Source organism: Salinivibrio sp. MA351 (genome assembly GCF_001996065.1).
GTDB lineage: Bacteria > Pseudomonadota > Gammaproteobacteria > Enterobacterales > Vibrionaceae > Salinivibrio > Salinivibrio costicola.
Window position 1 is genome coordinate 1 of the sequence record NZ_MUFG01000006.1, and the last position, 57,671, is coordinate 57,671.

The window sequence follows — 57,671 nt, forward strand, 5'->3', positions numbered from 1 at the left end:
TCGTTTTCTACCTCGGTATGCCAGTCTTTTTGTGCATGTAAATACACTTGCTCACTGCCCGATTGGTCTTCGAACGTGAGCTCGTTATACCCCTCGCCTTGGTGGCTCTCGCTGCGCCAAACCGTCTTGGTTTTGTGTGCCGGCAAGGTATAAGGCGGCACATTGGTCGCATGATACGTGCGGCCGGTGATAATCGGTTGGTCCGGGTCACCGTGTAAGAAAGACACAATCACTTCATGGCCAATGCGGGGAATGGCCATCATGCCGTATTGGCTACCCGCCCAGCCTTGGGCCACCCGTATCCAGCAGCTGCTTTTGTCATCGCCGTTAGAATAGCGGTCCCACGGGAAGTGGACTTTCACTCGCCCGTGTTCATCACAGAAGATTTCTTCGCCATCCGGTCCCACCACGGTGCCTATCATGGGGCCATCCACTTGAGGTTTAGGCGTCGGCGTCGCGCGCCACGGGGTGGTGGCGGGAATAAGCATAAACTGGTTGTTGTAGGTGGTGGCGCCTTGGCCACCTTCTTCTTCCATCGCTTGTGGTTGGCTGCCTTGGTGGTGCACCCGCACCACTTGCCACGCTTGGTTGACGCGCTCATCCAGATGGTCGCTGATGGTAAAGCGATAGCCGGCCCGTAATGCCGGCTCATTGCTTTGCCCGTTGGTATGCTCGGCCTCACGGCGTAAGTACTCTAAGCGGGTTTGGTTAAACGCCTGTCCGGTGGCATCGTCTTTAAAACGGCCCGGGAAGTCAAAGTGCTCGTAGCTGTCGGTACGCTGGTAATCAATGCCATCGGCTTGCGCCGCTTGTTGGAAGCTGTAGCGCGGTTTTTTGAAGCTGTAGTCTTTTAACGCCGTGTGGCTAGGCTGCGCCGCAGTGTGGCGTGTCAGTCCATAGATATACGGGGTATCGATGCGTCCGCCGCTTAAGGCGTTATAGGGCACAGGGCGCTCAAGCTGGGGCAAGCTGTCGGGTGCATCGGTCACTATCAGGGTATGGGTGTTGGCATCGTGCTCATGGTGATACACCAAGCCTTCTTCCGCCGCTAAGCGGTGGAAAAACGCCAGGTCACTTTCTCGGTGTTGAACACAGTACTCGCGCTCGGCATAGTCGCGAGTGAGCGAGAAGCTCACCTCCGTGACGCCCATTTCTGTGAGCAGGGTTTCTAGAATAGTCGGCACGGTTTGGTGCTGGAAGGTGCGGCTGTTTTGGCGAAGTGACAGACGATACAGGGCGGGCACCAAGGTTAAGCGGTAGCGGGTAAAGTGATGACCAATGTCACCTTGGCTAAAGGCACTGGCAATGCCCTGCACCCGTTTGACCAGCTCGCCATTGCGCCACAATGTCAGCTGCACCGGCTTGTCGACCACTTGCTCTGGCGTGATGTCGGTATGGCGGCTCGCCAAGGCTACCTCATACTGGAACCCGTACACCGGGTTGCCATTCAGGCCAGCTTGGTGAGAGAGGCACTCGTCCCCTTGGTAGTCCACCACCACGAACGGTTGCGGGTCGAGCCCCGCCACGGTTAACGCTATTTGCAATGTCGCCATCTGTGTATCCTTCGCCCTGCTTGTTTACCCTGATACGTTCAGCCAGACCCTGCCGTCTGGCTCAACGCACCACAGCCCGCCCGTAAAGGCAGGCTGTTTGCGTCTTCATGTCGCCATGAAAGATTAGGCTTCGATTGGCTTGCGCCAGTCGTCTGAGCCTGAGGTGCCTGCGTTAACGTGGTCCCAGGTCACTTTGCGGTAAGACATCGATACCGTCAGGTTTTGGGTGAAGTCTGACTTCGCCGGGTCTTGGCAATGGGGCATCTCGCAGTGAATGTCCACAATCGAAGCGCTTTCCAGCTTGGTGGTAAAGAAGTTTTCTTGTTTCCCTTCAATCGAGGTGCGGTACCACTTCAGCTCGACCGTTGACATYTTCTCRCCCGACGCCAGTGCGTTATAAAGCAATGGCACCGCTTTGTTGAGTGCCACGGTGAATTTAAACGGCTTGTGCACACGTTGGCCGGAGGGCTGACCAGATTGTGGGTCGGTGGGAACCGTCACATTGTGGTCAAACTGTTGTACCAGCATCTCGTCTTCGTGGCCTTCGACAAAAGAATCACCGATAGAATCCGCGGTGCACGCACCGGCAGTAATTAACCCCTGGGTTTCGCCTTCAATCGAGATATAACATGGCGTTGGCATAATCGCTCCTTTGTATGTAATGAGAGAGCACCACCACGACGGTGATGTTGCTTGTTCGCCACCCTATAATGCTAGATTCATGCCAATTTTTTATTTCTTTATTTTCAGAACCTTAGCGATTGCGTGACCAATTTTTTGCACGTGCCAAGCAACTTTTTGCCCAGCCAAGCAAAAAGTTGCTCAGCCAGCAGACTAACGAGCCTGTATTCGTGTTGTCATTTTCAGCGCCGTTTTTTTGAACCCGCTTTGCGTTATTGGTGGGTATATCCCACCAATAATCTGACTACGAGCGCTGTTTGCGTGCCCAATGGATGTAGTCTTGGATCACAGGCTCAGCGAGTAAAAGGTCGAGGGTGTGTAATGAACGCCCCAGGTGTTTTTCACTGAATTGACGATGAATAAAGGCGTGGCAAGGCCGGCATATCCAAATACCGTGTTCGCGCATGTAGGGTCGGGAAAAGCGCTTGGTGAACCATTTGTTGTTATGACAAGTTTTGGGGATCAAGTGATGGAAGGTCAGCGGCCTTGAGTGCTGACACAGTGCACAGGGCGTTGTTGAAGAAGGCGGAGAGGCAGGCATACAGATAATAATACTTAAAAAGAGGGTCGCATCGATAACTGCGACCCTCGTAACCAGTATCTGGTTCAATTACGCGAAGTTGTCACGCAAGTATTCAATGATATCGTCCGATTCATACATCCACTGGGTTTCGCCGCCTTGGTCAATACGCAGACAAGGCACCATGCCTTTGCCGCCTTCGGTCTGTAGGCGTTGCCATTCTTCGGCATTAGCGTTCATATCCACCAGCGGAATATCTAACTTAAGCTCTGTCATGACTGCACGCACTTTATGGCAAAATGGGCAGTGCTCTTTGTGGTACAAACTTAGTCCGTTCAAATCAGCCATTATGTTTCCTTCTTGGTCATCAAGGCGGCTCTTCAAATACCACCAACTGTGTAAATTCACTCCACGTAATGATGGCATTGAACTTGGTCCCAACGCTAGTCGTTAGCCTATTTTATTGGCACTGAATAAGCAATTGTGTTTTGTTGTTCAAAATCGAACAACAAGTCCGTATCAGCGAGGGTAAGGAGACGGATCAATAACTGCATAACACGACCAAATTAATCCGGCCCATGTTCAAACTGTTTTAATGCCTCATTAGGCGTATGCCATGGTGCCTTCGACGCCGTGTGAATGTGAAAATTTGGCGCGGATTGTGGGGCGGTATCCAAAATTCCTAGACGAATATTGAACATCCCCTTATTGATTTTATGAGAGAAAAGGCTCGACCCACATTGCCCACAAAAAGCAAGCACCGTTTCTGCGCTTTTCTCATAATAACGAATATGCGTTTGACCAGCCGTGATCGAGACTTTTTCTGCCTCTATGCCGCCGACTGATGAATAGTCTGAACCAGTAAACTTTCGACATTCAGAGCAATGGCAGTTTCCCATATAAAGGAAAGTGTCAGGTAATGTAAGACGGACACCACCGCATAGGCAGCTAGCAGAGAGAGTGGACATGAGCATACCTCTATCTAAAGTATCAGACTCTATTGTCTGCTCTTGCCTAACAAAAAACAATTAAAATGTTTAATTTCATAGTCATAGCTATCTATTAATCTTTCCCAGAGAAATTGTCTTATCTCGTCGTCGTACTACTATTTACAGTGTAAATTTATTGACAACGCGTCGATCTAACCAGGCACCTAACGAATAAATGCTCACAATCCTGACGCACCCCTGAACATATAGTGACATTGATCACATAAATTATTGCAGTTTAATGAAGCCCACCGTACTATCGATCCAAATGACATTTTTGGGACAAGGGTCACACATAGGGTGGTGACACCTGCTACGGACGGGCAGATCGTTTTATCGAATTGAGGATAATATGACATTACCACGATCTTCATGTGCTGCACGTACGGTGCTTAAAGGCGCCGGACAATTTTTTGCAATCGCCCTTTACTTCGCAGGTATTGCAGGCATTGTTCATTACAGTGTCGCGTCGCACAACGTTGCTTCCGAATCATCATTGATTGAGCTTTCCCAACTGGGGCTACTCGCCGCGACCGTATTTGCGTTTCGTCGTGTCGCTAAGTTCAGTCAATCCCTTCACCACGCAGCTGGGCTAATGAGTGCCTTTTTTTTGGTATTAATGATCCGAGAGCTGGATGCCACACTTGATATGGTGATGCATGGTTTTTGGAAAGTGCCGGCATTAATTGTAACGGGGCTCGCCATTTGGCCCGCATTGAAACACTGGCGTGAAACCCTCACTAGCCTTGCGCACGCAATCCATTCAAGACACAGCACGGTTTTAATGATCGCATTAGCGCTGTTACTCGTGTATTCGCGTTTGTTTGGTATGGGCGAGTTATGGGAACAAGCGATGGGCGCCAACTACGTGCGAGATGTGAAAAATATCGCTGAAGAAAGTACTGAGTTAGTCGCTTATTCACTCATTTGGCTTTCGGCTCTCGGGTATCTTGTTGAGGCAAAGAAGTTGAGTTTCGTACCAAAAACTCGGCCAAGCTCAACGACAATCGAAAGTGATATCTCAGTCTAATCACCCTCTTCCCCAAATACTTATCTTGTTTTGACGTCGCCAGTGGGCGACGTCGCTGCTTAATGCTAAGATTGAAACAAATAGCATAGGAAGCCGAAAGCATGATGAGAACATTTGCGGTTTTTATTCTCCTTATGAGTGTCTTCGCTCACGCCAATACAGAGGATAAACCAAAAGCCGAACAGCTGGTGACAGGAAAGAATGAGGCTATTTGCAAATCGACGTTTGGACAAGAAATGATCAGCCAGCAAATGACATTCAGCAACCAAACGAACACGCAAAATATCCGTCGGATTGCCGAACGCAAGATTGCTGCAGCACGCAAAACATTTGCTGACACCGGTAGCTATTGTGATGCCGCACACGTGTTGTTGACATTCGAGCCCGAGTCTCTGTCCGGTAAAGATGGCGACGCGCAATTTCGTAATAACTGATGTGCCATAAATGTGGCACTCAGCTTCTCGTTTTGATAGCCAATTAGCCCCCCCCTTATCTACTACGCCGGCGATAAACGCTGATTGATACCCCATACCTAGTATTGGCTGTGGTACACTTCGACCACAACTTAACAAGGGGTATAACGATGAGAAAAACGCTATTGATTTTGGCTTTAACGGCGACACTAGTCGGTTGTGAAAACGATGAAGTGGGCGATGTCAGCTTAGGCATGTTCACCATGAAAGACATTAAACTCAATCACCTTGTCGATCCTGTGGTCAGTGGCGTCACATGCCATGTTGCGTCTGTTGAGGCTGATTTGAGCTTTTCTGATCCAAGCGACAGCGCGATTTCATGCCGACAAACTGGCGAGATTACGCCCGAGATGCTTGCCAATATCGATAAAAGTACATCCGGCGAAATAGTATTTAGAAAGTCGAAAAGTATATTTTTTAAGTCAATGAAAATTCGTCGTATTTTCGATGCTAAAAATCAAACGCTTATGTATTTGTCGTACTCGACCAAAGAAACGTCAGGCAGCTTTAAACATAGTCTTTCGACAGTTCCGCTATGGGGAACCAAAGCCTACCAATCTCAGCCACAAAAACACTAATAACCCAAGACGTAGTCGTTATCTGCTAATGCGCCACTCCTATGAGCGATCTTTTATGAATACGATACAAACACAAATGGATGCATGGCTCGATGATGTCGTGATCGGACTAAATCTCTGTCCATTCGCCGCCAAGCCCCGTCGCAACCAACAAATTCGGCTAGATATCTGTTATGCAACGGAAGATGACGCCATCCTCGAAGCGATTTATCACGCATTTGTGCATCTGACGCAGACAGACGCCACCATCACAGATACAACCGTGGTCGTCGTCCCCGATGCACTAGCAGACTTTGATCACTATCTTGCACTGGTTGAAGCTACCGATGCGCTAATTGATCATTACGGTTGGCGTGGCCGGTTCCAGGTCGCGAGTTTTCATCCTGAATACTGTTTTGACGGCTGCGCCCCAGAAGATAGCGAAAACCTTACCAATCGCTCTCCTTATCCATGCTTCCATTTAATTCGAGAAGCAAGCATGTCGCGTGCGCTTGAGCATTATGGTCAAGATCCCGCACTTATCCCTGAGCGCAACGTTGCCTGCGTTGAAGCGCTGACACCCTCTCAACGTCAAACACTGTTCCCTTGGATAAACGATGATCAAAATTAAATGATGACCTGCGTTTGATTGAAGTGCCTACCTTTAATTGAAGTGTCAGCGGTGATCATCCATCGCCAATATTGGGTATGGCAAAAGTCGATCCCTGACTAACTTTGATAACGAAACAGGCAAGAATGTAAGACACAGTTGGCATTTCCGATGTCATCGACTTGTTGATTGACCGTGCGCATCTAAGGATACAAGGAGAGGAACAAGGGAGTGACTATGTCTTACAACAGATTTGAGGCCCCAGTTGGCTGCGTCATATTCGATTGCGACGGCACACTGGTTGACTCAGAGAAACTATCGCATAAAGCCTTGGTGGAAACTTTCGCGACATTTGGCGTCGTGATTAGCTTACAAGAATCTCTTGATCACTTCGAAGGTGGAAAGCTCTCAGATGTACTGCAAAGCACGTGTGAGCGAAGCGGCGTACATATCCCTATCGACCAGCTCGAGCCGCGTTTTCGTGATTTATGCCATCAGTACTTTGAAGCGGAGCTACAACCAGTTAAAGGCATAGAAACGCTAATCAAGACGCTTAATCAGCAAGGTATTGATACCTGTGTCGCCTCCAATGGCCCTGTTGAAAAAATGGAACACGCATTAGCACTCACCAAGCTTCTGCCTTATTTCCAACATCGCTTGTTCAGTGCCTTTGACACTAACAGCTGGAAGCCTGCCCCTGATCTCCTTCACTATGCCGCAATGAATATGGCCTGCCCCACAGAGCAATGCATCTTTATCGACGATACCAACAAAGGGATCCAAGCAGGGATTAACGCACACATGCGTACTGTTCATTTTAACGCTAACCCTAATGTGCGGACGACTGATCATCCTTTAGTGACGCGCGCATTCAGTATTGAAGACTTAATCGCCCTGTTGTGCTGATCCGCTCTTCTGGTTAGTGGATCGTCCACACAGCACAACTGCATGTTGCCGCCACCATTCTTGATCAATACGCACGGTTTGCCACGTGTCTGCTTGCGGTATCCGCCAATAGCGTGTCAACGTCAATGCCGGTGTGCCTGGCGCGACCTCTAAGCCAACACTTTGCGACGAGGCGAGCGCCTCCCAAGCACTTGACCAACTGACCTCAGCCATTGCAAGCGCCCGGTTAGTGCGTATCGTATGATCTAGCCTCGCCTTGTCACCAGTCTCCCACACAGCGGGGAATAAATCAGGGTGCAGAAACGTCCGTATCCATCCCACCGGTAATTGCTCGATACATACGCGCCCCTCGCCTTCATACACTTGACCGAAAGGAGGAAGTAACATGTGATCGCTGATCGCAGCATCAGCCATCTTCTTGGTTTGAGCATGCCAAACAAACTGGCCACCATACGGTCCAAAATACTCCTGCCAATCGCTTAGCTGAGTCGGATCATAAGAACACGGCGTGGGTGCGACAAACCAACCTCGACGATCTCGCCGATACAAGCGCCCCTCTGCTTCTAATACAGCAAGCGCTTCGCGCAAGGTCACGCGCGTAGTCGAAAACGTCTCCGCGAGTTGTCGCTCCCCCGGTAACTTTTTCCCCGGAGCCAGTAGCCCGCGATCGATTTGTGTTAATAATTGCTGGCGAATCGCCATAAACTGCATCATCAAAGGTCACATCTGCTTGATGTTCATATTTTTGGTGTGATCTCTCTCAACTTGCTGTTAAAACCTGACCACAATGTCCAAGAATCAATCAGTGATTAAGATAGAATCGCCAGTCTACTTGCAATCGGAGCAAAGAACAAAAGATGCATCCAAGGAACGTACAAAAACTTTTCCCCACACGACTAGCCCAACGTCTTGTATGCACTGTACTTTTTTGCTGGCTTGGTTTTACACCGTTAGGCTATGCGGATGATAACCCGCTTTCTGACTATTTTATTGAAACGTGGACAACGGCCAACGGATTGCCGCATAACAGCATCAATGCCATTGAGCAAACCTCTGATGGCTACTTGTGGTTTGCAACGTGGGAAGGCGTCGCACGCTACAACGGACTCGAATTTGTCCTGTTTGATCGCGGCCCGAACACGCACATGCAAGACTCCGGTACCCGTGCACTCGCCACTGGACCTGATAACCAATTATACGCAGGGGGTGCTCGCGGCAGCCTAGTGATGCGCAGCGGCTTTTCTTGGCAGAACTTACCGGTGGCACCAAGCTTAATTAACGATGCGCTGCATGACCAGTCTGGAGGATTGTGGCTTGCCATAGAGGGGATGGGCGTGCTCTATTACACGTCCAAACAGCTGAGGCAGCCAAGCCCAGATCCTCAGCATTTTATTAAGACGACCAGTAGTTACCACTTAGCACAAACCGATCAAGGCCATGTTTATGCCGCCACTGAGGACGGTGTTTACCAGCTTTCCAAACACGCCGGCGCCACTCATCTTTCGTTTCATAACCTTTTTACCAAAGCATTTTATGTTTCCAGTAGTCAAGATGGCGCATTGTTAGTGGGATCAGAAAGCGGTGCATGGCGCTATAAAAACGAACGTTGGACGCCATTGGCAAGCGCATTGCTCAACCAAGCGATCACCATGGTCGAACAAGACAGCCGCGGGACCTATTGGTTTGGCACACTCAACCGTGGGATCGCACACCTGCGTGACAATCATCTCGACTTCCTGGATGGTCATCGAGGACTCCCGAATAATCGTATTCTTTCATGGTTTGAGGATAATGAGGGCAGTATCTGGATAGGCACTAATGGCGGAGCAATGCGGCTTCGTTACGCCCCTTTTGTCACCTTAACCAAAGACAATGGACTCGCAGGTAACTACGTGCGCACCGTACTGGGAGGTGACGGCAATACTGTTTGGGCGGGTTCCAGCGAAGGATTGAGTCAGATTAATACGATAGCGGGCAACGCACGCGTACTCGCCGATAATATTTCAGTCCTTAGTCTCGCGCATCGACAGCAAGGCGGACTATGGGTAGGGACTTATCAAAAAGGGCTCTACTACTGGCACCAAAGCTCACTCACGGCGGCCAACACCATCAATGACCAATTGCCAGATAGCGAAATACGAGCAGTTGTCGAACGTAATGGCGTCTTATGGGTGGGAACACCACGTGGCTTAGTCGAGTTTGATCAACACCAAAGCAAATCACCAACCGCAGCATCAGTGCCTTATCAAAAACAGGCTCTCTATCATAGCCAAAACAGTGCGTTACCTGGCAGCTACATTATGTCGCTGGCATTTGATGACACCGATAAGCTATGGATTGGCACCGGACGCGGTGCCAGCTATCTGTTAGAAAAGACAATCACTACGCTCGATTTTTCTGCACAAGAGCAGGCTCAATATGTTTTTGGCTTTTTCCACGAGCCGGGGTACGTTTGGATGGCCACCGATCGCGGTATTGTGCGCTATCGACAAGCTGACGGCCACCAAGCTTTAGTCGGCAGACCGCAGGGCCTGCCAATTGATAAGTTCTTTCAAATTGTGAAAGGTGATGATCAAAGCTTTTGGCTATCCAGTAACCGAGGTATCTGGCGTATCAATTATGATCACGCCCATCAAGTTGCAGATAAAACACGCACGCGTATCGACTTTGAACATTACGATCAAAGTGACGGCATGCTGAACAGCCAAGCTAACGGTGGCTCAAACCCTGCGGCAACCAAAACATCACGTGGAGACATTATTTTTGCCACTGCCAAAGGCGTTACTAGCGTTAATCCGACTCGGTTATCCCAACTACTGAGTCACCCTTTACCCATTGTCATGCAAAGCGTGCGGTTCGATAGCAAAGAGATTAACCCTGAAACGACGGGAAAGGTACCAGCGAGGACCAACCGTATCTTGTTTTCCTATGCCGCCCTCGGGTATACCATGCCGGAGCAAATCCAATATCGAACGCAGTTAGAAGGGTTCGAATCTGATTGGGCATACCGACATGAAAACCATATTGCCGAATATACGAACCTACCACCAGGTGATTACACTTTTAAAGTAAGTGCTCGCTATCCTTATAGCGACTGGAGTGATGATGTGCTCAGTTATCACTTCAGCGTTATGCCATCACTTTGGCAACGCGCTGATGTGCGAGCGCTAGGCTTTTTGCTGACTGTGCTTGCGGCCTACGCCGCGTTTATGTGGCGTATTCGACACATGAAGAAAAAAGCTATCCAACTCGAAGCGTTAGTCGAAGAGAAAACCCAGGCCTTACAAGCCCAAGCCGATGACTTCGAACGAATGTCTAAAGAAGACGCTCTCACTGGACTGGCCAATCGACGAGCCTTTGATGAATATTGGCATCAGGTATTCGAAGAATCGCGCCAATCCGGGACAGATTTGCAAGTCGCGATCTTAGACATTGATCATTTTAAACGCATTAATGATCACTATTCTCACCTGGTGGGGGATCAAATTATTCAGCGAGTTGGTAGCTTACTTCTTCGCGAGCAGACACATTTGCGTCATATCGCTCGTTGGGGCGGTGAAGAATTTACGCTTTTATTAGCGGGAACGCCTGCAGACGGTTATCGCTATTTTGACGGCTTAAGACGCCGAATTGCGGCGTTAGATCTAAACGATATTGCTCCCTCGCTTAGTATTACCGTCAGTATTGGCGTGGCAAGTAACCACCAGGCATCAGACTATGTCGATGGGTTAAAGAAAGCCGATCAAGCCTTATACCGGGCCAAACGCGATGGACGTAACTGTGTTCGCCAAAGCAATGATACTGCGTGATGATGATGTAAAAAGGGAGCGTTAAACGCTCCCTGATAAGTTTCACATGCAAGATAAACCAATGGGCTTATACGCTCATTGCGTTTAAGGCATAGTCTTTAAGCTCTTTTCATATGATTCATATTGTTTAGTAACAGAATCAGTTGGCCCGCCCGTCAACTTACTTACGATAATGGCACTCAAGCCCGCAAACAAGAAGCCAGGGACGATTTCATACAAATCGAAGATACCGCCAGGTATTTGTTTCCAAACCACCACGGTAATCCCGCCCACAAGAATCGCAGCCAGCGCACCATTGCGGTTCATGTCACGCCAGAACAGGCTGAGCAACAAGGCAGGACCGAATGCGGCACCAAAGCCAGCCCAAGCATAAGACACCAGACCCAGAACAGAGCTATCAGGGTCCATGGCTAAGCCAAGCGCAATCGCAGACAGCAAGATAACCGCACCACGACCGACCATGACCACTTCTTGGGTCGATGCGTCCGGACGGAAAACTTGCTTGTAAAAATCTTCCGCGAGCGCAGACGACGATACCAATAGTTGAGAATCTGCTGTACTCATAATCGCCGCTAAAATTGCCGCCAACAGGATACCTGCAATCACTGGATGGAATGCCGCATTGACCAACAACATGAAGATTTTTTCACCGTCAGCCAGGGTGCCTGACATATCATTCTGCACGTACAAAATACCCACTAAACCGATCAAGACCGCACCGACCATGGATAATGCAGACCAACCCACTGCGATACGACGCGCCGTGGTAATGTCTTTATTGGAGCGAGTCGCTTGGAAACGCGCCAAGATATGTGGCTGGCCAAAGTAACCTAAGCCCCAGGCCGCCAAAGAGACGATACTGATCCAAGTGAGTGGCTCACCATCTACATCACGCCATAACGTCATCAGCTCAGGGTTGATTGCGGCAACATCACGGCCCAATTTGAAAATGCTGCCGTCCATGATAACAAACGGCACGATCAACAAGGCCGCGGCCATCAACAGTCCTTGCACCAAGTCAGTCCAAGATACCGCCAAGAAGCCACCAAACAAGGTGTATGACACAACACAAATCGTGCCAATCACCACCGCGGTTGTGTAATCAAACCCGAATACCGTGGTGAACAGTTTACCCCCTGCAACCAAGCCTGAGCTGGTGTAGAAAAGGAAGAAAAGCAAAATGAAGAAAGCAGAGATGGTTTGCAGCAATTTTGATTTATCCTCAAAACGGCGAGCAAAAAATTCCGGTAACGTCAGCGCGTTATCTGCTTCAATACTGTAAGTCCGCAGGCGTTTGGCACAAATTAACCAGTTAAGATAAGTGCCCAACAACAAACCGCCCGCAAGCCAAAGTGATTCCATTCCCGCAGCGTAGGCATAGCCAGGAAGCCCAAGCAGCAACCACCCACTCATGTCTGATGCCCCTGCTGACAACGCAGCGGGCCATGGGCCTAACGACCGGCCACCGAGGAAATAATCTTCGGAGTTAGAAGTCCGTTTGTAGGCATACACACCAATGGCAAGCATCATGATGAGATATGCCAGAAAGGTTGCACTGATGGCATAGCTATTGTCTATCATATGTGTCCCTCAATTGCATGGCCCCAATTGGGGCCATTTCTGGAAAGTTAATGTTCACCACTACCGAGTTCCAGAAGCGTGGCATTACCACCTACAGCAGTGATATTTATGGTTCGGGTGCATTCGGTCACGAAACGCAACACATAGTCAGGGCTACCAATCACTGAATACTGCTCAGTGTCGGTTTCCGCAACCAGTGTCGCAATCACACCCTGTCGTTGTGCGAGCTGACGATTGACGTCTCGCACATGTTCTTTGGTTCCAGTCGTCGCTACGCCAACGACCTGCGGATGCTTGAATAGATCACTGCACACCTCAAGATCGACACGTACAGCAACTCTATCTGGGCATCCAGCTTTAACAAGATCCGCCATGACCGCGTCGGCATTGTCCGCATGCGAACCTTCCACGCTCACGACGACACAATTACCCGCCACCAACGCAGCCGCTAACTGACCACACAAAGCAATAGACGTCAGCGACGCATCACCTGTCATGGCGATAGTCCCTCTTCCTGCCGTATACAGCTCGTTCGTTTCACCTGTCGGGCCAGGCAATTCGTGTACCTTATCGAGCAAGCGCTGAGCGTTCTCACACTGAAAACGAATCATCTTCGCTGCGTGGGCAAAGTCATCGCCGCGAGCGGCGACCGTGTCAGACCACCGTTGCAATAACGCAATGCGACCGGCGACAGTTTGATCATTCCAGTCTTCCCAAACCGCTTCACACTGCTCTAAAACGCTATTTAATTGATGCATGACGCTTCTCCTGATCCTGATATCAACCGACTTGTTGCACGTTTACTGATGCTTGCGTAAAGCGATACAGATAGTGTGGTCCACCCGCTTTAGGCCCAGTTCCCGATAAGCCGCGACCGCCAAAGGGTTGAACGCCAACGACAGCGCCGACCTGATCACGGTTGACATAACAGTTACCTACCCGAGCACGATGCTCAATATGGGCGCAGGTCGTTTCATTGCGGCTATGCACCCCCATGGTTAAGCCAAAACCTGTTTGGTTGATATCATCAATCACCTTATCGAGCGCATCCGCGCGATAGCGAACAATATGTAGAATGGGACCAAAATGCTCCTCACTCAGTTGATCAATACTGCGGATTTCAAACGCCGTTGGTGGCACAAACGTTCCTTTATCACAATCTTCAGAGAGTGGAACTTGCGTGACCAACTTACCGCTGCGCTTCATCTGTTCTATGTGAGCAAGAAGCTTGTCTTTCGCCGTTTGATCAATCACTGGCCCCACATCGGTTAATAGCCGCTCTGGGCGTCCCACAGACAGCTCCGCCATCGCCCCTTTTATTAAGCCAATCACGCGGTCAGCAATGTCTTCTTGAATATAAAGCACACGCAATGCTGAACAGCGCTGACCCGCAGAGGCGAAAGCAGAACGCAATACATCGCGCACCACCTGCTCGGGCAATGCCGTACTGTCCACTAGCATTGCATTCTGCCCCCCGGTTTCCGCGATAACTGGCACAGGATCGGCATCGCGCTCTGCCAAGGTGCGGGTAATACGCTGTGCTGTTGGTGTGGATCCGGTAAATGCGACCCCTGCAATACGCGTATCCTCAGTGAGAGGCGCTCCCACCACAGGGCCACTGCCAGGTAATAGCTGAATCACCCCAGCAGGGATCCCAGTGTCTAACAGCAACTCAATCGCGCGATAAGCAATAATAGATGTCTGTTCGGCCGGCTTGGCCACGACAGTATTACCGGCCACAAGCGCCGCGCCAACTTGGCCGAGGAAAATCGCTAATGGGAAGTTCCAAGGGCTGATACATGTAAAGACACCGCGTCCTTGATAGGTCACCGATTGTGCTTGTCCATCAAAGCCTTGATAGGCCAGTGGCTCCGTTTGCAACGCTTTAGCTTGCTCGGGGTAATAACGTAAAAAATCGACGGCCTCTCGGACTTCATCAATGCTATCGTGGATAGTTTTACCCGCCTCACGATGACAGATCGCCACCAGCTCACCCAGATTTGCTTCTAGTTTATCAGCAAGGTCAAGTAAGTACTTACCACGCTGGCTAACCTCGGTATCTCGCCATGTCGGATAAGCCTGTGCCGCAATATCGAGGGCGTTATTCACCTGTTCAGCCGTTGCCCAATCAACGTGACCTACGGACTCATTACGATCATAGGGCGCGGTTATCTCGTGCGTATCGCCTTTCAGACGCTGACCGTTAACAATGGGGCCAGCCTGCCATTGGTACTCGCCCATGAAGGGAACAACACTGTCCTGGAAGGGTTGCCATTCTGATTCGATATCCGTCGCGACACCTTGCGAGTTTTTACGGGCGGGCCCAAAAATATCTTGCGGCATAGGAATGCGATCGTTGTGCAAGGTGTGATTTGCACACAAAGTATCAACCGGATCGGCAATCAAATCGTCAATCGGGCAACGTGCATCAACCAAACGATGTACAAACGAGCTATTGGCACCGTTCTCTAACAAACGGCGAACCAGATAAGGCAACAAATCTTTATGGCTGCCGACTGGCGCATAAATACGCACTTCGGTGTTGAACAAGGCTTTGGCGTGATTGTAAAGCGCATCGCCCATGCCATGTAGGCGCTGGAACTCAAAGTCATTATGTGTCGCCATAGACGCAATCGCCGCAATCGTATGGGCATTATGGCTGGCAAATTGCGGATAAATCAGACCGCGTATATGCTCGCTAAGTAGGAAGCGTGCACAGGCTAGGTAAGAAACGTCTGTCCCTTCTTTGCGGGTAAATACCGGATAACCGTGATGCCCAGTTTGCTGACACAGTTTAATTTCACTGTCCCAATAAGCGCCTTTTACTAACCGCATTGGGATCACATCACCTTGTTCTTTTGCTAAAGCCGCTAACCAAGTGATCACAGGTAGCGCGCGTTTAGAGTAGGCTTGCACCACTAAACCAAACTTTCCCCAACCTTTCACCACAGGGTCGCGATATAGCTTTTCAAACAGCGCAAGCGAAAGCTCCAACCTATCCGCTTCTTCCGCATCAATGGTGATCGCAACATCTTTTTCACGCGCACGTTTCAGCAAAACCAGAACCGTCTCAAACATCTCTGTCATCATGCGATCTTGATTCGCCGCTTCATAACGTGGATGCAAGGCAGACAACTTGATTGAGACGGATGGTGACGGTCCTTGATAACTGGCTTTCGCCTCGCCGACGGACTCAATCGCCTGTAAGTAATCGTTGAGATAGGCTTTGGCATCATCTTGAGTTAATGCCGCTTCACCGAGCATGTCGAACGAGTACGTAAAGCCATTCGTGCGCGGGCCTTCGCCGTTTTTCTGCGCCTCATCAATGTCACGCCCAAGCACGAACTGATGACCCATGATTTTCATCGCTTGATGCATCGCTTGGCGAATCACAGGCTCTGACATTTTATTCACAAGGCGATTGATCACTGACGCCGGTTTGCCTTCGGTGCTCTCATCTAAGGTCACCACTTTACCTGTTAGCATTAACCCCCAGGTGGAAGCGTTGACAAATAAGGAATCAGAGTGACGCAAATGTGCTTTCCAGTCAGCAACACTGAGTTTGTCACGAATAAGCGCATCAGCAGTATGCGCGTCGGGGACCCGCATCAGAGCTTCGGCAAGACACATCAACAGAATGCCTTCCCGTGTGTCTAAACTGTATTCCAACAACAGCGCATCAATCATTTGTACGGCTTTTTTATCAGCACGTACCCGCTCAATTAACTGAGTCGCTTGACGACGTGTTTGCTCTCGCTCATTTTCTGAGGCTTGCGCAAGCGGAATGAGTTCTTTCAGCCACTCACTTTCGTCAACACAATAAAGCGGAGAGATTTCAGACCAAATCTTCGCTAATGGGCGCTCGATAAACGAGGGCTGCATAGCATCGATGGCTTTAAACATAGCGGTATCCTCACTCACGTCCTCCCAAACTCGGGCAGGAAAATGTTACGTCATTGTTACTCTGCGATCGATTCTATGCGTGGTCTATCAGTAAGGTCTTACAAAAAACACCGGCATTATTGCAAAATCCTCCGATGATTAACAAATAAAGCCGCCGATCGCTATAGAGGCGTAACAAATGATCGGCAGCTGAGTCGATGTGGTGCAACGTAATGCTGGGTAAATTGCGATAATCTTTGGCTTAAGGTGTGCATTTAAACCTGGCGGGCGACAAACCAAAATAGCGCGAAAACGCATTAGTAAATCCACTTTGACTAGAAAAACCACAACTGTCTGCAATTTGAGCCATGGTCAGATCACTGTCTTTGATAAGCTGCTTTGCCATTGCAAAGCGTTTATCCAGTACATATTGATGCGGAGTGGTCCCGACTTGTTGTTTAAATAATTGATGAAACTGGCTTTCTGCCAAGAAAACACTGCCCGCTAATTGCGCAACTGTGATCTTACGGCTGATATGCTGATGAATATAGCGATCGATAATATCCATATTTAATCGATGGCCATCGCGACGAGGAGAGACATGATCCCGGAAGTGGCGGTGCAACACACACATTAACGTATCGGCACAGGCACGACTGAGCAAAGGATCGGAGGGATTGGCAATCATCTCTGCCGATAATGCTTTGATCAGTATTTGTGCGTGAGTATCTAATTGAAAATACGGCTCACGAGCAAATAAGCGCGCAATATTTTCATGCATTAACGCTTGCTCTGACCATTCTTGCGAAGGAAGGTTAATCACTAAAATTTCGTTTCGTCCCACGCCAGTAAAAGCATGTTCTTGAGATTCCGCGACTAAACAGCCCTGTCCTGGACCAATAAGACTTCCTCGTCCACCAACATCAAACTCCGTTTGCCCCTGCAGCCCAATGACCACTTGTTTGTAGTCATGACTGTGGTGCCGTGGCTGTCTGGGTAAGGCAATGACTTCTGAAACCTTCGGTGATGCAGCCATTATGCTCCTCCCTTATTCACGATCTTTGGCTCATCGTCTGTTAACCCTTCTTTATTCTGGCACGCTTTCTTCCCATTCGCGAATGCTTCTCTGTTCTCAGCTAACCATTGTTCTCAGCTAACTATTGTTCTCGGCTAACTATTGTTCTCGGCTAACCATTGTTCTCGGATAACTAATAGCTAAAACGACCAATCACACAGGATGTGGTTTCCATCATGGCAATTTTTCGGAACTATGATCAAGTACCGCATTTTTTACGGCGAATGTCATTTTGACCTTGAAAATGCGAAGGATCCCTCATGTTTTTACGATTGATCATCGAAAAGGCAAGACTAACAAGATGAAAAAAGACGATATAAATCTAACTAAACAATTTAATATCAAGGCATTAGTCAAGGTTCGATGGGGACAAGCCTCTCTTGATCATCGTTTCGGTGCGATCGCGGGCGATCAACCCCTTGATCATTCTTCCGATTTAATCCGTCATCATGCAATCTTATTTGAAGCATGGGACCGCTTAAGGTAATCTTCCATAAACCTAAAACCATGAGCACAGTTGCACCGATCACGTCGCAGAATGCTGACTGCCGTCAAATAATTAACACGGTTTGCGTGGCAACACGGGTTTCCGTGATAGTCTACTTTTTGGACATAGGTATTATTATTGCGACATGCGTAAGCAAGGGAACTATGACAACGAAATATTTAAAAGCGTTATGCTTAGCGCTCCCTCCCCTACTGCTAACCGAGTTGGCGTTCGCTGAAAACGCGTCTTCCGCTGATAATCTCGATCCGGTCAGTGAGTTGGTAGAGAAACTCCGTGATAAAGAAGATTCACTGGAGTCTCGAAACGATGAACTGGCTCTGCAGCAGGCGAAGTTGGATGACCTTCTGGTTAAGCGCGCGACGTTAGAAGATGAGCTGAGCAACCTGAAGCGCAAACGCAGCAATGCAAAAGCAGAGCTCGATGCAAAATTTCAGGATTTAATTGCCGATCCGAGCACAGATATTAGCCCGTATCAGCAGGCCTACCAACAAACATGGCAGAAGGTGAATGATCAGCAGCGCGAACAGGCTGCCAACGAAACCGCGATTATTGAGCAGAAAAAACATCTGGCAAAACTCGAGCGTGAGCAAGCATTGCTGGCAACGACGTTAGAAAACTTGCATGAAGCGATGCGCGAAGCCCGTGCAGAGCGTCTGCGCAAAGAGCTAACGCAGAAAGACACCATTGAGGTTGTCCATAGCCTGACTTGTTCGCCAAACATGACACTGTCTTCCTGTGCAAATCAAGGCAAGACCTTGACCATGCAGAAAGCCATTCGAGAGTTCCGTGGTCAGGTAACCAACTTTGTTACCGAATCAGACGCTGTGAAACAAAATATTGATAACGTGGCGTTCAATATTCACGTGACCAACAGCGAGATCATGGACGCGGGCTTTACCGGCGGCACGGATTACACTACTCGGATAAAAGCAGAGCTGGTGAGTCGTCCGGATAAGACAGCCTCATGCCGTTTGCTTGATTTGGAAGACAGATACTGTGTTGAGACGACACAAGCACAGAAACAAGCACAGCGAAAGCAGCAGGCAAAACGTTGGGTAAACGTGACTGTCCGCTCTAACCGTTATGATGACAACGTAACCATCAACGATGTGACTTATGGCAGTACACCAGTCGAGCTGATGTTACCGGTTGGTAATCACGATCTGACGGTGACCAAACCCGGCTTTATTCCCTATGATCGAGAAATTTATCTAGGTAAAGATCAAGTGGTATGGGCCAAGCTTAGAGAGCAACCAAACCAGCCGCCCAGTCCAGGCAAAAAGTTTACTGATCCCGTTGCAAAAAACCTGGAAGCACCGCAAATGGTCGTCATTGGCGCCGGTGAGTACAAAGTGGGCCCTGATGCGCGCGAAAACGTGGCAATTCAGCAATCATTTGCGATAGGCGCCACACCTGTCACCGTCGAGCAGTTTGATGCCTTTGTCACTGCGTCTGGGTATGTCACTGCCGCGGAACAAGGCAATGGCTGTAACATGCTGGTAAACGGTGAAATCAGTCAAAGTTTAGAATCAGATTGGCGGCAGCCAGGCTTTGATCAAGCGGCCGATTCGCCCGTTGTGTGTGTTAACCAAGACGACGCCAACGCCTATATTGATTGGCTCAGCCAGCAAACTGGGCAACATTATGCACTTCCTAACGACGTTGAATGGGAAGTCGCGGCACGCGGCGGCACAGAAAGTGACTATTGGTGGGGCAATGACATTGGCGTGGGAAATGCGAACACCGGTTGGAGCGGCACAGTCTGGTCTAACGATCGTACCTCGCCCGTGAAAAGCTTTCCGCCTAATCCATTCGGTGTTTATGACACCGCGGGTAACGTCTGGGAGTGGGTTGGCAGCGACACGCCGCTTGCACGTGGTGGCGCTTGGAACTTCTCTCCTCAGCGTTCACGTGCCTCTGAGCGTCTAGAGTTGGGTGAAAACACCAGTGCTAATTACCTTGGTTTTCGAGTTATCAGACACATTAAAACTCGCTAAATTAAGCATTCACCCACATATAAAACAAACGCCGCTAAAAAAGCGGCGTTTTTTATATCGGACGTTTCTTACTTACGCTTACTACGTTTACCCACCCAAAGTTAACTCGCCTATTACCGGCTCTGCCATCTTGCAGCATAACAATCTTGATATTAAGTTGCTTTATCCTGTGTCAATAGGTCAAAGCCCCCCTACCCAACGTCTAATCTTCTAGATATAGTAAAGCTCGTAAACGCAATTTGTCCCGATAGACGCGTTTGCAGTTCCTAACACTGTTAGGTGCAGTCAGATAAGGAGCTTATATCAACTACCCTCATGGTATGAGTGAATTATCTAGACAACCTCTTCTACACGTCGTACAGGATAACTCCCTTTGGGGAAATCTTGTCTTTGCCGGCTTTATGCCGGCTTTTTTTTATGCTCCAATAGCTTGTCGACTTTTCACTATCGACCCAGAATCGTTACTCTCAAAACAATAATAACGCGTCGGTAAGCTATATGAATCACCCGCTCTCTCCCTCCCCCGTGCCTCCAGCTTTGTCTATGCTTGAGCAGCTCCCCGGTTGTTGGGGCTGTAAAGACACGCATTCAGTGTTTGTTTATGCCAACACTGAATATTGCCGGCTCATCGGCCTCGAACAGCCACAAGACTGTATCGGTAAAACTGACTACGATATGCCTAGCCCTACCACACGGTTTGCGCGTCAATTTCAGGCACAGGATCATTACGTGATGGAAACGGGTAAGCGTCTTCGTGTACTCGACATTCATCCTTACGCGAACGGCCGCTGGTACGCGCACTTATTTACAAAAACGCCTTGGTATAATGACAAGGGCGAAGTATGCGGTGTGATGTTTTGTGGCCAAGAGCTGAGTGATACCGCTATTTTAGAAGTGGGTCACTGGATATGTCATGCGGTGACACATCCGGAAGAAGCGCAAACGGATCATCACCACCACCAATCACATATCCATCTCACTGCGCGTGAGCAGGAAGTTCTATTCCTTCATTTACACGGCAAAAAGCCGCAGAGCATTGCAAACACCTTATCCGTTTCCGTCAAAACCATCGAAAACCACTTTGCGCACTTACGCGAGAAGTTCGAGGCTGACTCCAAAGCGGCGCTACTTGAACGCGCACTCGCGCAAGGGTTTGGATCTGCAATACCAGAAAGCCTGTTAACCCAACAGCTCTCTATCGTGCTTCGAGATTAATGACACAAAACGACAAACAAAGAGGCCAATATATCGCTATATTGGCCTCTTCCGCAGGTTTACGGTGCTAAGCGCTCAATGTCCCAGCTTTCATCTTTTTGCCGTTGATACAAGAATCGATCATGCAAACGATGCGCACCGCCTTGCCAAAACTCAATGCTCTTAGGTATCACACGATAACCGCCCCAAAAAGTGGGGACCGGCACTTCACCTTTCTCAAACTGCTTTTTCAGCTCTAAAAATTTTCCCTCTAGCGCCGATCGCGCAGACAATCGTTCACTCTGCTTACTCGCCCACGCCGCAATTTGGCTCTCCTTTGGACGAGACGTAAAATATTTAAAAACGTCTTTTTTACTCAAAGGCACGGCTTCACCCATAATGTGGACTTGCCGCTCGATAAAGTGCCAGGGAAAATGCAAACTAATTTGGCTATTTTCCTTGAGGTGTAGCGCTTTGCGACTGCCTAGATTGGTATAAAATACAAAGCCATCTTGGTTAAAATCTTTCAATAACACGATGCGTTGAAAAGGCTGCCCATGCTCATCAACAGTCGCAATCGTCATCGCGGTCGGATCGGGCACCTGAGTATCAATCGCTTGCTGCAGCCAGTGCTCAAACAGATCCATTGGCGTACTCGGCAAATCGTCGCGACGCAATCCCCCTTTTGTATATTCTCGTCGAATATCGGACAAATCCATTGCTCTCTCCCATTCATTTACTTTCCACTATTTTGCGCAGGAAAACGCTGATTAACAAGTTGATTTTCATCTATACATGGCGCCTACCAGGCGACTTTTTATGGTTTAACCAAAGTCACCCTGTTCCTAGCAATACGGTGAAAAGTGACTCGCTCATCTAAACTTGAAGGTACCCACACTGATACGAGGAAAAGGCCATCGAGGCGCAGTATTTTCGACATTATTTTGATATCAGTAAGTTGCGTTTTTAGAAAGCCATCTTGCACTGCTATGACTCATGTTTAAGGTATGGCAAACTGAGTAGACCTTGGTCAAATTAAACTATGTTTGGACATAACGACGCATCAAGCGATGTCACTAAGTCCTTAGAAGAGAGAGACAATCAGTAATGAAGCGATGGCACATCATTGTCCTGATCCTGTTTATCTCATTTGGGACGGTTGGACTGACGACAAAGGAAGCACGCTGGGTCGATAAAGTCGCTAACTTTTACGGTGATCGTGCAGGTAAACGCGTTACCGCATGGCGGAATATGGTCGAAAATAGTCAAGATGTATCAGAGCTCGATAAGCTCGACCGCGTCAATGATTTTTTCAACCAACTGTATTTTGTTGATGATATCGACTTGTGGGGCCAAAAAGACTACTGGGCAACGCCGCTTGAATTTCTTGGTGCTGCTGCTGGCGATTGTGAAGATTTTAGTATCGCTAAGTATTTTTCGCTACGAGAATTAGGAATCGATGATAAAAAGTTGCGGCTTGTTTACGTCAAAGCCATCCGCCTTGACCAATTCCATATGGTCGTCGCTTATTACCCAACCCCTTCTTCCGAGCCGGTGCTATTAGACAACTTAGACCCAGAGATTAAACGCGCGTCATTACGCCGCGATCTGTTACCTATCTATAGTTTTAATGGTAGCCGATTATGGTTAATGAAAGAGCGTGGACAAGGTGAACTAGCGGGCAACGCCTCAAGGCTTGGCCTTTGGAATGATTTGCGCACTCGTGTCGAGTCGCTAGAAATGCAAAAACCGATTAGACAATACGATAGGTAAACACCGATGACGTTATTCAATCAAATATTTACGTGGATGCTGGTGATTTTCTTCTGCATAGTGCTGGGCGTCTTCGGTATAGAACTCAACACCACGCGGAATTTTTTACTCAGTCAACAAACCTCTGATGTCAACAATACCGTGAACTCAATGGGGCTAGCGCTCGCACCCTACCTTGAATCGGATGATAAGGTGGCAGCCGAATCAGTGATAAACGCTTTTTTTGATGGAGGATTCTATCGTGAAGTTAATCTTACCTTGTTGTCTGATAACAGTGAGATTACGCGAGAATATCCTGTCCAAATCCAAGGTGTGCCGCAGTGGTTTATCAATCTAGATATTTTCCCCGTCATCACTGAAAAGCAAACCATCACCAGCGGCTGGATGCAACTTGCTGAAGTAGAAGTCGTTGCCCATCCTGGCTACGCCTATAAACAACTATGGAAGTCCTTTGTTCAACTCGGCACAATCATGGCAATCATCTTTGTCATTGCTTCATTAATAATCGGCTGGCAACTGCAACGATCCCTAAAACCGCTTGCTCGTATTACCGCAAAAGCAGGCGAGATTGCAAAAAACAAATTTGGCGATCCCATTCCTCTGCCACCAACGACCGATCTCAAAACGGTCGTTAATGCGATCAATGTCATGACAGACCAACTTAAGCGTTATTTTGAACAACAAGCAAAAGAGGCAGACCGCCTGCGAAAAGCCGCTTATCGTGACCCAGTATCAGGCCTTGGAAACCGTAGCTTTTATGTCGCTCAACTTAATTCTTGGTTAACAGAGTCTGGCATTGGTGGAATGGCGCTCATCAAAGTGGACCTTATCAGCGACGCATATGAAAACCAGGGGTTTGAAGCCGGCGATCTTGTCGTAGAGCAGTTCGCCAACCACTTAACAACCACCATTATCAGCGACGATAACATGACAGCGGCAAGGTTGAGCAAAGACGAGTTTGTCGTATTGGCACCCAACACCGATTCTGAGGATTTGCTTGTATTAGGCGAACGCGTCATTGCCATAGTCGTCGACATGCAAGCGGATCCATCAGAGCTGATACAACCCAAGGTTGCTGTCGGGTTAGCGGTCAATGGCGGCGGCAACCAAAAGGCCAGTGTATTGCTGTCACAAGCTGACAACGCACTCTCACAGGCACGAAATACGCCTGAGCACCCTTTGACCTTAATCGACCATTCTATTGGTGATGCGGCGATGGGCAAACAGCAATGGAAAGCACTGCTTCATGAGGCCGTCGCGAAAGAACTCTTTGTGTTCAAATATCAGTCAGCCACTGACAGTCAGTCCAACCGCCTCCATCAGGAAGTGTTCTCAGCAATTGAAAAAGATGGCAACTATTATGGCGCCGGTCATTTCTTAGGGGCGGTAGAACAACTTCAAATGGGCGAGATTCTAGATAAACACGTCGTTTCACATGTGCTTAAAACACTAGACCAAGATCCAAGTGTTGGCCCTCTCGCCGTGAACTTGACCTTGAGTAGTATAACCAACGCATCCTTTATTCGCTGGCTGGGGACAATCTTGAGTCAACACCGTAGACTTGCCGGCCAACTACTTTTTGAAATTCCAGAGGGAGCATTTGTTCGCTATGCCGATCATACGGGTCTGCTCACGGATCAAATTCGTCAAGCCGGCTTCCAATTCGGGGTCGATAATTACGGCCGTAATTTTCAATCGCTTGATTATCTGCAACGCTTTAAGCCCGATTACGTTAAAATTGATTTCGCGTATACAAGCCATATTGAGGACGATGCGCAAGACAATGTCCTGGCCTCCATTTGTCGTACAGCGCACAATCTAAATATCACGACCATTGCCACACGGGTTGAGACAGAAGCGCAGCTCGCTCATCTTTCTGAACTGTTCGTTAATGGCTTCCAAGGGTATATCTTCAGTAATACGGACAAAGAGAACTAAAGGGTTAGACGCTTGCGAAGCGTTCAAATCAAAAATCGCGTTACCTCAGTAACGCGATTTTTTTGTGCGACGATACGTCGCCGAAGATAAAACATTTACACTGTAAATTGGGGTTACACCGTCGTTGGGTTTACACTGTAAATCGCGTTTACAATGTAAATCACCGCTAACTATTTTGTTGGTAGGGTTTCAGCTCTATCGCTGCATTATCATAAAACAAAACCGAAGGGCCATGCTCAGAGTTTATACTGTGTTTTTCTTCTCCAATGGTGCAGTGTACACGATTTAGCAGTGATTTAGTGGCGGTGATACTGGCTGCACGATAGGACGCTTCTATCGTGGTATCTGTTTCCTCTATCGCCTTCTCAATTTCATCAAGCGCTTCAAATAAGTTATCTCTTGTTGAGGTAATGCGCTCGACCATCGCCGCATCACGTTTGGCGGGTGGTAACGCTTCTAGCTTCGCTTCCGCCGCTTTTACTTTATCGAGTTGCGCCGTTTTGTCTTCCCAATCTTTATTCAGTTCAACCATTTGCCGCTTGAGAAGAGGTAACCTCGGAAAACAATGGATATAGGTATGTGCCCCCGCACTGGCCCCCACAATGACCGCCTGAAGCTTTTCACCGACTTCATGTTTCCCACCTGCCAGTGTACCTTTACGCTTCGTGGTGTCACTTATCGTAAGCGACTGCCCCACTTGCGTATTACAATGCATCGCATGCAAGGTCAGCTCGACGTTTTTGTTTGCGCACAAGGTCGCGTATTGAGCAAATTTCGCCACTATGTTGCCATCAGCCACTAAGATGCAGTTGATGTCTGAGTCCGCAGCAACTTGTCGACCAATAATACCGTTCTGAACAATAATATCAGCTCCCGCGGTAATCGTGGCAGACTCAACCACACCGCCGACTGTCACCGTCCCCGACGCTGTCACTTTCATGCCGACTTCAACATCGCCTTTAATGACGACGCTGCCTTCAAAATTGACATGACCGGTGCCTACATCGACAACATCTAAACTCAGCGCATCGTCAACTGCAACGCCGTCATTTTGCAAACGCGGGATACCTGCCATGGTCGCAATAAGAATATTAGGATCTTTATTACTGAATGCGCTGCCCTCGTGGGCCGCTAATGTCATCGGTTTACCTGATGACGTTGAGAGCACTGAACCGGTTACGGTAAAGCCTTCATAGCCTGCCGTTTCGGGCACGAGTTTTGCGAGAGGTTGACCTTGCTTCACCATGACCATTTCACCGAGATCGCGCATGTCTACCGTCCCATCTTCTCGCTCTCTTGGACGACGAACGCGATCGGCGGGGTCTTCTATTAAGTAGACAATGTGCGCATCTTCTCCTGCCACTGGCTGTCGGCCAAAGGCTACGGGCACATCCAGATATTCACCGGGTTTTAATCGTCCAGAAGCAGACAACAGTTTTTGTAAGGTTGGTTTTTTGATACCACGAACAATATTTGCTTCACGCAGTGTCGACAGAATATCATCACCTTTAAGACCTCGCCCACCACACGCCCCATTAACGATAAGATAGGCCGTCATCTTATCATCTGCGATACGGGCTTCTATTGTGGCATCGCGTCGCTCGGCGATAATAAAGTCTTCTGACTCGCTATCATCGTTGGACGTATTCAGCTTGGTTAAAGCCGACTCTATCGTATCGTCGAAACAAAAGAAGGCGTCGGCCTGGTGATGCACCAACCAATCCTTAATTTGTTTTTTCTCTATCGGTTGATCACTCGTGTGCTGAGTATTACCGGCCGATAAATACACACGTTGCCCATCCTGAGAAACTCGGAGGATATCGTCTAGCATGTCGCTCCCTGCCAAAAACGCCTTACGGCTTTATCGATATGATGATCCAACCGTATGACATTGTTTTCGTCTCGTCATAAAACGAAACGCCACGCCTCACCACAACCTTAACAACGATTAGGTTAGCCTACGTCGTAGATCGCTGAGGGCAAATGTCTCATTTGTAATAAATTATACAGGTTTAGCCATCTTGGAAGCAGGATCTCTAGTAAAAACGTGAGCACGATAGGATTTATTTGATCACTACTTAGTAAGTTTCTCAGTTTCTATTATGGACGATTTACACTGTAAATCTCATCCGAGCTTCGTTTCATTGGCGGCTATGTTTGCATTGATCGCTGTATTTACATGGAGCACTGTATTTACATGGAGCACTGCATTTACATGGAGTGTGGTATTTACGTGGAGCGTGGTATTTGTAAAGAGAGCTATGTTGGCATTAACAGGTATGTTTCTATTAACAGCCTTATGTGAATTTACAGTGTAAATTGATACGTTTGGCGCTTCCTTATCTTTACACTGTAAATTGAACCAATTGCTCTATCAAAACGGCCTGACTCACTCACTGACGTCATGGCGCGTAACATAGTCACGGATCATCGCTTCGGCTTGTTTTTTACCCGTCAGTCCGTACCGCGCACATACCGTAGACCACGAATGGCCAAGAATAATCCGACTGATCAATACATAGAGCGCATTATCGTCTGGATGCGAAGGTAAGGCTTTAACGTGCTGACGTAACCACATTTGTAAGCTTGCCAATGACGCATCAACGCCAACGCCCCCGGCAATAAATCCTTTAATCTGTTGGTCTATACAGCCTGCCAGTGGCTTATCAGATAAGAAGCACATCATAGCGCCAACAATATCAACCTCCATGGCCTGATGAGTTGTCATCCATTGAATTGGTAAGCTATGACGAAACAAGGCGACACCGTCTTGCAACCACGCTAGCCGTTTGATTGGCTTTACCATTTGTAAAGAATAACAACCACTGGCTTGATCGCGCTTCAAGCCAAGTTTTATTGGTTCAAACCCCTGCTTCAACCAGAATCGACTAAGACGAGCCGTCGCACCAAAACTCACCCCGAGACACGACATCTCAAGCTTGCTTGCCTCCTGAGCCACAGCAGTAATAAGCTGCTGACCTAACCCTTGAGATCGGTAAGATTCGGCTACCGCGATTCGTTCAACTCGCCAAAGGCTCTGGTGCAAAATCGCTGGATCGCCGAGATGGGCAGCGAGCGACTGGCTGAGAAGATGGCCTTTAAGGCGACGTTGCCCCGCAACCACCGCCCGGCTCAAGTCGGCACTAAGACGGCATTCCTCATTGATCACACACGCAGAGACCAACTCGCCCGCGACGCTTCCCACCCAAACAATGATTGAATCGTCATCAAGTAACCGTGCTAAATCATTCGGCGACGTTTGATAATGCGCAGCCAGCAACAAAGCAAATAATGAACGCAGTAAGGCCTCATCACTCAATAGCTGTGCGGGAGATAAACGCTGAACGACGATATTATACAACTTAACGGGTTGGCTTTGGTCGTCACTGATCAGTAACTCAGGCGGATCGACATCGAGCAAGAATAATGCATTTAGCGCACGTTCAACCGGATCGTTATCCGCCCATCGCATTGGCGCAGTTAATCTCAATGGTCGCCATTGTGGTTGCTCTGCATCCAGAAATTGTTTCAGCCTTATCGTAAAAGCACGTCCGGTTCCTTCATAACCATGCTCTGTGGTTGCAATGGCCACGCGACTATATTGATGTAAGCATTGGCTCAACATCGGCAATGGGATTGCCGCCGCTTCATCAATCAAAAGAAGGTCCGCCAGCGGTGTTTCTTGTAACAAGGTATCGGGGGCAATATAGCGGATATCGCTGCCTTGATAATCAATTACCTGACCTTGGGTATTCATACCCAAACTTGACTTAATATGACTAAATAAGGTTGCGGCATGCGCGGGCGTCGGTGCGCTGACCAAAATTTTTCGTGGTTTGTTCATGACTAACTGTGCCACTGCGATTCCCAACGCTGCCGATTTTCCACGACCACGATCGGCCGTTAACAACAAGGGACGACGCCGGTGACCCGTGGCCACTTTCTTGACCGCCTCAATCGCATTCTCTTGTCTCACCTCATGTTGGCCAGGCAAAGGCAACACCTCCGCGGGCCTGCGCACCTGATGACGTAGAAAGAAGGCGACCGATTCATTAAGCTCTAGCTGTCTGACTAAACGCTGCACAGAAGGCGGCAATGCCTCCTTTGGCGCCGCTAGTCGTAAAAGAATTAATGATCCCGCCCGACAGCAGCCTGCAATAGCGCAAAACGCTTCGGCATTAAAATCGGCGCCCACCTCAACCACGATATGCCCGCACTCTTGCCCCAGCTTTTGACGCGCTTGACGCCAACTTAATCCTTCATCAGCATGACCGATAACCAGCGGGGTAGCGGCCTCGTCAAAGGCTGCCACGATAAAATCGAGAGGATAATCGATACACACCAATTGTCGATGAGCACGCAATGTGGCGGAATGAATTAAATCTGCAAAAAACTGTTGCAGAGTTGATGAGGTCGTTGATGCCCCCATAGGACGCGTTCCGTTTTGTCGATTTAGCAGATAAAGAAGATGATACCATGCAAAAAAAAACGACACGCAAAGGCGTGCCGTTTTTTATTCGATTTGAACGCGTTAACCGTTAAAGTGTTCCTTTATCAGCGCCAAGATCTGCTCAGCATCTTGATCGCTCACTTTTTTCAAATTGATACTCAAATTATTGCCTTTCCGACGATAAGACGCGCGTCCTTCTAACAAGGTTTGAGCTTGTTCTTTTTCACTCGGCTGCGGCGCCACAAGCTCATCTTTATATTGCTCGATTCGCTGGGTCACTTCGCGCGTAATGCGTGTCACGCCTTGGGCATCAACTTGTTGCCATAATGGTGTCTCACCTAGCATGGCCACCAACTGCGCTTGCGATTGGCTATCAAGGCTAAAATACAAACGGTGGAGTTTGACGATAGTCGGGCGCCCCAATTCAGAGACACTGGGGTAAGCTTGCAAAAGTGGCAAGGGCAGGGCAGCTGCCTTTAATGCACCACTGACTAATGCTTCACTACACTGACATGCGCTCGCCAGTGCCTTTTGATCACTGACGTCACCGCTGTCTAACATGGCTTGCATTTCTTTACCGCGTTCATACAAGGATAAAGGTTTGTGCGCATTCGCGACATCCGACAAAAACTTAGCATGACGCGTGCTGATCCCTTTTGCGACGTATACTAGAAAATCCTGCTCTGCAATAATGCAAGACATACGGCGCCGGCTGCCATCGAGGACCTCGATACGACCGTCATCAAGCCACCGTCCAACAGCCGGGTATTGTTGTCCGTGCTCTTTTAAAGTGGTCAGAATATCTGATAATGCCAATTCGTTAAGAAACGACTGCTCACGCGCATTTTTATCAAATACTGTTGTTTTATCTCGGATCGTTAACGCTGGGACTTTAACAAGTTCAAACTCGACGGTACGCTCACCCGCCACAGCTAACTCGATCACTGCCGCTCTCTCGCTCGCCGCGCTCTGCGCTTCTTGTGATGTTGTTGCTCGGCGTTTATCCGCCTTTGCAAACAAGCGCGCATTTAAATCAGAGGTTTTAATTGCCATTTTTCTTTTTTACTCCTGATTGAGCTGAGACCAGTAGCTATGCAGCACGCGTTCGAGTTCGAGTCCGACTCGATGCACCGCATCTTGCGCCGTTGATAACGTTTTTTTACCGCCCTCAAAATCTTGTGACGTCAAATCAAATACCGTGCTATACGTATCGGCACAGGTCTCAAAAGCGCGACTTCGAGGAATCGTCGCCATCATGACCTGCTCACCTAAAAGATAATTCATTTCAGTTAAGACAGAAATCTGTTTTTTATTATCATCTTCAAACATGGTTGGCATTAAACGCACAAATTCTAATCCGTGCCAGTCTTCCGGAAACATCTCATACACTTGGGGAAGATGTTGGAAAAAGTTCACCGTCGATGCCCAATCCAGTCGCTTCGCGGCGCAGGGGATCACTAGAGAGTTAGACGCATACATCGCATTCCAAACCAGTGGATCGATATGGGGCCCCGTATCAATCATAATGATGTCGAACTCATCACTGATTGGATCAATCACCTTCTCTTGCAATAACTCCACCACATTCAGCGACTGGCTGGTTGCTAACGCTTGCCATGCCTCTGCATTAAACATGGCGTCTTCAGGAAAGGCAGCCATGGTTTTCAAATTAGGATATTGTGTCGGCAGCAAGACATTACGCATCATGAAATCTTTGTCAGCAGCCTGGGGCGTATTGTCCAACATCACATCAACGGCAGAATAAATCCCTTCTTGTTCCGTCAAACTGATTTGTGGGTTAAGGAATAAACGCAACGAGCCTTGCGGATCTAAGTCAATCAAGCAAATGCGATAACGTTTCTCAAGATTCAGCGCCATACAAGCCGCTAAGTGCACCGCACTCATAGACTTGCCGGTGCCCCCTTTTTGGTTTTGAATGTTTATAACCCAAGGTTTGTGCGTCTTGCCTTTACGTTCATGAAACGTCGGAACATTCGCGGCGTCCATAATTTGATGCGCTTCATCCAGGGTAATGGAGTAATGATTGGCATTATTTTTGGTAAATTGATGCCCGTCTTGCTCCATGCGAGAGATCGCTTCATCAAGCTTGCGCCGCGTAAGCCCTGAACGTGTTTCCATTAACGCTTTCGACATGGGCGGAAAGAGCTGATCGTGTCGCTCTTCCATGACAATCTCCACACGATCAGACTGCACTTGTTTTGTCTGCGCCGCGATATTGCGGAGGTTCTCAATCGTCTTTTCCCTATCCATATTCTTTTTCGCCATCACGAGAAATAATTGTCGATTGTACAGCATAATCCACCCAAGACAATAAAAAGGTGAACAAATGCCAATCAAATACAGATCCTGCTCACAATTGTAATTATAGGGTGGGGCTGAATATCATCACCATTGATGTCAAATTCAACCAATATTATCAGAGCCAATCATAGTAAGATTTAAAATGTCACAGTGTCACTTATTTACAATGTAAATGGCGAATAAATACGGAAGCTTGTATTTGGTTGGCTAATTTACGGTTGTCGATATTTCAACATTAAACTGACCATTTTTCATCGATATCATCAGTAGGATCGACCCTCTATTACACATTTTGGCGATGTGCGATGAACATTAATGCCATTTGATCCTATTTCCCGAAAGCATGATCAAGGAAAATAAAGCGATGGATTCAATAGCCTTGATCATGCTTTCGTTGATAACATGAGTAGATAGGAAGCATGATCAAGTACGTATTGCGATGAAATCACCAGCAAATTCAACCGCAATGTCTCAATAAGCCTGGGAACGATGATCAAGTTATATTTCTGATTGAATAGTGCCAGTATCTTAACCGGAACGATATATCCAAACCGCTAATTTACGGACAATGTCAGGCGTACCAAGGGATCCAGGACGATCCGTCGCGATTTTCTTCTCCGATCGTACGACTGATGAGAAATAGGCTGACTCTCGAACAACAAGATCATCATACATGATCATTGTTCCGCATCCGGACACATGCTGACTGATGGCGATTATACTGTTAATGTCATTTCAACTTGAGCAGGCGAGACACGACTTTCTCACCATATTGCTCACAACATAGGCAGCATTCCGTCTGATTGAGCAAAATTCGCATCACTTGATCATTGTTCCATAATGAAAACACGGCCGTTTGGCTCTGATAACATCATCCAAATAAATAAAAGCGTTCCGAGGTTGTGGATAACGTGTGGAATACACTTGATCATTGATGCAGTAACTGTTTGATCATTGATGCGATACGCTGATGATCATTGGTTCAGGCCTTACTTGATCATCGTTGGTGAAGTATGTTGATCATGCCTCCAATGCTTTGTTGATCATGCTTTCGAGAAGGGTTATTTTATARTCCATACAAATCAGTTACCTACGGTTTTTTTATCGCCCGGATCATAAGATCAGATCATCAAATTAGATCAGAATAATCATAAAGATCAGTTAAAAGATGCAATAAAAAAGATCTTTCTTTTTGGATCTATTTTTATTAGGATTTCCCTGGAAGTGTGATCGATTTACGGCTTTCGTCACCTCAACATTAAAGAATAATGCGCTTTGAGTACGCCTGCTATGAAGGATCTTAACTGACATGAGTGCCAGTAAACCGGAAAAAATATTAATAAAAGCACCTCGTTCCCACAAAGACGGGCATCTCTTCGAAGTGCATGGACAACTGGTCGACTGGCTTGCGCAGTATGAGCATTTTAAAGGGGTGACCAAAAGCATCTTAGAACTGCTCAATTTGATTTCAGTGCGCGGGTTTTCATCTCAAGATGGCTATGTCTCTACCACAGAGCTTGTTGACGCGACCGACGGTCAATTAACACGTGCTGCCATTCAGCAACGATTACGTGCGGCGGTGCAATTAGGCCTTTTTCTTCAGCAGCCGGTTCGTTTTGAAGAAGGGCTGGCAGGTAAAACGATGCTCCATCGCTTTGTCAATCCAAGCCGTCTCATTTCATCACTTGGCAGTGCGGGATTGATGACAGAAAAAAGCCGAGATGAAGTCAAACAAAAACGCTCTAAAGCGCTGGCACAAACGCAAGTAAACCGCCAACTTCTGAGCGAGCACGGACTGGGAACGCCCCCAATGATGCCTGGCGAAAAAGATCAGATTTTGGTTTCTCCAACAAGCTGGGCGGGGATCATTGATCAAGCTTTGGCGCCGCCACGGACAAAAAAAGCCTATCAAAAATCAATGGTTGCGATCAGCGGGACCAAAGCCATTATTGAGACACGATCAGCCAAGTCGATCATGACGGTGGATGATCTGATGACGTTATTCGCATTATTTACGTTAACCGTGCAATACCATGATCACCACTTACCGAATTACGAGCTACAAACCCAATCGATTGGCAATAAAACCCCCATTTACATCACTGATATTTTGCAACTACGGGGTAAAAAAGACAGTGGACCGGCACGTGATGCAATCCGAGAAAGCATCGATAGAATCGAGTTTACGGATTTTCAACTCCACGAATTGACCGGCCGTTGGCTGAGTGAAAACATGCCTGAAGGGTTTAAAAGTGATCGCTTCCGCTTTTTAGCTCGGACCATTACCGCATCAGAGGAAGCACCAAAAGAAGGTGAAGATGGGGAAGTTAAAATTAAACCCAATCTGTATATCCTGGTGTGGGAGCCGTCGTTTTTTGAAGAATTGATGACGCGTGATTACTTCTTCTTGTTCCCGCCTGAAATTTTGCGTCAGCATACACTGGTATTCCAGCTCTATTCGCTCTTCAGAAGCCGTATGTCACGTCGTTTGGAAGATTCGATGCTACTGAGCGAGTTAAACCAAAAAATGGCGCGTAACATTGAATGGCGACGTTTTTCGAGTGATTTGATTAGAGAGCTTCGAAAACTGGCAGAAGGCAAAGTCACTGAATCGATTTTTGCGGTAAACCTCTGGGGATATCACCTAACGCTGACACGCGAAGACGATGAAAAAAAATATCCGGATTACCGGATGGATATTAAATGTAATGTCGATGAAGTGATCCGTTACTCCCGCGCTAAAATGTATAACGAAGGTAAACGCTCGCTAGCGCCAACCATGCCAAACCCATTGCGCAACGAGATCTTACCCAGCCAAGACCTTGATCAACTGTCCGGGATCATCGATGGCGAGTTTGAGCCTATCCAACGCAAAGAGAAAACCAGCGGCCGTTTGGGACGCCGTGTTAAGCAACGCAAGCATCTGGTTGAGATCAATGCTGACGAGCTGACCATCGTTCTCTCTAAATATACCTCAGAAGAGGCGTTACAACGCAGTATCACCGCGCTCTCAGCAATGACAGGGCATCCGTCTTCAGTGATCACTGAAGAGTGTCAAGGTTATCTAGAAAAGCTTGATTGGTTACGCGTTGGTGATCAAGTGGTGCCTTATGAAACACTTAGCCGTACAATTGAATTTTTTAATCAGCAACAGCAGGAACGTCACCTATCTATTGAGAAATTAATCTCAGGGTTAGCGGTGCGCCGTAAAGTGTGTCAACGCGTGTTTGACGGCCACCTGGATGGGCAAGTGCTTAGAGCATTAGATGACATTGCAATGAGTGGCTAACAACCCCGTTATTTTGCACAGGCTTGACGCATAACTGACATGCATTCACGGATTGGCGTTAATATAGCTCCCGATAGATACCTTTGTCCTATTTGATGTCTACATGACATCGTTTGGCTAAATGCTTGCCGAGCGGGCCCTTGCCCGCTTTTTTTCCGATTGTTTTTTCGCGTAGTTGTACCTTGTGTTGCTTGCACAACCCGTTCGACATGGTCGCCTATCATAGTCCCCCCCTAACTGTTTCTATCGACTTGGTTTCATTCTTCTATTTACACTGTAAACTGCCTGTTTTAATTACACGCGATTCGCGTTTCAATGAGGCAGTTATGCCGGTTCTGTTGCCATTTGCCGCGGTTTTTATTTGGTCGGTGAATACCATCGTAAACAAAATGTCAGTGGCGGTCATTGCACCTGGTGCGATGGCCTTTTACCGTTGGTTCTTTGCCATCTTGGTGCTTACTCCCTTTTGCCTACCTACCCTTTGGCGTCAGCGGCGTGCGGTGATAACCTACGCGCCGCGGCTTGCCTTACTCGCCTTACTTGGCATGGTTACAAACCAGTCTGTCGCCTATTTTGCTGCGCAAACCACCACAGCGACGAATATGGCATTGATCATGTCTTTGGTCCCAATGCTCAGTCTCTTTATGAGCATTCAACTACTGTCTCAGCCACTTACAGTGCGAGCCATTGTCGGTGCAGGGTTATCTATCTCTGGGCTGATTTATATGCTGACAATGGGAAAACCGCTTACGTTGTTGACCAGTGGGGCAACCATTGGCGATGGGCTCATGTTAATTTGTGCCTCGTCGTATGCACTGTATTGTGTGTTATTGAAACGATGGTCGATGGCGATTTCTAATTGGGTCTCCGTTTATGTGCAGGCCTTATTCGCGGTAATCATGCTGATCCCCGTGCTTTTGGCGGCACCCAGCCAAAACATTGCGACTGAAGCCTACCCATTAGTGGGATTTGCCGCCTTAGGCGCATCGGTGCTTGCACCGGCAATCTGGCTACAGGCGATCGCGCTCAATGGGGCCAGTCGTACCGCAATGTATATGAATCTATTACCGGTGATGACGGCAATAATCGCCGTCATCTGGCTAGGAGAAGTCTTAACGCCATATCATATTATCGGGGGAGGATTTGTTTTATTGGGCGTTGGGCTGTCTCAGCAATCGACGCGCCAAACTGTCCGTCAACGCTGATAAGCGTCTACACTTTTAAAAAGAAAGTGAGACGGAGGTAGCCAATGTGGTGGTTAATTGAGTTAAACTGGATGCCTTTATGGGTAACCCCCACCATGCGTCGCTCTGACGTGTCAGAGCCGTCGCCGATCGTATGGTAACAAGGAGCAGGAGAGCAATAAGCCTACATGGACGTCGACTTATCCCATCACGCTGCGGTGAGTATTCGCGCAGCGCAGCGTCAAGAAGCGCGCTATTTTTGGCATAATATCTACCATTCCCGTGCGTGGAAGCAATACGACGCGCCTTACAGTCCTATTGAGCCGGTATCCTATTGGTCGTTTCGGTTTGGCCTTTTCCGGCGTTTTCTCGCAGGAGATACCGCTCAAGTTATCTGCGTTGATAACAAGCCCGTCGGTTACGTCACTTATTATTGGGAAGACAAGCGCACGCGATGGCTTGAAGTGGGGATCACCATCTTTGATCCCGCATGTTGGGGAAAAGGAACAGGGCGGCAAGCGCTGACACTATGGATAGACCAACTGTTTGCCCGCCACGCGGTGAATCGCATAGGCTTAACGACTTGGTCCGGGAATATTGGCATGATGCGGTGCGCCAGAGCGTTAGGCATGCGCGAAGAAGGGCGTTTACGCGCTGTCCGCTACTATCAAGGTGAATATTACGATTCACTGCGCTATGGCGTTTTACGTGAAGAATGGCTGCAAAGCCAGATCCCCGTTGCGCAACAAAAAACGGCAGCCCAAACAGCTTCTCTCCAATCGGCCGCATCAGTTGCGTACCAGCCGAATACATGAATTTAGATTGGGCGAAATCCAAGTTTCAATTGCCTGGCGTTCAATAGGGCGGGATAACACATAGCCTTGGAGGTAGTCGCATTGATGCTCGCGTAGCCAACAGAGTTGCTGTTTGGTTTCTACTCCTTCTGCGACAACAGTCAGTCCCACCGCGTGAGCCATCGCAATCATTCCTCGACATAAAGGCGCCGCTTTTCCATGGGGTTGGTCAATGCCCATAATAAAACTGCGATCCATTTTGATGACATTAAACGGATATTGTCTTAGCAAAGAAAGTGATGAATAGCCGGTGCCGAAGTCATCGAGATATAACGAAATCCCAAGTGCATGAATACGTTTCAAATTACGCTGCACGTTGTCAGAATGTTCAAGCAATGCAGTCTCGGTCATCTCGAGCCCAAGGCAATGTGGATCAAAGCGATGGGCGGCAATTAACGCGGCAATATCGTCTGCAAAAGTCGGAGATTGACACTGTTTGGCCGAGACATTCACAGTAATCGATGGGCTTTGCCCGGGGGATAAGCGCAAGTGCCAATTCTCTAACACCTCAGCGACTTGCTCCAATACCCATTGACCTAATTCATTGATATAACCCGTTTCTTCGGCTATTGGAATAAACTCCGCCGGTGATATTGTGCCCAGCGTGGGATGCTCCCATCGCAGTAGTGCTTCTGCATGACTCAATTGTTCGCTATGGCTATCAAAAATGGGTTGATATACAAGATGAAATTGATGATGTTCGAGCCCTTTCTTTAAGTCTTGCTCCAAAATAAAGCGTTGTTGGACCTTTGCGAGCATCGCCGGTTGAAAAATAGCCACGCGTTCACGGGTTTGTTTTGCGTGATACATGGCAATATCGGCTTGTTGGATAATATCAGTCACCGATTTATTTGATTGGCCCACTGAAGCAATACCGATACTGGCAGATATATTTATCACATGATTTTCGATGTAATAGGGTGTACTTAGCGTTTGAACCAGTTGCTTAGCTTTGGTTTGCGCCAAGGCCAAGGAGCTATCAGCGTGGAGCAGTACAACAAACTCATCACCACCAAACCGATAAACACGATCGTCTGTTACTGCTTTCTGAAGCCGTTTACCCAACTTTTTGAGTAAGGTGTCGCCAGTTACATGACCGAGTGAGTCGTTGACGACTTTAAAATTGTCCAGATCAATAAATAATAATGTGATGCTATCTGAAGGTTCCGCACTGATTGAATGTACGGCTCTCTTTAGTGCTTTATCCAGTGCAGTGCGATTAGCAAGTCCAGTCAAGCTATCATGATGGGCTTGATGGGTTAACTGTTGCGTTTGTTGACTCACTATCTGTTTTGCCAGTAAAAGGCGATTGGCATAGGACCAAAAACTAGCAAGAATCGATAGCCCGAGAGATAAAACAAGTACACCAACCACACCGGCATAAATCAGATCCGTGTGTAACTCCCTAATATCGGTAAAGGTGACGAGTAATCCCTCCTCACTACCGGCAATAGGAATCGATATTGCCGACGAATGGCTGTTGTACCATTGATTGAGCGTGCTTGATGAATGCGTACTAAAGACAGATTGATGACCAAATGCCTCCTGAGCGACCATGCCGACACTAGGCCCAGGCGTCTTGCTTTGCCACAACGCGGGTAAAAATCTATCAAAATATAGGGTGGTAGAAAGAAAACCGAGTAGTTTTCCATCCCGTTCAGTAATTGGTGCAAACCACCGTATGCCGTGGCCTTGTTCGTCATGAAAAAGCCGCGCCTCAGGGTGACGATTAAAATATGCCCGCTCCATGGTTTGGGTATTGTCACACTGAGAATCTGCTCGCCAGCCTAAATAGCCCTCCTCAGCGGCTTGTGGTGACACATACAAAGCGGGAAACGTATCGCTACGCATGACCCACCGACAGACCTGCTCGTTTAAAGGAGGGAAAGGATGATACTGATCTTGTTGGGCCGCAAATTGTGCTAACTCAGCGCGATTAACTCGAGGGAGCCACATGACGCTGTTGAGTCCAGATTGCTTTTGGGTGTGATTATCGATGAAAGCGTGGAATTTTTCGCGTGTTGGTCCATTTTCTTGCTGCAAATACAATTGTGCTGATAACTGAAGTTCATAGAGCTGTGAAAAAGATTGACCTAATGAATAACGGTATTTTTCAACCTCGGCTGAGAAACGACTCTGCTGGCGTTGATTTTCTAGTGTGTAAACTGACCAGCTAGCGACGCTTGCCACGGCTAACACAAGGAGATAGCGCCACAAAGGCTGCTTAGGCAGATATCGCATAAAAATACATCGACTGTCACTACTGAGTGCCACACGATACGGCGCGATTATGACAATCACGACGCAAACGTATGTCACTTTTGTGAAAGCCATTAGGTAATAATACACCACACCCTTAAATAAAAAGTCAAAAATATGACGGTTTTTTATACAGGTTTAACGTCGGTATCATCGCCAATCAAGATCTAAAAGTGTGACTTTGATCACCATGATGTTAGTGGCTTGATTCAACACTGAAGTTTGTACTTTACCGGACATTTATCCATTTTCTTTTCCATGATCCCAAATATTATCCGTCGTATTTTGATAGGACGACGCTAGCTTCTCTGCTAACGTTGAAACGTCGTTGGATTCGATTTCTGATCCAGTTCTATCTTTTTTAATTTTATTAAGATTATGAATAAAAAGGGGTTTTTATGGTTAAGTTAGAGAGCGTCTCTGCGGTATGCTTTGACTTAGACGGCACACTCGCAGACCCTTTTGACGATCTGTATGAGGCGGTCAGCGGTATGTTACGTGGCTTAAGCTTGCCTGATGAAGATCCTCATGCAATAAAAGATTGGATTGGTGATGGGGCGGATTTATTGATCCACCGCGTGTTAACTCGACATATCGACGGGCGCGTATCGACCCGCGTGTTAAACCAAGCGCGCGCACTCTTTTTGTCCTCATACCTAGGCAGTAAACCGCCAAAAACTCGACTGTACCCGGGCGTGCTTGCGTGCCTTGAAACCTTATCGCAGCGTCACATCCCGATGGTGTGCACCACAGATATGCAAACGGCGCATGCTAACAGCTTACTGCGAGCACTTGGCGTTGGGCATTTTTTCACTCGGATATTGGGTGCCGATGCAATGTCTGTTGGCAAGCCGGATCCGGACGGTATTTACGAAGCGGCCGCCATACTTGGCGTTTCACCCCTGGAACTGCTGGTGGTGGGGGATTCGGTCAGCGATGTGCATGCGGCTCGCGCCGCTGGCTCGCCAGTGATTTGTGTTAACTATGGCTATAATTACGGTACAGGGATCCAAAAGGCCTGTCCGGACACTACCCTTGATACATTGGCCAGTTTGCCCAATATCATTGCAAGGCCCAATCGTTTGGGTGTACCGGGACAGGGTGTCACCGCCCCACCGGTATTAGCGGGCTCACTGCGTGGTCGTGCGATGCGACCTAAAGGGGGCGCACAATTTCGATAATATAGCCAGGAGGGAAGCGTGAAAAACGAACTCGATCCGACCCATCTGCTTCGCGCGTTTGAGATAGTCACGGAGTTTGGTGAGAAAATAGAAGATGGACACCGCTTGGATGGCATTGACGCTTTCTCAGATTATGACGGCTATACCATTTATTTAGCAGGAAATGGGGTACAGTTACGTGTGGGGTTTCACAATACGTATCATCTCGACTACGAGCATGAGAACCTTAAAGAGCAGTTCCTGAAAAAGGTCGATGCGCTAGTCAAAAACTATAAAAGATAGCGACGGATAGGCAATGCATGCCGGACCGTCACACGCCCCACAATGGGGCGTTTTTTATAGGTCAAAGGCAGGGAGCATGGACAGCGAACCAATCACCACAAACCGAACACGCGGGACCCAAGCCCATTATCAAGCGTTAGTCGACAGCGCGGCAGCCGCGATCTTGGTGATTGATGAACGCGGCATTATTTTAGATGCGAACCCGTTCACCCACCGATTATTGGGTTATCACCCGCAACAGCTAATCGGAAAGAATGTTGATTGTTTAATGCCGCCGGAGCACCAAGGAAAGCATGACCATTATTTACGGCAATATATAACAACAGGCCAGGCAAACATTATCGGTACCGGCCGGCGGGTTGAGGCACGGCATCAAGCGGGGCATGTGGTACCCATTCATCTTGCGGTCAGTGAAGTGTGGGTTGAAGACCGGCGAGAGTTTATTGGCATTATGTCTGATATGCGCGCGCTGACTCAGGCTCAGACGCGTATTAAACACGAACGCAATCAACTCAAAACCATTATTAATGCGATCGCCAATCCTGTTTTTGTCCGAGAGCTGGGCGGACAATATTCGCTTGCAAATTACGCCTGCCTACAAGCATTAAATGTCGAGCATGTTGAACAGCTTGCTGAGGCAATTCATGGTGCCTTGCCTGAGGGAATGCGCGAAACCCTCAATGCGCTTGATCACCAACTGACGCTCGATGGTGAACCCGTTCATGTCGATGTGACATTAAGAGATGGTCGGACTTTTAAGCTCGCTAAAACGCTTATTCGCCACGTAGAGGGAGAGCCTTACGCCATCGTGACTGTTGGGTATGATGCCACACCATTGCTGCAAGCGAAGCACGAGGCAGAACGCGCCAATCAAGCCAAAAGTGATTTTCTCTCTGCCATGAGTCATGAGCTGCGCACGCCTTTAAACAGTGTGCTCGGTTATGCGCAACTACTACAACGATCCTCTTCTCCTCGCTTGACGGAGACGCAACGGCAATATGTTGATCAAATTCACCAAAGTGGTCGCCACTTACTCACCTTAATTAATGATGTGCTGGATCTTGCCAAACTTGAGGCAGGAAAAACGGTGGTCAATGTCACCTGGTATCCGGTTCGCGCCCTTGTCAGTGATGCCGTTCGAACACTACTCCCGCTCGCACAGCAACAGCACGTTGAGTTAGATGAGTGCCTACCCGCGGATCTGAGTGGCGACCTATATGTGGATCCAACCCGTTTCAAACAAGTGTTGATCAATTTACTCAGCAACGCGATTAAATATAACCATCCTCAGGGGCGAGTATGGGTTGAAGCCAGTCATCCATCGTCAACCTTGACGATCTCTGTATCAGATACCGGGATCGGCATCGCTGAAAATCGGTTAAACCATCTTTTTGAGCCTTTTAACCGCTTGGCCGCCGAACAATCACAGATTGAAGGGGCAGGTGTGGGGTTAGCGGTGAGCCATCAATTGGTTGTGCAAATGCAAGGCGAGATGTCAGTAAAAAGCCAGCCAGGCAAGGGCAGTTGTTTTGCAGTAACGTTCCCTTACCGAGCGTCGACGCGACCTGACGATCAAGGTTGTACGTGTCTCCGCGTGAGCCAGCCGCATCGCGTGCTCTATATTGATAATAACAGTGCCCGCCAGCGCCTGATGACCGATTGCTTTGAAGATTGGCCAATGTTGACACTCTATCATGCGCATGGGCTGTCACTGGCTGAGGCTGTTGCGCTCGCGTCTCCGCCATCGTTAGTCATTATGGCGGCTGATAGCGTTGCGGCAACGTCCGAACAAATACAAGCACTATTTGGCGACAAACCACTCATTGTTCTGACTGACAACCCATGCGACGAACCGCATAACAAACCGACATTACGACGTTTATCGCTGCCGCTCTCGTCAGCGGACTTGGCTGAGGCCATACAATTATTATTAGAGGAGAGGCTATGACAAAGGATCCGTCACAAGCACATATACTGATCATTGATGATCGACCGGAAAACATTCACTTACTGTCTACCATGCTCAAGCAAGCCGGTTATCAACAGCTGAATGGACTCACCGATCCTCGCCTTGTTACCGATGCTCTCTCCCCCGTTCCCGACCTGATTTTACTCGATATGCGGATGCCGCAGCGCTCTGGCTTACTGGTGCTGGATGATCTTAATGACGCTTTAGATGAGCATTGCCCGCCCGTGATGGTACTCACCGCAGATAATGACCTGAATTTGCGTAACCAAGCGTTATGCCGTGGCGCGATTGATTACATCAGCAAACCCTTTGATCACGATGAGGTGTTGCAACGGATTCAAAACCTTTTGCATCTGCAATTGAAAACCCGTAAAGAGCGCGATCAAGCGGCACGGCTGCAAATGCTGGTTAACAAACAAACGGCGGCTTTACGCGCGCTTTCTTTGACCCATCCGTTAACCGGGCTACCAAATCGTCGCGCATTATTAGATGCCGCTGAGCGCCAGCTGAGCAAAGGGCCGGTGACTGTGATGATGATTGCCTTAGATGGCATGGAAGCGGTGACCAAACACCAAGGCCATTTAATGACAGAGGCACTATACAAACAAGTGGCTAATCTGCTAGCCAATAGTACAGTGGCGCGCCCACATCGCATTGGCGTTTGGGATAGCACACGACTGGTGATGCTGATTGAAGAACACGATAACAATGCCGTAGAAAAAGCCGCGCGCATCAATCGGTTGATCAGCGGACATCACACGCTCGATGGGCGTTTAATGTTTTTACGTTGCCACATTGGTATCAGCCGCACGGAGCTTGAGACACAAGATGTGGCGCAACTGTTTCGTCAAGCCATTTTAGCGATTCCGACGGATGACCAACTTATCGGCGAATATCAGCCTGAGCTTGACAGCCAAGCTCAGCGCGCGCATTTGATTCGCACCGAATTAGGGCCAGCACTACAAAGCGGACAATTATCACTGGTGTATCAACCCAAATGGCGATTAGACGGCGGTTTGATGATAGGCGCGGAAGCGCTGTTGCGTTGGCAGCATCCGACCCTTGGGGCCATCAGTCCGGCGGAATTTATCCCCATCGCCGAACGCAGCGCAGACATGATCCAACTGGGCGACCACGTACTGGTGATGGCCTTAGCCGCGGTTGAATGTTGGCGAAAAAATAAACTGATCAACGATAGCTTTCACCTGTCAGTCAATGTTTCTGCCCAGCAGTTTCGCCCCGGCTTTGCTGACAGCGTCTTAGCTCGGTGCCAGGCAGTTGATGTCCCTTTGCATCTGATTCAATTAGAGGTCACAGAATCAGCACTGATCCAGCACATGTCGGTGGCACTGAAAGAGCTACAACAATTGCGAGATGCAGGCATGCATATTGCCCTCGATGACTTTGGCACCGGCTACAGCTCGCTCAGTTACCTTAAACAGTTACCGGTCGATTGGGTCAAACTTGATCGCAGCTTTATCCAAGACTTGGCTACCAACGCCAGTGATAAGCACTTGGTGGGTAGCGTGATTGATTTGGCCCATGGTTTTGGTCATGGTGTGGTCGCCGAGGGCGTCGAAAAAGAGGACCAGCAGTATGTGCTACAAACCATTGGCTGCGACCAAGTGCAGGGCTTTTTATACGCACGGCCCCTAATCCAAGAAGGATTTGAACAACTGCTTAAAACCGCCAACCAAGGCAACGCGACCATTAATAGCAACGCAACGAACAATAGCAATGCAACCAGCAACAGTAATGAGATGGCCTAAACGCGCAATTAGCGCCATCATACTTGCGCTTTATCACTAAGGTTTATATTCTGACCGTGTTAGTCGGGGAGCAAGCAATTGCTGAGACTGCGAAAGCAGGACCCGTAGAACCTGATCCAGTTAGCACTGGCGGAGGGAACTGACGTGCTCAGCACACAAGGTCGCGCCATCGTGCGTGGTTTTGTCTCCTTCCGCCCCTCATGATTAAGGGGCCAATATGAACCAATCACCACCTGTTATTCTCACCATCGCCGGCTCAGACAGCGGTGGGGGGGCTGGTATTCAAGCCGATATTAAAGCGATTTCAGCCACGGGCGGCTATGCCTGCTCGGCGATCACCGCCTTAACTGCACAAAATACCTGTGGCGTTGAGGCCGTTTCGCCGGTCGACCCAGCGTTTGTTCGCGCGCAACTGAATGCTGTGTTATACGACATGCCGGTACGTGCCGTGAAAATCGGCATGCTCGCCAACCAAGCGATTATTCGCGAAGTAGCTGCTGTGCTCGCGCGCTCCCCGCACTTACCAGTCGTGCTCGATCCGGTCATGATCGCCACCAGCGGCGATCCGTTATTAGATGATGACGCCATGGATGCACTGATCAATACATTGATCCCGCGCGCGACCATTTTAACCCCCAACTTGCCAGAGGCCGCGCGTTTAACCGGGTGTCCTGTTCCGACAACCACCGAAGAGATGTACGCCTTAGTGCCGGCACTGCGCAAGCTCGGATGTCCGTATGTGATGCTAAAAGGTGGGCACTTGCATCATGCGCCAGAGAGTCTGGATGTGTGGATTAGCCGAGATACGTGTCAAACCCTGAGTGCACGCCGCATTGAAACGCCTAACACCCATGGCACAGGCTGTTCACTGTCGGCGGCGATTGCCTCGTTTTATGCGCAGGGACTGACACCCATCGACGCCGGGCGAGCGGCTAAGCGTTATCTCACTGACGCCTTAGCGCATAGCCAACAGTTAATCGTTGGAAGAGGGGCAGGGCCGGTACATCATTTTTTCGCCTACCCCGCTGATGAGAGTGTTTATTTATCCAAGCATGCGTTGGTTGAATCGCACGCTCTCGTTAAATAATGCACTTTGATTAGATAGCGTGCTTACGCGGCGGACCAATGTGGCAAGCGCTGGGCGGCGATATAAAAAAGACGGTCGCCCGGCAATACTTTTGTCCCCACTGGCGGGTTTAAGATAATACCTTGGCCTTGGTCGATCCCAATTAAGGTGGCGTCATATTCTTGCTTGAGCTGACCAAAGAGATCGCCGGTATCGATTTCTGTTGCGTTACTCGGATAACGGGCACAGTATTGCGTCATCCCTTGTGACGTGCTCAAAAGCTCATGATGCAACTGACTTGAACCGGGATCCACCGCCGCTTTTGCTAGCATTTCGACCGACACCGACGGCACACATTCCGCATGCGGGTAGTGCTGTTTGAGGATTTGGCTTATCGCATCATCTTGAAAATACGCCAATAAATGCGCTGACAGATTTTTATGTGCGCAGAACAGAGCCGCTGACAAAGTAATATCATCTTCTGGGTTATCAATAATAATACTCGAGGCATGCTCGACCTTGGCGCGGGCAATGCCTTCAGCATCGGTAAAACTTGCCACGCGCACAAATTCCACCTCACCAGGCAGTGGGTTTTCGATTTCTGCGCGCGCACAAAGCACAATCGGGCGCTCACCATGCACTCCGCTTTGCAATAAACGAATAAGCTGTATCGTACGTTGTCCGTTCCAGCCTAAGATAAGAAGATGATTTTTCACACTAATACTCCGTTTTCCTTGTAACCCGCGTCGCCAATAATCCACCAGTGATCCGGTGACATGCCCAATCACCACCGCAAACAACCCTAAGCCGCCGGGAATAATCCAAAAAGACGTGATCCATTGCCCCCACTCAGTAACGGGGGAATAATCGCCGTAGCCAACGGTCGAGGCCGTCACAATCAAGTAATACACATAGCGGCTCAGCGACTGGGTCATCGCGGTCTCGCCCGCTCCATATAAAAGTAGCCAGCCAATCACGCCATAGGCGAGTACCACCAAGCCGAGCATACGCCCGTTCAAATGGGCGAAGCGGCTGATAATCCAACGTTTAAAAAGCAACCAAAAGGTCATAAATTTTCGCTCATTCACTTCAGTGATCGCAGTATGAAGTGATTTGCGTCAGGTTTACAGTGTAAATCAGGCGCTTGGCGTCAATGCGATCACACTTTGCTTGGATAATCCTACAAAGCCAATTTAAAGCGTTAAAATATTATAAAAAGCTTAATTACGTCATTAGGAGTCAGCGTGTTTATATCTCGGCGTCAACTTGAACAAGAGCAGCAAAAGCAGGTTGCTCTGCAGCAAAAAATTGAGCAAATTAATCATACTATCGACGCGCTGAATACAGAGAAAGGCGCATTGCAGGCAGAGCTGGATACCGTCGCGAAAAAACGCCAAACCGGCAAAGCGATCGACGCCAACTTATGCCACTTTGGTGATTCGATTAACGCCACCCAATCCTCTCTGGCCACCTTGGCGGACACCATTAACGGTGAAAAAGAGCGTGTGACCGAAGTGAGCCACCAAGCGGCATCATGTGCCGAGCAAGTCAATGACCTTGCGCGCCATGTGCAGTCGTTATCTTCGCAATGTCAGCAATCGTCGGAAGCGATTCGTTCGCTCGATCAACATGCCCAAGAGGTGAGTGGCATTGTCAATTTAATTCGCGATGTCGCCGATCAAACCAACCTGCTGGCGTTAAACGCAGCCATTGAAGCGGCACGCGCCGGCGAGCAGGGCCGAGGGTTTGCGGTGGTTGCTGATGAAGTACGCAACCTTGCCGAGCGCACGTCCACTGCCACCCAAGATATTACCCAGCTGGTGGAAAAAATTCGTGCGGGCAGCAGCCATGCGTGTACGCTCACCGATACCCTTGCCACTGAAGCCATTCAATACAGCGAACAAGGCCAACAGGTTGCCGATGCCATGGCCACCCAAAGTGAGCAAGCACAGCACAGCCGCACCACCATTAAAGCCTCTGCACTGCGCGCCTTTTGTGAACTGGCAAAACTTGACCATATCAGCTTTAAATTTGCGATATACCGCGTGGTATTGGGCGAAGACAGCATGATGGCGGACGATGTCACCGATCACACCCAATGCCGACTCGGCCAGTGGTATAACCATGGTGAAGGGCAGCAATATTTTGGTCAGTTGCAAACGTTTAAAGCCATTTCCGGGCCTCACGAGCAAGTGCACACCCATGCCAAGGCTGCGGTGGCAGCGTTTCATGCTCAACAACCGGATCAAATGGTCACCGCATTAAAAGAGATGGAAAACGCCAGCATGACGGTGATCGATAAGCTTGAACATCTCGCAATAGAAGGGAGTGAAGAGGTGGCGTAACAACGGGGTGTTAAATCGACGAGCTCATGGTAATCTCAAGTCAAACCAAGGAAAGATGGCCGAAGGAGGCTGAAGTAACCATGACGTCGATTGCACTACTCGATGGTGGCCTAGGGCAAGAAATTTATCAACGTGGCCCCGATGTGAGCTCTAAGCTTTGGTCGGTCGCGGTGATGTTAAAACATGCCAATATTGTCAAAGACGTGCACAAAGATTTTATTCGTGCCGGCGCGAAAACACATACCCTAAATACCTATCCTGCGACACCCACACGTCTGGCCAAAGCGGGGTTGAGCGATAAAATCAACACCATTTATCAAAAAGCCTTCGAAGCGCTAGAGCAAGCCGTGGATGAGACAGGCGCCGATGTCGATATTGCCGGTTGTTTGCCACCGCTGGTGGGCAGCTACCTCGGCCAGCCGCAACGCAGCTTTGATGACATGAAAGCCGAGTTTTTGCACATTGCCCGCTTGCAGCCTCATGTGGAAGTGTTTTTAATCGAAACCATGACCAACACCCTCGAAGCGCGCGCGGCCTGTGCTGCGGCCCAAGAGCAAGGCAAACCCTATGGCGTCGCGTTTCGGTTAGAGGCAGCAGGCACCTTGCGCTCGGGCGAGTCACTTGAACAAGCGATGCACGCCGTGGCCGAGTATGCCCCAACCGCGGTGATGCTAAACTGTTGCGATCCTGCCGTGCTGACCACCGCCATGCCGCAAATGGCGACCCAAGCTAACATTGTCGGTGGCTATGCCAACGCCTTTAAATCGGTAGAAGACATGGCCAAAGGCAGCAAAGCCGATGCCCTAGAAGCGCGTGAAGATCTCTCACCCTTAGTCCACACCGAACGTGTACAACAATGGATTGCCGACGGCGCCCTGGTGGTCGGCGGCTGCTGCGAAATCACCCCCGCGCACATCCAACACCTCGCGCAAACCCTTGAGCAGTCCCACGAGATCATCAAGTTTTCGCAGTTGAGGGGTTAAGGGTTTAACTCGTTCCCACGCGCCGGCGTGGGAATACATACTGAAGCCGATGCACCACTCGTTCCCACGCTCCCGAGCGGTAATGCATACCGTAGCCGATGCACCACTCGTTCCCTCGCTCCCGCATGGGAATGCATACTGTAGCCGATGTACCACTCGTTCCCACGCGCCGGCGTGGGAATGCATACCACAGCCGATGCACCACTCGTTCCCACGCTCCCGCGTCGGAATACATACCGTGGCCGATGTACCACTCGTTCCCACGCTCCTGCGTGGGAATGCATACCGAAGCCGACGCACCACTTGTTCCCACGCTCCTGCGTGGGAATGCATACCCTAGCCGACGCACCACTCGTTCCCACGCTCCGGCGTGAGAATACATACCGTGGCCGATGCACCGCTCGTTCCCACGCTCCGGCGTGGGAATGCATACTGTAGCCGATGCACCACTCGTTCCCACGCTCCGGCGTGGGAATGCATACCCTAGCCGAACTAGAGTAAGCACTGTAAATGCTTGTTCACTTTATGCTATCGGTATCGCGCAATCACTGACACAAAACGCCCCCGGCAAACGCCTCTGGTGAACCCAGCCACCTGACGACCTCCTCAAGATAAACCTACTAGCCGTGACATGGGATTCATCCGTGGCATAATGACGGCAATTTAAGAATCGCAAAATAATCAATAGGGTATGCTGTGAATACTGAAAACTACTCTCAAACCGCTTCCTTTATCTGGTCGGTGGCCGACCTTTTACGCGGCCATTTCAAACAATCTCAGTATGGGCGGGTGATCCTGCCTTTTACCCTCTTACGTCGCTTAGAGTGCGTGTTAGCGCCCAATAAACAAAAGGTGCTAGAAGCGGCGCAGCAACACCAAAACAAACCGGATACCACACGAGAGGTGTTGCTATTAAAGGCGTCGGGTCATCAGTTTTTCAACGCCTCCCCGTTATCGCTCGCGACCTTATCCGATACCCAAACAGCGGAAGATTTAATCTCTTACGTGCAGTCGTTCAGCCAGTCTGCCCGTGAAATATTCGAGCACTTCAACTTTGAAGAGTTTGTGCTGAAATTGGCCGAGGCCGATCTGCTCTATCAGGTCACTCAGCAATTTGGCACTAAAATCGACTTATCAACCGATAGCATCTCCAACTATGGCATGGGGCTCATCTTTGAAGAGCTGATCCGCAAGTTTGCTGAAAGCTCCAACGAAACTGCCGGTGAGCACTTTACCCCGCGTGACTGTGTGCATGCGGCCACCTCATTGTTAATGACCGGCCAGGAAGAGGTCCTTTCGCCCAACAGCATTATCACCATCTATGACCCAACGGCAGGCACGGGTGGATTCTTATCGGAAGCGGAAGAGTACGTGCAGTCAATTAGTGACCAAGTGACGGTGAGATTGTTTGGTCAAGAGCTCAACCCAGAGTCTTACGCGATTTGCATGGCAGATATGATGATCAAAGGCCAACAGGTTGAGAACATCAAGCTTGGTAACACCTTGTCGAGTGATCAGCTGGGGCATGAAAGGTTTAAGTACATGCTGTCCAACCCACCGTTTGGGGTGGACTGGAAAGGCTCGCAGCGCGTGGTGAACGACGAGCATAACAATAAAGGCTTTGATGGGCGCTTTGGCCCCGGTTTACCGCGTGTCTCTGATGGCTCACTGCTGTTTTTGCTGCACTTGGTCAGTAAAATGCGCGATCCGCGTGAAGGTGGCTCCCGCATTGGGATTGTCTTAAACGGCAGCCCCTTATTTACCGGCTCAGCAGGCAGTGGTGAATCTGAAATTCGTCGCTACTTGCTGCAAAACGATTTGGTCGAAGCGATTGTTGCGTTGCCGACAGACATGTTCTTTAACACAGGCATCAGTACCTATATTTGGATCTTATCTAACGACAAAAAGCCTGAGCGTAAGGGCAAGCTGCAACTCATTGACGGCAGTGAAGCCTTTGCCAAAATGCGCAAATCACTTGGTAGCAAGCGTAAATACCTGACCGAAGAGAACATCAACGAATTGGTGCGTTTATACGGCACGATGGAAGAAACCCAAAACAGCAAAGTGTTCCCTAACGAGGCATTCGGTTATCGTCGCATCACCATCGAGCGTCCATTACGGCTTAACTTCCAGGCCAGTGAAGCACGTATCGCCCGGTTAGATGATGAAAAGACGCTACAAAAGCTTAATACTGAAGTGCTTGACCAACTCAAGCTGGCGATTCAGCACATTGACGCCGATACCCTGTTTACCAACCGTGATGACTTCATAAAAGCGTTGAACGCCCAGCTCAAAGCCAGTGGCATCAAGTTCACCGCCGCACAACTCAAAGCCGTGCTGAATGCGTTAAGTGAACGTGACAGTGATGCGGATATCTGCACCGATAAAAAAGGCAATGTAGAAGCGGACACCAGCTTACGTGACTACGAAAACGTGCCTTTGACAGAGAACATCGACGATTACTTTACGCGTGAAGTGAAACCGCATGTGCCCGACGCTTGGATAGATGAGAGTAAGCGCGACGAGCAAGACGGCGAAGTGGGTCTCGTGGGCTTTGAAATTCCATTCAACCGCCACTTTTACGTTTTTGAGCCGCCTCGTCCGCTCGAGGAGATTGACGCAGATCTCAAGCTATGCACGGATAAGATCAAGCAGATGATTGAGGAGTTGTCGGCGTGATGGCGACTTTTTCAGCATTGAAAAACCGTTTCAGTAACACTATACTCAGCATTAACAAAACCCACCAAGGCTATGCGCTTCGGCGTACCCTCAAACTGGTGGGTTACTTTTTTCTGCGGGGCGGCTATGCAGTTTAATAAACCGCCACTGTCCTACCAAGAGCAAATTAGCCAGCTTAAAGCTCGAGGGCTAGTCATTGATGATGAGCAACAAGCTGAGCATTACCTTAAACACTTAAACTATTATCGTCTCAGCGGCTACTGGCTGCCTTTTGAGCAAGACCATGCCTCGCATCGTTTTAAACCTGACGCGCGCTTTGAAGACGTGCTTAATCTTTATGTGTTTGACCGCGAACTTAGGTTGTTGCTGCTCGATGCCATTGAACGTATTGAGATATCGGTGCGTGCCACCTGGGCTTATGTTCTGGCTAGCAAATACGGCGCACATTCTTATTTAGACTCAGGCCATTGCCATCGCGCCGACTGGCACCAATCCAATCTGAGTAAACTGGCCCGTGAAATTGAGCGTTCCGATGAGCTTTTTATTACCCATTACAAGGCCAAATACACTGAGCCACAAATGCCACCTGTATGGAGCGTGGTGGAGGTTATGTCCCTGGGCATGTTGTCACGCTGGATCACCAACTTAAAACCCAGTGACCGGGCCGATGTAGCCTTAAACTATCAACTGAATGAACAGGTATTAAAAAGCTTTATTCGCCACCTGGCCTATGTCAGAAATCTGTGCGCCCATCACAGCCGCGTCTGGAACCGCAAATTAACGGTGACCACAAAGCCGCCGAAAAAACCTCAGAGACTTAAAGCCAGTTGCAACCTGGAGCAGCCTAGGCGTATTTACAATACTCTGGTGATTTGCCACCACTTTATGCGCCAGATAAGCCCTGGTTCTACCTGGACCCAACGCTTGTTGAAACTGGTAGAGCAGCACAATATCGATCCAAAGGCGATGGGCTTTCCGGCCAACTGGCAAAGTCTCGAACTATGGAAGGAGGCTAACGCACAATGACCATCCCCGACTACCAAAGCCTTTTACTACCTTTACTCAAAGTCGTCGCCGACCAGCAGGCCTACACGCTGCGCTTTATTTGTAAGCGGCTGAAGGCTCTGATGATCGACTTTGGCGTGTCTACCGGACAGGTGTTTGAAGTCAAGCAGTTAAACTCGGATTATTTTAGTGAGTAGAGGGAGCGATATGATGTTAGAGCAATATCCCAAAACGGCCAGTTGCCATAGTTTAATTGTAGGTCCGTTGCCTGCTCATTGTCTCGAAAATCTCAAACGGATGATTGAGGAGCTGTCGGCATGAGCCTAAATAGTATTCGACCGACTAAACCAACTGGATATAAATGGATTGGTTACATTCCTTCGAGCTGGAACTTAACTAAGGTTAAGAGGCTATTCAAAATTATCTCAGGGTCAACGCCTTCCTCCTCTGTCAGCAGTTATTGGAATGGTAACATTGATTGGATAACGCCAGCCGATCTTAGTCAGCTAAATAGCGTTTATATTGCTGATTCATCGCGACGTATAACTGACTCGGGACTAGGCTCCTGCGGGGCTGAACTTGTACCTAAAGATTCAATTATATTATCAACTAGAGCACCTATTGGTAGTTTAGGCATCACTGCAAAGGTCATGTGTACTAACCAAGGGTGTAAAGCTCTAATACCAATCAGAGCGAATACCAAATATGCATATTATTTTTTAAGAGAAGCTAAAGAACAACTAAACCTTCGAGGGAGGGGGACTACTTTTTTAGAGTTATCCTCAGATGAGTTAAAATCTTTCCCGTTCCCCGCTCCACCAAATAATGAACAACAAAAAATCGCCCAGTTCCTCGACTACGAAACCGCCAAAATCGATGCGTTGATTGACGAGCAAAAGCGGCTGATTGAGCTGCTTAAAGAAAAGCGCCAGGCGGTGATCAGCCATGCGGTGACCAAAGGGCTAAACCCAGACGCACCGATGAAAGACTCAGGGGTGGAGTGGCTGGGCGAAGTGCCGGAGCATTGGCTTTGTGGCTCACTAGGATATTACTCACGTATTGAAACCGGCTCTACTCCTGACAGAAGCAATCCTGAGTATTGGGGCGGAGATATCCCCTGGATAAAAACTGGCGAAGTAAACTATCAAACGATATTTAATTCCGAAGAGTCTATTACCCTATTAGCAACTAAAGAATCTTCGGTCCGCTTAGCGCCTCCAGGAACCCTACTCATGGCAATGTATGGACAAGGAGTTACTAGAGGGCGTGTAGCAATACTTGGCGTTCACGCTACTTTCAATCAAGCCTGTGCTGCCATAACGGTCAATCAGAAGCTTAAGGTTGAGTTTCTTGAGTTATATTTGAAGTTTGCGTACTCCTTTATTCGAGATGTTGGGAACGAGACTAGTCAAATGAATTTGAACGCTTCCTACGTAGCAAAAATTCCAATAGTTGTTCCCCCACTAGAAGAACAAGTAGAGCTTGTTAAAACGGTTAATGAGGCAATACTTAAATTAAGCTCACTCGAAACTGAGTCAAAGACGTTAAGCGAAACACTCAAAGAACGCCGCTCTGCTCTAATCTCAGCCGCTGTGACCGGTAAAATTGATGTCCGTGACTGGCAACCGCCTGAAGGTGCTGACTTAATCGATTCAAATGCGGCAGTGCAAATGGAGAGGCAGGATGGCTGATACCAAAGAGCGTCAGTTTCAGACGGACATATTGAACAGCCTAGAAAAAGAGGGCTGGTTGATTGGCTCGGCAGCCAATTACGATAAAGCCAACGCGGTGTATACCGAAGACTTAATCGGCTTTGTGAAAGACGCCTACCCTGACCGTTGGGCGCGCTTTTGCAAATCTAACCCGGGTGACCCGGAAAAACTCTTGGTCCACGCGGCGGTAAAAGGCATGACTCGTAACGGCGCGCTACATGTGTTGCGCCACGGCTTTAAAGCGATTGGCGGCACCATTAAAGTCTGTGCTTTTCGCCCCGATCATGGCATGAATCCGGATACCGAGCGCCGTTATCAAGCTAACCGTTTAAGGGTGGTCGAGGAGGTTTCTTACTCGCCCCATGCCCGAGAGGGGAGCTATAACCCACGCATCGACCTGGTGTTTTTTGTCAATGGCATTCCCACCGCCACCATGGAGCTTAAAAGCGAGTTTAAGCAGACCGTGGAGCACGCCAAACGCCAGTATAAAAACGATCGCCCAGTAAAAGATCCGCTTTCCCGCAAGCCAGAGCCATTATTAACCTTTAAACGCGGTGCCTTGGTGCACTTTGCGGTGAGCCAAGACCAAGTGGCGATGACCACCAAGTTAGCCGGGAAAGAGACCTTCTTTCTGCCGTTTAACTTAGGTACCGAAGACGGCGGAGCCGGTAATCCGCAACCGGCGTCGGAAAACCGTTACGCCACCAGCTATCTGTGGGAGCGGTTATTTAACAAAGACGCTTGGTTAAACGTCATTGGCCGTTTTATGCATCTGGAAGTGGAAGAAAAAGAAAACTTCGACGGACGCATCGACAAAAAAGAAACCCTGATATTCCCCCGCTATCATCAGTGGGATGTGGTCAATCAATTGATTGAGACCACATGCGGGGAAGGCCCGGGCAGTAAATATCTGATTCAACACAGTGCTGGCTCAGGTAAATCAAACTCCATTGCCTGGACGGCGCATCAGCTCTCGTCACTGTACGCGGCCGATGGCACTAAGCTATTTAACTCCATTGTGGTAGTGACCGACCGTACTGTGCTCGATTCACAGTTACAAAACACCATCCGTCAGTTTGAACATGCCGATGGGGTAGTGCGTGCCATCACCCGTGATGTGGGAAATAAAAGCAAATCGGAGCAACTGGCCGAGGCGCTGCAAGAGCAAGTACGGATTATCGTGGTGACCATCCAGACCTTCCCTGCTTTGTACGATGCCATTGATAAACACCCGGCGTTGAAAGCGGGAAACTACGCGATTATTGCCGACGAAGCGCACTCGTCACAAACCGGCTCATCAGCCAGTAAGCTCAAAGCCCTGCTAGGCTCGGAACGCCCCGAAGGCGATGAAGTGAGCGCTGAAGAGCTGTTAGATGCCGCTGTTCAAGCGCGGATGCCGAACGAGCGCATCAGTTACTATGCGTTTACGGCGACCCCAAAAGGCAAAACGCTTGAGCTCTTCGGTCGTCCCGATGATCCGCATGCGCTGATTAGCGATGACAACAAACCCAAGCCGTTTCATGTGTACTCTATGCGCCAAGCGATTGAAGAAGGCTTCATCCTTGATGTGCTTAAGAACTACACCACCTACGCCACCGCCTGGAAAATTGCACACCCTGAAGGTGAAGACAAAGAAGTCGATAGCAAAAAGGCGCGGATTAAGCTGGCTAAGTGGGTGCGACTGCATCCGTACAACATCAATCAGCGGGTGGAAATCATCGTAGAGCATTTTCGCGAAAACGTCCGCCATTTACTCAATGGCCAAGCGAAAGCCATGGTTGTTACCGCCAGCCGTCAAGAAGCGGTGCGCTATCAACTGGCCATGACCCAGTACATTATTGATAAAGGCTATCAAGATGTGCATGCACTGGTGGCGTTTTCTGGCGAGGTGCCTGCTGATGATTACATTCCCGAGAACGTGACCGAATACGATGGTCAATTAAACCCGGGTTTGAATAACCGCAAGCACGATACAGCGCTCGATTCCGACGACTTTAACGTGATGATTGTTGCCAACAAGTACCAGACCGGCTTTGACCAGCCGAAGCTGTGTGCCATGTACGTCGATAAAAAATTACAAAGTGTGGAGTGTGTACAAACGCTGTCGCGCTTAAATCGCACCTTTCCTGGTAAAGACCAAACCTTCGTGCTCGACTTTTTCAACAGCGAAGAAGACATACTGGAATCGTTCAAGCCCTATTACACCACCGCAGAGCTGGATGGCGTGACGGATCCACATATCTTGTTCGACATCATGAGCAAACTGGATGAAGAGCAGATCTACGAATGGTCAGAAGTCGAGAAGTTTGCCGAGGCTTTTTATGACCCTAAAGCTCCGGCGAGTAAATTAAGCTATTACACTGCACCGGCAAAAGAGCGTTTTGCGGCGCGTTACCGCCACGCTCGCGACACGCTAAAGCAAGCCAAGGATATGCTGACCCAGGCGCGAGCGTCAGAAGACAAGTTCAGCATCAATAAAGCGGACGATTCAGTAAAAGCCGCCGGTGAAATGATCGACCAGCTCGATCTATTCAAAAAGAATCTCAACAGCTACGTGCGGATGTATGAGTTTCTATCCCAAATTACACCTTACAACGACCACGAGCTTGAATCCCTGTGTGTGTATGCCAAGAGCTTACTCCCGCTCTTAAGTATCGAGCGTTTAGACGATGAAGATGATGTTGATATATCCGGTATGACACTGACGCATTACCGCACTACCAAAAAAGCGGAAAAAGCGTTGCAGCTGGGTGAAGAAGATGGCGGCTACCTCAGTTCAGTGAAAGCGGTTGGTAGTGCTAAGCCCCATGATCCGGAAAAGAAAAAGCTGCAGGAAATCATCGACGCCTTGAACGATTTATTTGGCGCAGAGGTAGGGGACGAGCACAAACTTCGCTACGCCGAAGGGATCGCCGGACGCTTGCGCGAAGACGCCGACGTCATGGCCCAGGTAAACAAGCATTCCGAAAAAGAGGTGATGCATGGTCTGCTACCACAGAGGCTGATCGACCGCGTGGTGGATTCGATGGAAGACCACGAAAAGCTCTCAATGGAAGTGCTCGAGAACCCTGCTGTCAAAGATGGGTTTGCCAGGTTGATATTGAAAATGCTGGTGGAAAACCGCGACGCGTTATAACGGCTTGAGGTGAGAGCTCAAGAGGCCATTCGATATAGCGAAGTAAAAGCTAGATGTAGGGTATCTTGAACGATAATAATCTAAGGACTGAGAATGATTAACACACTGTA

Annotated in this window: 43 protein-coding genes, 1 pseudogene and 1 riboswitch (1 of these 45 running past the window's edge); of the genes and pseudogenes, 28 read left to right on the forward strand and 16 right to left on the reverse strand. The window is 48.8% G+C overall.

Features of this window, described 5'->3' with window-relative positions; genetic code table 11:
* From BZG78_RS05150 to BZG78_RS05165, 4 genes are all read right to left on the reverse strand, one after another.
* Positions 1 to 1,553 (reverse strand): type VI secretion system tip protein VgrG (locus tag BZG78_RS05150; RefSeq protein ID WP_077660569.1); only part of this gene is annotated, 1,553 nt, incomplete at its 3' end.
* A 123-nt stretch (positions 1,554 to 1,676) separates the two neighbouring features.
* A complete protein-coding gene (gene hcp-2 / locus BZG78_RS05155) occupies positions 1,677 to 2,195 on the reverse strand; it encodes a type VI secretion system effector Hcp-2 (RefSeq protein ID WP_077576942.1) in 519 nt (172 codons plus the stop codon).
* Between the two features lie 649 nt (positions 2,196 to 2,844).
* Positions 2,845 to 3,102, reverse strand: a complete 258-nt coding sequence (locus tag BZG78_RS05160; RefSeq protein WP_025744429.1) for a glutathione S-transferase N-terminal domain-containing protein — start codon at positions 3,100 to 3,102, stop codon at positions 2,845 to 2,847.
* Positions 3,103 to 3,320: 218 nt separating this feature from the next.
* Positions 3,321 to 3,722, reverse strand: a complete 402-nt coding sequence (locus BZG78_RS05165; RefSeq protein WP_077660570.1) for a GFA family protein — start codon at positions 3,720 to 3,722, stop codon at positions 3,321 to 3,323.
* Positions 3,723 to 4,095: 373 nt separating this feature from the next.
* Between BZG78_RS05165 and BZG78_RS05170 the strand changes: the two genes are divergently transcribed.
* The 5 genes from BZG78_RS05170 (at position 4,096) to BZG78_RS05190 (ending at position 7,319) form a co-directional block, all read left to right on the forward strand.
* Positions 4,096 to 4,773 carry a hypothetical protein gene (locus tag BZG78_RS05170; RefSeq protein WP_021024068.1) on the forward strand — a complete coding sequence of 226 codons (678 nt, stop codon included), beginning with the start codon at positions 4,096 to 4,098 and terminating at the stop codon, positions 4,771 to 4,773.
* A gap of 101 nt (positions 4,774 to 4,874) precedes the next feature.
* A complete protein-coding gene (locus BZG78_RS05175; RefSeq protein ID WP_077576166.1) occupies positions 4,875 to 5,207 on the forward strand; it encodes a hypothetical protein in 333 nt (110 codons plus the stop codon).
* 149 nt (positions 5,208 to 5,356) lie between these two features.
* A complete protein-coding gene (locus tag BZG78_RS05180; protein WP_077460804.1) occupies positions 5,357 to 5,824 on the forward strand; it encodes a CreA family protein in 468 nt (155 codons plus the stop codon).
* Between the two features lie 55 nt (positions 5,825 to 5,879).
* Positions 5,880 to 6,434, forward strand: a complete 555-nt coding sequence (locus BZG78_RS05185) for a DUF1415 domain-containing protein (protein ID WP_077576163.1) — start codon at positions 5,880 to 5,882, stop codon at positions 6,432 to 6,434.
* 216 nt (positions 6,435 to 6,650) lie between these two features.
* Positions 6,651 to 7,319, forward strand: coding sequence for an HAD-IA family hydrolase (locus BZG78_RS05190; protein WP_077660571.1), 669 nt, complete (start codon positions 6,651 to 6,653; stop codon positions 7,317 to 7,319).
* On the opposite strand, the gene BZG78_RS05195 is transcribed toward BZG78_RS05190, so the two are convergent.
* The gene (locus BZG78_RS05195; protein WP_077660572.1) at positions 7,299 to 8,033 is read right to left on the reverse strand and encodes a GntR family transcriptional regulator; all 735 of its coding nucleotides are present in this window, start codon (positions 8,031 to 8,033) and stop codon (positions 7,299 to 7,301) included. The genes BZG78_RS05190 and BZG78_RS05195 overlap by 21 nt on opposite strands.
* Before the next feature lie 143 nt (positions 8,034 to 8,176).
* Between BZG78_RS05195 and BZG78_RS05200 the strand changes: the two genes are divergently transcribed.
* Positions 8,177 to 11,128 (forward strand): ligand-binding sensor domain-containing diguanylate cyclase, encoded by a 2,952-nt coding sequence (locus BZG78_RS05200; protein WP_077660573.1) that lies wholly within the window; start codon positions 8,177 to 8,179, stop codon positions 11,126 to 11,128.
* Between the two features lie 84 nt (positions 11,129 to 11,212).
* Here the strand turns inward: BZG78_RS05200 and putP are convergent, their stop codons facing one another.
* The 4 genes from putP to BZG78_RS05220 all read right to left on the reverse strand — a co-directional run bounded on the left by putP (position 11,213) and on the right by BZG78_RS05220 (position 17,627).
* Positions 11,213 to 12,709, reverse strand: coding sequence for a sodium/proline symporter PutP (putP, locus tag BZG78_RS05205; protein ID WP_077576158.1), 1,497 nt, complete (start codon positions 12,707 to 12,709; stop codon positions 11,213 to 11,215).
* Positions 12,710 to 12,756: 47 nt separating this feature from the next.
* A complete protein-coding gene (locus BZG78_RS05210) occupies positions 12,757 to 13,467 on the reverse strand; it encodes an aldehyde dehydrogenase family protein (protein ID WP_077660574.1) in 711 nt (236 codons plus the stop codon).
* 22 nt (positions 13,468 to 13,489) lie between these two features.
* Positions 13,490 to 16,612, reverse strand: a complete 3,123-nt coding sequence (gene putA, locus BZG78_RS05215; protein ID WP_077660575.1) for a bifunctional proline dehydrogenase/L-glutamate gamma-semialdehyde dehydrogenase PutA — start codon at positions 16,610 to 16,612, stop codon at positions 13,490 to 13,492.
* Positions 16,613 to 16,853: 241 nt separating this feature from the next.
* Positions 16,854 to 17,627, reverse strand: a complete 774-nt coding sequence (locus BZG78_RS05220) for an AraC family transcriptional regulator (RefSeq protein ID WP_021024058.1) — start codon at positions 17,625 to 17,627, stop codon at positions 16,854 to 16,856.
* Positions 17,628 to 17,967: 340 nt separating this feature from the next.
* Here BZG78_RS05220 and BZG78_RS05225 point away from each other — a divergent pair, with 340 nt between their 5' ends.
* The 3 genes from BZG78_RS05225 to BZG78_RS05235 all read left to right on the forward strand — a co-directional run bounded on the left by BZG78_RS05225 (position 17,968) and on the right by BZG78_RS05235 (position 21,386).
* Positions 17,968 to 18,153 carry a hypothetical protein gene (locus BZG78_RS05225; protein WP_077669804.1) on the forward strand — a complete coding sequence of 62 codons (186 nt, stop codon included), beginning with the start codon at positions 17,968 to 17,970 and terminating at the stop codon, positions 18,151 to 18,153.
* A gap of 164 nt (positions 18,154 to 18,317) precedes the next feature.
* A complete protein-coding gene (locus tag BZG78_RS05230; protein WP_077660577.1) occupies positions 18,318 to 20,171 on the forward strand; it encodes an SUMF1/EgtB/PvdO family nonheme iron enzyme in 1,854 nt (617 codons plus the stop codon).
* Positions 20,172 to 20,669: 498 nt separating this feature from the next.
* Positions 20,670 to 21,386: a helix-turn-helix transcriptional regulator gene (locus tag BZG78_RS05235; protein ID WP_077460814.1), complete on the forward strand. Its 717-nt coding sequence runs from the start codon at positions 20,670 to 20,672 to the stop codon at positions 21,384 to 21,386.
* Between the two features lie 59 nt (positions 21,387 to 21,445).
* Here the strand turns inward: BZG78_RS05235 and pdxH are convergent, their stop codons facing one another.
* Complete coding sequence (gene pdxH / locus BZG78_RS05240) at positions 21,446 to 22,084, reverse strand: pyridoxamine 5'-phosphate oxidase (RefSeq protein ID WP_021024053.1); 639 nt, start codon at positions 22,082 to 22,084, stop codon at positions 21,446 to 21,448.
* A 388-nt stretch (positions 22,085 to 22,472) separates the two neighbouring features.
* Here pdxH and BZG78_RS05245 point away from each other — a divergent pair, with 388 nt between their 5' ends.
* Together BZG78_RS05245 and BZG78_RS05250 are read left to right on the forward strand one after the other, a co-directional pair.
* The gene (locus BZG78_RS05245; RefSeq protein WP_077460816.1) at positions 22,473 to 23,138 is read left to right on the forward strand and encodes a transglutaminase-like cysteine peptidase; all 666 of its coding nucleotides are present in this window, start codon (positions 22,473 to 22,475) and stop codon (positions 23,136 to 23,138) included.
* 6 nt (positions 23,139 to 23,144) lie between these two features.
* On the forward strand, positions 23,145 to 25,076 hold the full coding sequence (locus BZG78_RS05250) for an EAL domain-containing protein (RefSeq protein WP_021024052.1): 1,932 nt from the start codon (positions 23,145 to 23,147) through the stop codon (positions 25,074 to 25,076).
* 166 nt (positions 25,077 to 25,242) lie between these two features.
* Here the strand turns inward: BZG78_RS05250 and BZG78_RS05255 are convergent, their stop codons facing one another.
* From BZG78_RS05255 to BZG78_RS05270, 4 genes are all read right to left on the reverse strand, one after another.
* Complete coding sequence (locus tag BZG78_RS05255; protein ID WP_077460818.1) at positions 25,243 to 26,907, reverse strand: FapA family protein; 1,665 nt, start codon at positions 26,905 to 26,907, stop codon at positions 25,243 to 25,245.
* A gap of 558 nt (positions 26,908 to 27,465) precedes the next feature.
* Complete coding sequence (locus BZG78_RS05260) at positions 27,466 to 29,505, reverse strand: GNAT family N-acetyltransferase (RefSeq protein WP_077660578.1); 2,040 nt, start codon at positions 29,503 to 29,505, stop codon at positions 27,466 to 27,468.
* A 102-nt stretch (positions 29,506 to 29,607) separates the two neighbouring features.
* Positions 29,608 to 30,579, reverse strand: coding sequence for a ParB/RepB/Spo0J family partition protein (locus BZG78_RS05265; protein WP_077460820.1), 972 nt, complete (start codon positions 30,577 to 30,579; stop codon positions 29,608 to 29,610).
* A gap of 9 nt (positions 30,580 to 30,588) precedes the next feature.
* Positions 30,589 to 31,797, reverse strand: a complete 1,209-nt coding sequence (locus BZG78_RS05270) for a ParA family protein (RefSeq protein WP_077660579.1) — start codon at positions 31,795 to 31,797, stop codon at positions 30,589 to 30,591.
* 1,360 nt (positions 31,798 to 33,157) lie between these two features.
* Here BZG78_RS05270 and BZG78_RS05275 point away from each other — a divergent pair.
* The 3 genes from BZG78_RS05275 (at position 33,158) to BZG78_RS05285 (ending at position 37,136) form a co-directional block, all read left to right on the forward strand.
* A complete protein-coding gene (locus BZG78_RS05275; RefSeq protein ID WP_021024047.1) occupies positions 33,158 to 35,137 on the forward strand; it encodes a replication initiator protein RctB domain-containing protein in 1,980 nt (659 codons plus the stop codon).
* Positions 35,138 to 35,463: 326 nt separating this feature from the next.
* Positions 35,464 to 36,342, forward strand: a complete 879-nt coding sequence (locus tag BZG78_RS05280; protein WP_077460821.1) for a DMT family transporter — start codon at positions 35,464 to 35,466, stop codon at positions 36,340 to 36,342.
* A 167-nt stretch (positions 36,343 to 36,509) separates the two neighbouring features.
* On the forward strand, positions 36,510 to 37,136 hold the full coding sequence (locus tag BZG78_RS05285; protein WP_077660580.1) for a GNAT family protein: 627 nt from the start codon (positions 36,510 to 36,512) through the stop codon (positions 37,134 to 37,136).
* Here the strand turns inward: BZG78_RS05285 and BZG78_RS05290 are convergent.
* A complete protein-coding gene (locus BZG78_RS05290) occupies positions 37,110 to 39,416 on the reverse strand; it encodes an EAL domain-containing protein (protein WP_025744787.1) in 2,307 nt (768 codons plus the stop codon). The genes BZG78_RS05285 and BZG78_RS05290 overlap by 27 nt on opposite strands.
* Before the next feature lie 416 nt (positions 39,417 to 39,832).
* Here BZG78_RS05290 and BZG78_RS05295 point away from each other — a divergent pair, with 416 nt between their 5' ends.
* From BZG78_RS05295 to thiD, 5 genes are all read left to right on the forward strand, one after another.
* A complete protein-coding gene (locus tag BZG78_RS05295) occupies positions 39,833 to 40,615 on the forward strand; it encodes an HAD-IA family hydrolase (protein ID WP_077460824.1) in 783 nt (260 codons plus the stop codon).
* A gap of 18 nt (positions 40,616 to 40,633) precedes the next feature.
* Positions 40,634 to 40,897 carry a DUF3081 domain-containing protein gene (locus BZG78_RS05300; RefSeq protein WP_025674936.1) on the forward strand — a complete coding sequence of 88 codons (264 nt, stop codon included), beginning with the start codon at positions 40,634 to 40,636 and terminating at the stop codon, positions 40,895 to 40,897.
* A 76-nt stretch (positions 40,898 to 40,973) separates the two neighbouring features.
* A complete protein-coding gene (locus tag BZG78_RS05305) occupies positions 40,974 to 42,845 on the forward strand; it encodes an ATP-binding protein (RefSeq protein ID WP_199877165.1) in 1,872 nt (623 codons plus the stop codon).
* Positions 42,842 to 44,635, forward strand: coding sequence for an EAL domain-containing protein (locus tag BZG78_RS05310; protein ID WP_077660583.1), 1,794 nt, complete (start codon positions 42,842 to 42,844; stop codon positions 44,633 to 44,635). Before BZG78_RS05305 ends, BZG78_RS05310 begins: the two co-directional genes overlap by 4 nt.
* A 54-nt stretch (positions 44,636 to 44,689) precedes the next feature.
* Positions 44,690 to 44,790: riboswitch (TPP riboswitch) on the forward strand.
* A 62-nt stretch (positions 44,791 to 44,852) separates the two neighbouring features.
* Positions 44,853 to 45,722: a bifunctional hydroxymethylpyrimidine kinase/phosphomethylpyrimidine kinase gene (thiD, locus tag BZG78_RS05315; RefSeq protein ID WP_077660584.1), complete on the forward strand. Its 870-nt coding sequence runs from the start codon at positions 44,853 to 44,855 to the stop codon at positions 45,720 to 45,722.
* Between the two features lie 23 nt (positions 45,723 to 45,745).
* Here the strand turns inward: thiD and BZG78_RS05320 are convergent, their stop codons facing one another.
* Positions 45,746 to 46,771 (reverse strand): ion channel, encoded by a 1,026-nt coding sequence (locus tag BZG78_RS05320; protein ID WP_077660585.1) that lies wholly within the window; start codon positions 46,769 to 46,771, stop codon positions 45,746 to 45,748.
* A 498-nt stretch (positions 46,772 to 47,269) separates the two neighbouring features.
* Between BZG78_RS05320 and BZG78_RS15570 the strand changes: the two are divergent.
* The 9 genes and pseudogenes from BZG78_RS15570 to BZG78_RS15580 all read left to right on the forward strand — a co-directional run.
* Positions 47,270 to 47,656: pseudogene (locus tag BZG78_RS15570) on the forward strand (methyl-accepting chemotaxis protein); the annotation flags it as partial.
* Positions 47,657 to 47,719: 63 nt separating this feature from the next.
* On the forward strand, positions 47,720 to 48,046 hold the full coding sequence (locus BZG78_RS15575) for a CZB domain-containing protein (RefSeq protein WP_277921242.1): 327 nt from the start codon (positions 47,720 to 47,722) through the stop codon (positions 48,044 to 48,046).
* A gap of 80 nt (positions 48,047 to 48,126) precedes the next feature.
* Entirely contained in the window at positions 48,127 to 49,029 is a 903-nt protein-coding gene (locus BZG78_RS05330) for a homocysteine S-methyltransferase family protein (protein ID WP_077660587.1), read from the forward strand.
* Between the two features lie 696 nt (positions 49,030 to 49,725).
* Complete coding sequence (locus tag BZG78_RS05335) at positions 49,726 to 51,708, forward strand: class I SAM-dependent DNA methyltransferase (protein ID WP_077660588.1); 1,983 nt, start codon at positions 49,726 to 49,728, stop codon at positions 51,706 to 51,708.
* Between the two features lie 126 nt (positions 51,709 to 51,834).
* Positions 51,835 to 52,734, forward strand: a complete 900-nt coding sequence (locus BZG78_RS05340; RefSeq protein ID WP_077660589.1) for an Abi family protein — start codon at positions 51,835 to 51,837, stop codon at positions 52,732 to 52,734.
* Positions 52,731 to 52,910 carry a hypothetical protein gene (locus BZG78_RS05345; protein WP_077660590.1) on the forward strand — a complete coding sequence of 60 codons (180 nt, stop codon included), beginning with the start codon at positions 52,731 to 52,733 and terminating at the stop codon, positions 52,908 to 52,910. The genes BZG78_RS05340 and BZG78_RS05345 overlap by 4 nt, the downstream gene beginning before the upstream one ends.
* Positions 52,911 to 53,030: 120 nt before the next feature.
* Entirely contained in the window at positions 53,031 to 54,404 is a 1,374-nt protein-coding gene (locus BZG78_RS05350; protein ID WP_077660591.1) for a restriction endonuclease subunit S, read from the forward strand.
* Positions 54,397 to 57,561, forward strand: a complete 3,165-nt coding sequence (locus BZG78_RS05355) for a type I restriction endonuclease (RefSeq protein WP_077660592.1) — start codon at positions 54,397 to 54,399, stop codon at positions 57,559 to 57,561. Before BZG78_RS05350 ends, BZG78_RS05355 begins: the two co-directional genes overlap by 8 nt.
* Positions 57,562 to 57,657: 96 nt before the next feature.
* Positions 57,658 to 57,671, forward strand: the beginning of a protein-coding gene (locus tag BZG78_RS15580) for a hypothetical protein (protein ID WP_242412985.1). It continues 532 nt past the right edge of the window; only the first 14 of its 546 coding nucleotides appear in the window; the start codon lies at positions 57,658 to 57,660; the stop codon falls past the right edge of the window.

Bases quoted from the DNA above. Each gene is read 5' to 3' on its own strand.
- putA (WP_077660575.1), bottom strand. From the start codon at position 16,612: ATGTTTAAAGCCATCGATGCTATGCAGCCCTCGTTTATCGAGCGCCCA.
- BZG78_RS05180 (WP_077460804.1), top strand. From the start codon at position 5,357: ATGAGAAAAACGCTATTGATTTTGGCTTTAACGGCGACACTAGTCGGT.
- BZG78_RS05295 (WP_077460824.1), top strand. From the start codon at position 39,833: ATGGTTAAGTTAGAGAGCGTCTCTGCGGTATGCTTTGACTTAGACGGC.
- BZG78_RS05330 (WP_077660587.1), top strand. From the start codon at position 48,127: ATGACGTCGATTGCACTACTCGATGGTGGCCTAGGGCAAGAAATTTAT.
- BZG78_RS05345 (WP_077660590.1), top strand. From the start codon at position 52,731: ATGACCATCCCCGACTACCAAAGCCTTTTACTACCTTTACTCAAAGTC.
- BZG78_RS05265 (WP_077460820.1), bottom strand. From the start codon at position 30,579: ATGGCAATTAAAACCTCTGATTTAAATGCGCGCTTGTTTGCAAAGGCG.
- BZG78_RS05250 (WP_021024052.1), top strand. From the start codon at position 23,145: ATGACGTTATTCAATCAAATATTTACGTGGATGCTGGTGATTTTCTTC.
- BZG78_RS05290 (WP_025744787.1), bottom strand. From the start codon at position 39,416: ATGCGATATCTGCCTAAGCAGCCTTTGTGGCGCTATCTCCTTGTGTTA.
- BZG78_RS05195 (WP_077660572.1), bottom strand. From the start codon at position 8,033: ATGATGCAGTTTATGGCGATTCGCCAGCAATTATTAACACAAATCGAT.
- BZG78_RS05270 (WP_077660579.1), bottom strand. From the start codon at position 31,797: ATGGATAGGGAAAAGACGATTGAGAACCTCCGCAATATCGCGGCGCAG.
- BZG78_RS05280 (WP_077460821.1), top strand. From the start codon at position 35,464: ATGCCGGTTCTGTTGCCATTTGCCGCGGTTTTTATTTGGTCGGTGAAT.
- BZG78_RS05320 (WP_077660585.1), bottom strand. From the start codon at position 46,771: ATGACCTTTTGGTTGCTTTTTAAACGTTGGATTATCAGCCGCTTCGCC.
- BZG78_RS05355 (WP_077660592.1), top strand. From the start codon at position 54,397: ATGGCTGATACCAAAGAGCGTCAGTTTCAGACGGACATATTGAACAGC.
- BZG78_RS05275 (WP_021024047.1), top strand. From the start codon at position 33,158: ATGAGTGCCAGTAAACCGGAAAAAATATTAATAAAAGCACCTCGTTCC.
- BZG78_RS05200 (WP_077660573.1), top strand. From the start codon at position 8,177: ATGCATCCAAGGAACGTACAAAAACTTTTCCCCACACGACTAGCCCAA.
- BZG78_RS05245 (WP_077460816.1), top strand. From the start codon at position 22,473: ATGAAGCGATGGCACATCATTGTCCTGATCCTGTTTATCTCATTTGGG.
- thiD (WP_077660584.1), top strand. From the start codon at position 44,853: ATGAACCAATCACCACCTGTTATTCTCACCATCGCCGGCTCAGACAGC.
- BZG78_RS05255 (WP_077460818.1), bottom strand. From the start codon at position 26,907: ATGCTAGACGATATCCTCCGAGTTTCTCAGGATGGGCAACGTGTGTAT.
- BZG78_RS05190 (WP_077660571.1), top strand. From the start codon at position 6,651: ATGTCTTACAACAGATTTGAGGCCCCAGTTGGCTGCGTCATATTCGAT.
- BZG78_RS05235 (WP_077460814.1), top strand. From the start codon at position 20,670: ATGAATCACCCGCTCTCTCCCTCCCCCGTGCCTCCAGCTTTGTCTATG.
- BZG78_RS05230 (WP_077660577.1), top strand. From the start codon at position 18,318: ATGACAACGAAATATTTAAAAGCGTTATGCTTAGCGCTCCCTCCCCTA.
- BZG78_RS05340 (WP_077660589.1), top strand. From the start codon at position 51,835: ATGCAGTTTAATAAACCGCCACTGTCCTACCAAGAGCAAATTAGCCAG.
- pdxH (WP_021024053.1), bottom strand. From the start codon at position 22,084: ATGGATTTGTCCGATATTCGACGAGAATATACAAAAGGGGGATTGCGT.
- BZG78_RS05285 (WP_077660580.1), top strand. From the start codon at position 36,510: ATGGACGTCGACTTATCCCATCACGCTGCGGTGAGTATTCGCGCAGCG.
- BZG78_RS05305 (WP_199877165.1), top strand. From the start codon at position 40,974: ATGGACAGCGAACCAATCACCACAAACCGAACACGCGGGACCCAAGCC.
- BZG78_RS05310 (WP_077660583.1), top strand. From the start codon at position 42,842: ATGACAAAGGATCCGTCACAAGCACATATACTGATCATTGATGATCGA.
- BZG78_RS05175 (WP_077576166.1), top strand. From the start codon at position 4,875: ATGATGAGAACATTTGCGGTTTTTATTCTCCTTATGAGTGTCTTCGCT.
- BZG78_RS05165 (WP_077660570.1), bottom strand. From the start codon at position 3,722: ATGTCCACTCTCTCTGCTAGCTGCCTATGCGGTGGTGTCCGTCTTACA.
- BZG78_RS05170 (WP_021024068.1), top strand. From the start codon at position 4,096: ATGACATTACCACGATCTTCATGTGCTGCACGTACGGTGCTTAAAGGC.
- BZG78_RS05225 (WP_077669804.1), top strand. From the start codon at position 17,968: ATGAAAAAAGACGATATAAATCTAACTAAACAATTTAATATCAAGGCA.
- putP (WP_077576158.1), bottom strand. From the start codon at position 12,709: ATGATAGACAATAGCTATGCCATCAGTGCAACCTTTCTGGCATATCTC.
- BZG78_RS05350 (WP_077660591.1), top strand. From the start codon at position 53,031: ATGAGCCTAAATAGTATTCGACCGACTAAACCAACTGGATATAAATGG.
- BZG78_RS05220 (WP_021024058.1), bottom strand. From the start codon at position 17,627: ATGGCTGCATCACCGAAGGTTTCAGAAGTCATTGCCTTACCCAGACAG.
- BZG78_RS05210 (WP_077660574.1), bottom strand. From the start codon at position 13,467: ATGCATCAATTAAATAGCGTTTTAGAGCAGTGTGAAGCGGTTTGGGAA.
- BZG78_RS05185 (WP_077576163.1), top strand. From the start codon at position 5,880: ATGAATACGATACAAACACAAATGGATGCATGGCTCGATGATGTCGTG.
- BZG78_RS05260 (WP_077660578.1), bottom strand. From the start codon at position 29,505: ATGGGGGCATCAACGACCTCATCAACTCTGCAACAGTTTTTTGCAGAT.
- BZG78_RS05160 (WP_025744429.1), bottom strand. From the start codon at position 3,102: ATGGCTGATTTGAACGGACTAAGTTTGTACCACAAAGAGCACTGCCCA.